This window comes from Pseudomonas fontis (assembly GCF_028656955.1).
GTDB lineage: Bacteria > Pseudomonadota > Gammaproteobacteria > Pseudomonadales > Pseudomonadaceae > Aquipseudomonas > Aquipseudomonas fontis.
Map to the genome: position 1 here is coordinate 1 of NZ_JAMDGY010000026.1, position 55,555 is coordinate 55,555.

Annotated in this window: 50 protein-coding genes and 3 pseudogenes (1 of these 53 cut by a window edge); 22 read left to right on the plus strand and 31 right to left on the minus strand. The window is 63.8% G+C overall.

Annotated features, from left to right (window positions below; translation table 11 throughout):
- The first annotated feature begins 264 nt into the window (after positions 1–264).
- From M5G11_RS11210 to M5G11_RS11240, 7 genes are all read left to right on the plus strand, one after another.
- Positions 265–1,923: a Na/Pi cotransporter family protein gene (locus M5G11_RS11210; protein ID WP_273913009.1), complete on the plus strand. Its 1,659-nt coding sequence runs from the start codon at positions 265–267 to the stop codon at positions 1,921–1,923.
- 37 nt (positions 1,924–1,960) lie between these two features.
- Positions 1,961–3,334, plus strand: a complete 1,374-nt coding sequence (locus M5G11_RS11215) for a M16 family metallopeptidase (protein ID WP_273913008.1) — start codon at positions 1,961–1,963, stop codon at positions 3,332–3,334.
- A 150-nt stretch (positions 3,335–3,484) separates the two neighbouring features.
- A complete protein-coding gene (locus M5G11_RS11220; RefSeq protein ID WP_273913005.1) occupies positions 3,485–4,507 on the plus strand; it encodes a DUF5924 family protein in 1,023 nt (340 codons plus the stop codon).
- A gap of 52 nt (positions 4,508–4,559) precedes the next feature.
- Positions 4,560–5,705 carry an ABC transporter permease gene (locus tag M5G11_RS11225; RefSeq protein ID WP_273913004.1) on the plus strand — a complete coding sequence of 382 codons (1,146 nt, stop codon included), beginning with the start codon at positions 4,560–4,562 and terminating at the stop codon, positions 5,703–5,705.
- On the plus strand, positions 5,702–6,499 hold the full coding sequence (locus M5G11_RS11230; RefSeq protein WP_273913003.1) for an ABC transporter ATP-binding protein: 798 nt from the start codon (positions 5,702–5,704) through the stop codon (positions 6,497–6,499). The genes M5G11_RS11225 and M5G11_RS11230 overlap by 4 nt, the downstream gene beginning before the upstream one ends.
- Before the next feature lies 1 nt (position 6,500).
- Positions 6,501–7,439: an MlaD family protein gene (locus M5G11_RS11235; protein ID WP_273913002.1), complete on the plus strand. Its 939-nt coding sequence runs from the start codon at positions 6,501–6,503 to the stop codon at positions 7,437–7,439.
- Positions 7,436–8,059 carry an ABC-type transport auxiliary lipoprotein family protein gene (locus tag M5G11_RS11240; RefSeq protein WP_273913001.1) on the plus strand — a complete coding sequence of 208 codons (624 nt, stop codon included), beginning with the start codon at positions 7,436–7,438 and terminating at the stop codon, positions 8,057–8,059. The genes M5G11_RS11235 and M5G11_RS11240 overlap by 4 nt, the downstream gene beginning before the upstream one ends.
- Here M5G11_RS11240 and M5G11_RS11245 read toward each other — a convergent pair.
- The 6 genes and pseudogenes from M5G11_RS11245 to M5G11_RS11270 all read right to left on the minus strand — a co-directional run bounded on the left by M5G11_RS11245 (position 8,041) and on the right by M5G11_RS11270 (position 13,305).
- Positions 8,041–9,270, minus strand: a complete 1,230-nt coding sequence (locus tag M5G11_RS11245; RefSeq protein WP_273913015.1) for a nucleoside recognition domain-containing protein — start codon at positions 9,268–9,270, stop codon at positions 8,041–8,043. The two genes, M5G11_RS11240 and M5G11_RS11245, sit on opposite strands and share 19 nt — an antisense overlap.
- A 238-nt stretch (positions 9,271–9,508) precedes the next feature.
- Positions 9,509–10,840 (minus strand): glutamate/aspartate:proton symporter GltP, encoded by a 1,332-nt coding sequence (gltP, locus tag M5G11_RS11250; RefSeq protein ID WP_273913000.1) that lies wholly within the window; start codon positions 10,838–10,840, stop codon positions 9,509–9,511.
- 733 nt (positions 10,841–11,573) lie between these two features.
- A pseudogene (locus M5G11_RS11255) lies at positions 11,574–12,043 on the minus strand (inhibitor of vertebrate lysozyme family protein).
- Positions 12,044–12,045: 2 nt separating this feature from the next.
- The gene (locus M5G11_RS11260; RefSeq protein WP_042127667.1) at positions 12,046–12,210 is read right to left on the minus strand and encodes a DUF1328 domain-containing protein; all 165 of its coding nucleotides are present in this window, start codon (positions 12,208–12,210) and stop codon (positions 12,046–12,048) included.
- Between the two features lie 42 nt (positions 12,211–12,252).
- Positions 12,253–12,537 carry a hypothetical protein gene (locus M5G11_RS11265; protein ID WP_273912999.1) on the minus strand — a complete coding sequence of 95 codons (285 nt, stop codon included), beginning with the start codon at positions 12,535–12,537 and terminating at the stop codon, positions 12,253–12,255.
- A 174-nt stretch (positions 12,538–12,711) separates the two neighbouring features.
- Positions 12,712–13,305 carry a BON domain-containing protein gene (locus M5G11_RS11270; protein WP_273912998.1) on the minus strand — a complete coding sequence of 198 codons (594 nt, stop codon included), beginning with the start codon at positions 13,303–13,305 and terminating at the stop codon, positions 12,712–12,714.
- A 207-nt stretch (positions 13,306–13,512) separates the two neighbouring features.
- Between M5G11_RS11270 and algB the strand changes: the two genes are divergently transcribed.
- Together algB and M5G11_RS11280 are read left to right on the plus strand one after the other, a co-directional pair.
- A complete protein-coding gene (algB, locus tag M5G11_RS11275) occupies positions 13,513–14,859 on the plus strand; it encodes a sigma-54-dependent response regulator transcription factor AlgB (protein WP_273912997.1) in 1,347 nt (448 codons plus the stop codon).
- 8 nt (positions 14,860–14,867) lie between these two features.
- Positions 14,868–16,643 carry a KinB sensor domain-containing domain gene (locus M5G11_RS11280; RefSeq protein ID WP_273912996.1) on the plus strand — a complete coding sequence of 592 codons (1,776 nt, stop codon included), beginning with the start codon at positions 14,868–14,870 and terminating at the stop codon, positions 16,641–16,643.
- Between the two features lie 6 nt (positions 16,644–16,649).
- Here M5G11_RS11280 and M5G11_RS11285 read toward each other — a convergent pair whose 3' ends face one another.
- From M5G11_RS11285 to M5G11_RS11315, 7 genes and pseudogenes are all read right to left on the minus strand, one after another.
- On the minus strand, positions 16,650–18,269 hold the full coding sequence (locus M5G11_RS11285) for an EAL domain-containing protein (protein WP_273912995.1): 1,620 nt from the start codon (positions 18,267–18,269) through the stop codon (positions 16,650–16,652).
- 73 nt (positions 18,270–18,342) lie between these two features.
- Complete coding sequence (locus tag M5G11_RS11290; protein ID WP_273912994.1) at positions 18,343–19,119, minus strand: N-acetylmuramoyl-L-alanine amidase; 777 nt, start codon at positions 19,117–19,119, stop codon at positions 18,343–18,345.
- An 86-nt stretch (positions 19,120–19,205) separates the two neighbouring features.
- Complete coding sequence (locus M5G11_RS11295) at positions 19,206–21,251, minus strand: diguanylate cyclase (RefSeq protein WP_273912993.1); 2,046 nt, start codon at positions 21,249–21,251, stop codon at positions 19,206–19,208.
- A 23-nt stretch (positions 21,252–21,274) separates the two neighbouring features.
- Complete coding sequence (locus M5G11_RS11300; protein ID WP_273912992.1) at positions 21,275–22,129, minus strand: endonuclease/exonuclease/phosphatase family protein; 855 nt, start codon at positions 22,127–22,129, stop codon at positions 21,275–21,277.
- A gap of 12 nt (positions 22,130–22,141) precedes the next feature.
- On the minus strand, positions 22,142–22,774 hold the full coding sequence (gene dsbA / locus M5G11_RS11305) for a thiol:disulfide interchange protein DsbA (RefSeq protein WP_273912991.1): 633 nt from the start codon (positions 22,772–22,774) through the stop codon (positions 22,142–22,144).
- A gap of 165 nt (positions 22,775–22,939) precedes the next feature.
- Entirely contained in the window at positions 22,940–23,557 is a 618-nt protein-coding gene (locus tag M5G11_RS11310; RefSeq protein ID WP_273912990.1) for a c-type cytochrome, read from the minus strand.
- A 52-nt stretch (positions 23,558–23,609) separates the two neighbouring features.
- Positions 23,610–23,823, minus strand: a pseudogene (locus tag M5G11_RS11315) (c-type cytochrome); the annotation flags it as partial.
- Positions 23,824–24,027: 204 nt separating this feature from the next.
- Here M5G11_RS11315 and yihA point away from each other — a divergent pair.
- A complete protein-coding gene (gene yihA, locus M5G11_RS11320) occupies positions 24,028–24,660 on the plus strand; it encodes a ribosome biogenesis GTP-binding protein YihA/YsxC (protein ID WP_273912989.1) in 633 nt (210 codons plus the stop codon).
- 291 nt (positions 24,661–24,951) lie between these two features.
- Here yihA and polA read toward each other — a convergent pair whose 3' ends face one another.
- The gene (polA, locus tag M5G11_RS11325; RefSeq protein WP_273912988.1) at positions 24,952–27,756 is read right to left on the minus strand and encodes a DNA polymerase I; all 2,805 of its coding nucleotides are present in this window, start codon (positions 27,754–27,756) and stop codon (positions 24,952–24,954) included.
- Between the two features lie 74 nt (positions 27,757–27,830).
- On the opposite strand from polA, the gene M5G11_RS11330 reads away from it, so the two are divergent.
- The gene (locus tag M5G11_RS11330; RefSeq protein WP_273912987.1) at positions 27,831–28,118 is read left to right on the plus strand and encodes a DUF2782 domain-containing protein; all 288 of its coding nucleotides are present in this window, start codon (positions 27,831–27,833) and stop codon (positions 28,116–28,118) included.
- A 64-nt stretch (positions 28,119–28,182) separates the two neighbouring features.
- A complete protein-coding gene (locus M5G11_RS11335) occupies positions 28,183–29,133 on the plus strand; it encodes a homoserine kinase (RefSeq protein WP_273912986.1) in 951 nt (316 codons plus the stop codon).
- Positions 29,134–29,218: 85 nt separating this feature from the next.
- Here the strand turns inward: M5G11_RS11335 and M5G11_RS11340 are convergent, their stop codons facing one another.
- On the minus strand, positions 29,219–30,142 hold the full coding sequence (locus tag M5G11_RS11340; protein WP_273912985.1) for a zinc ABC transporter substrate-binding protein: 924 nt from the start codon (positions 30,140–30,142) through the stop codon (positions 29,219–29,221).
- A 66-nt stretch (positions 30,143–30,208) separates the two neighbouring features.
- On the opposite strand from M5G11_RS11340, the gene zur reads away from it, so the two are divergent.
- From zur to M5G11_RS11360, 4 genes are all read left to right on the plus strand, one after another.
- Positions 30,209–30,691, plus strand: a complete 483-nt coding sequence (gene zur / locus M5G11_RS11345; RefSeq protein ID WP_273912984.1) for a zinc uptake transcriptional repressor Zur — start codon at positions 30,209–30,211, stop codon at positions 30,689–30,691.
- Positions 30,691–31,470: a zinc ABC transporter ATP-binding protein ZnuC gene (gene znuC, locus M5G11_RS11350; RefSeq protein WP_273912983.1), complete on the plus strand. Its 780-nt coding sequence runs from the start codon at positions 30,691–30,693 to the stop codon at positions 31,468–31,470. Before zur ends, znuC begins: the two co-directional genes overlap by 1 nt.
- Complete coding sequence (gene znuB / locus M5G11_RS11355; protein WP_273912982.1) at positions 31,463–32,245, plus strand: zinc ABC transporter permease subunit ZnuB; 783 nt, start codon at positions 31,463–31,465, stop codon at positions 32,243–32,245. The genes znuC and znuB overlap by 8 nt, the downstream gene beginning before the upstream one ends.
- A gap of 145 nt (positions 32,246–32,390) precedes the next feature.
- Entirely contained in the window at positions 32,391–33,104 is a 714-nt protein-coding gene (locus tag M5G11_RS11360) for a PA5502 family lipoprotein (protein WP_273912981.1), read from the plus strand.
- Between the two features lie 39 nt (positions 33,105–33,143).
- On the opposite strand, the pseudogene katE reads toward M5G11_RS11360, so the two are convergent.
- Positions 33,144–35,300: pseudogene (gene katE, locus M5G11_RS11365) on the minus strand (catalase HPII); the annotation flags it as partial.
- Between the two features lie 208 nt (positions 35,301–35,508).
- Between katE and M5G11_RS11370 the strand changes: the two are divergent.
- From M5G11_RS11370 to M5G11_RS11380, 3 genes are read left to right on the plus strand one after another with little or no spacing between them, the layout of a single operon-like run.
- Positions 35,509–36,516 (plus strand): methionine ABC transporter ATP-binding protein, encoded by a 1,008-nt coding sequence (locus M5G11_RS11370; protein ID WP_273912980.1) that lies wholly within the window; start codon positions 35,509–35,511, stop codon positions 36,514–36,516.
- A complete protein-coding gene (locus M5G11_RS11375) occupies positions 36,516–37,184 on the plus strand; it encodes a methionine ABC transporter permease (RefSeq protein WP_273912979.1) in 669 nt (222 codons plus the stop codon). Before M5G11_RS11370 ends, M5G11_RS11375 begins: the two co-directional genes overlap by 1 nt.
- 60 nt (positions 37,185–37,244) lie before the next feature.
- Complete coding sequence (locus tag M5G11_RS11380) at positions 37,245–38,018, plus strand: MetQ/NlpA family ABC transporter substrate-binding protein (RefSeq protein WP_273912978.1); 774 nt, start codon at positions 37,245–37,247, stop codon at positions 38,016–38,018.
- Positions 38,019–38,127: 109 nt separating this feature from the next.
- Here M5G11_RS11380 and M5G11_RS11385 read toward each other — a convergent pair whose 3' ends face one another.
- Genes M5G11_RS11385 through M5G11_RS11405 form a run of 5 tightly spaced genes read right to left on the minus strand, consistent with a single transcriptional unit; the run spans position 38,128 to position 42,032 of the window.
- Positions 38,128–38,760, minus strand: a complete 633-nt coding sequence (locus M5G11_RS11385; RefSeq protein ID WP_273912977.1) for an SCO family protein — start codon at positions 38,758–38,760, stop codon at positions 38,128–38,130.
- Entirely contained in the window at positions 38,757–39,656 is a 900-nt protein-coding gene (gene cyoE / locus M5G11_RS11390) for a heme o synthase (RefSeq protein WP_273912976.1), read from the minus strand. Before cyoE ends, M5G11_RS11385 begins: the two co-directional genes overlap by 4 nt.
- Positions 39,641–40,726, minus strand: a complete 1,086-nt coding sequence (locus M5G11_RS11395; protein WP_273912975.1) for a COX15/CtaA family protein — start codon at positions 40,724–40,726, stop codon at positions 39,641–39,643. Before M5G11_RS11395 ends, cyoE begins: the two co-directional genes overlap by 16 nt.
- A 9-nt stretch (positions 40,727–40,735) precedes the next feature.
- Complete coding sequence (locus tag M5G11_RS11400; RefSeq protein ID WP_273912974.1) at positions 40,736–41,326, minus strand: hypothetical protein; 591 nt, start codon at positions 41,324–41,326, stop codon at positions 40,736–40,738.
- Positions 41,292–42,032, minus strand: coding sequence for an SURF1 family protein (locus M5G11_RS11405; protein ID WP_273912972.1), 741 nt, complete (start codon positions 42,030–42,032; stop codon positions 41,292–41,294). Before M5G11_RS11405 ends, M5G11_RS11400 begins: the two co-directional genes overlap by 35 nt.
- 60 nt (positions 42,033–42,092) lie before the next feature.
- On the opposite strand from M5G11_RS11405, the gene M5G11_RS11410 reads away from it, so the two are divergent.
- Positions 42,093–42,296, plus strand: coding sequence for a twin transmembrane helix small protein (locus M5G11_RS11410; protein ID WP_273912971.1), 204 nt, complete (start codon positions 42,093–42,095; stop codon positions 42,294–42,296).
- Positions 42,297–42,302: 6 nt separating this feature from the next.
- Here the strand turns inward: M5G11_RS11410 and M5G11_RS11415 are convergent, their stop codons facing one another.
- The 4 genes from M5G11_RS11415 to coxB are packed head-to-tail and all read right to left on the minus strand — an operon-like array spanning position 42,303 to position 46,567.
- Entirely contained in the window at positions 42,303–43,187 is an 885-nt protein-coding gene (locus M5G11_RS11415) for a cytochrome c oxidase subunit 3 (RefSeq protein ID WP_273912970.1), read from the minus strand.
- 12 nt (positions 43,188–43,199) lie between these two features.
- Positions 43,200–43,769 carry a cytochrome c oxidase assembly protein gene (locus M5G11_RS11420; RefSeq protein WP_273912969.1) on the minus strand — a complete coding sequence of 190 codons (570 nt, stop codon included), beginning with the start codon at positions 43,767–43,769 and terminating at the stop codon, positions 43,200–43,202.
- Between the two features lie 25 nt (positions 43,770–43,794).
- Complete coding sequence (ctaD, locus tag M5G11_RS11425) at positions 43,795–45,387, minus strand: cytochrome c oxidase subunit I (RefSeq protein ID WP_273912967.1); 1,593 nt, start codon at positions 45,385–45,387, stop codon at positions 43,795–43,797.
- 52 nt (positions 45,388–45,439) lie between these two features.
- Complete coding sequence (gene coxB / locus M5G11_RS11430) at positions 45,440–46,567, minus strand: cytochrome c oxidase subunit II (RefSeq protein ID WP_273912966.1); 1,128 nt, start codon at positions 46,565–46,567, stop codon at positions 45,440–45,442.
- A 369-nt stretch (positions 46,568–46,936) separates the two neighbouring features.
- On the opposite strand from coxB, the gene M5G11_RS11435 reads away from it, so the two are divergent.
- On the plus strand, positions 46,937–47,584 hold the full coding sequence (locus M5G11_RS11435; protein WP_273912965.1) for a hypothetical protein: 648 nt from the start codon (positions 46,937–46,939) through the stop codon (positions 47,582–47,584).
- A gap of 162 nt (positions 47,585–47,746) precedes the next feature.
- Here the strand turns inward: M5G11_RS11435 and M5G11_RS11440 are convergent, their stop codons facing one another.
- The 5 genes from M5G11_RS11440 to M5G11_RS11460 form a co-directional block, all read right to left on the minus strand.
- Complete coding sequence (locus tag M5G11_RS11440) at positions 47,747–49,264, minus strand: SulP family inorganic anion transporter (protein ID WP_273913014.1); 1,518 nt, start codon at positions 49,262–49,264, stop codon at positions 47,747–47,749.
- 196 nt (positions 49,265–49,460) lie between these two features.
- The gene (locus M5G11_RS11445) at positions 49,461–50,180 is read right to left on the minus strand and encodes a carbonic anhydrase (RefSeq protein WP_273912964.1); all 720 of its coding nucleotides are present in this window, start codon (positions 50,178–50,180) and stop codon (positions 49,461–49,463) included.
- 244 nt (positions 50,181–50,424) lie between these two features.
- Positions 50,425–51,483: a PA0069 family radical SAM protein gene (locus M5G11_RS11450; protein ID WP_273912963.1), complete on the minus strand. Its 1,059-nt coding sequence runs from the start codon at positions 51,481–51,483 to the stop codon at positions 50,425–50,427.
- A gap of 71 nt (positions 51,484–51,554) precedes the next feature.
- Entirely contained in the window at positions 51,555–53,546 is a 1,992-nt protein-coding gene (locus M5G11_RS11455) for a M3 family metallopeptidase (protein WP_273912962.1), read from the minus strand.
- Positions 53,547–53,632: 86 nt separating this feature from the next.
- On the minus strand, positions 53,633–54,136 hold the full coding sequence (locus M5G11_RS11460) for a MarR family winged helix-turn-helix transcriptional regulator (RefSeq protein WP_273912961.1): 504 nt from the start codon (positions 54,134–54,136) through the stop codon (positions 53,633–53,635).
- Between the two features lie 145 nt (positions 54,137–54,281).
- Between M5G11_RS11460 and M5G11_RS11465 the strand changes: the two genes are divergently transcribed.
- The gene (locus tag M5G11_RS11465) at positions 54,282–55,487 is read left to right on the plus strand and encodes an MFS transporter (protein WP_273912960.1); all 1,206 of its coding nucleotides are present in this window, start codon (positions 54,282–54,284) and stop codon (positions 55,485–55,487) included.
- Between the two features lie 48 nt (positions 55,488–55,535).
- Here the strand turns inward: M5G11_RS11465 and M5G11_RS11470 are convergent, their stop codons facing one another.
- Positions 55,536–55,555, minus strand: partial view of a YheV family putative zinc ribbon protein gene (locus M5G11_RS11470; RefSeq protein ID WP_273912959.1) — the end only. 247 nt of this gene lie beyond the right edge of the window; 20 of the gene's 267 nt are visible here — the last part of the coding sequence; the start codon falls outside the window, past its right edge; the stop codon is at positions 55,536–55,538.

The window sequence follows — 55,555 nt, forward strand, 5'->3', positions numbered from 1 at the left end:
AGGCTGCGCTGGAGCCCGCAGGGCTCCCAAAGGCGGCGCCTGCGTTGCAGACCGGCGCAGCCTAGCGGCAGCGGCCACCAACCCCTGACACAGCTTTCATCTCTGCCATGTTTCAAACCCTTACAAGCCATGCCATGCTGGCGCCTCGGCCTTTGGCCAACTACAGCTTAAGTGAGCACTGGGAAAAACCGCCTGATTTCAGGCCAGGCTCACGGTTTCATCCATTTGGCCCCTGCTGGGGCACTCGCAACAGGGGGCTTGTTCATGCTGACCCTGCTCAATCTGCTTTCCGCGGTCGCCCTGCTGATCTGGGGCACGCATATCGTCCGAACCGGGATCCTGCGGGTCTACGGCTCCCACCTGCGCCGCGTGCTCAGCCAGAACATGTCGAAACGCCCGCTGGCGTTCGTCGCCGGGATCCTCGTCACGGCCATGGTGCAGAGCAGCAACGCCACCGCCATGCTGGTGACCTCGTTCGTCGGCCAGGGCCTGATGGCGCTGACCCCGGCCCTGGCGATCATGCTCGGCGCCGACGTCGGTACCGCGCTGATGGCGCGGGTGCTGACCTTCGACCTGTCCTGGCTGTCGCCGCTGCTGATCTTCCTCGGGGTGATCTTCTTCCTCTCGCGCAAACAAACCCGCGCCGGCCAACTGGGCCGCGTCGGGATTGGCCTGGGGCTGATCATCCTGGCCCTGCAACTGATCGTCGAAGCGGCAGCGCCAATCACCCAGGCCCAGGGCGTGAAAGTGCTGTTCGCCTCGCTGACCGGCGACATCCTGCTCGATGCCCTGGTCGGTGCGCTGTTCGCCATGGTGTCCTATTCCAGCCTGGCCGCCGTGCTGCTGACCGCGACATTGGCCGGCTCGGCGGTGATCAGCCTGCCGGTGGCCATCGGCCTGGTGATCGGCGCCAACATCGGCAGCGGCGTGCTGGCGTTCCTCAGCACCAGCATGCAGAACGCCGCCGGGCGCCAGGTGGCGCTGGGCAGCCTGCTGTACAAGCTGATCGGCCTGATCCTGATCATCCCGGTGCTCGACCCGCTGGTGCACTGGATGGACAGCCTGACGTTCAGCCCCCAGGAGCTGGTGATCGGCTTCCACCTGCTCTACAACACCGTGCGCTGCCTGTTGCTGCTGACCACGGTCAAGCCCATGTCGCGCCTGTGTGCCTGGCTGCTGCCTGAACGCGAGGAGCAGAACGGTCATGCCGCAGCGCGCCACCTCGACCCGACCGCGCTGGCCACGCCCAGCCTGGCACTGGCCAACGCCGTGCGCGAAACCCTGCGCCTGGGTGACCTGGTCGACAGCATGCTGGAGCCCATGCTCAACGTGCTGCGCGGCTCGCAAACCGCCGTAACCCAGCAAGTGCGCTACCTCAGCGAAGACATCGATGCCCTGTACAACGCCATCAAGCTGTACCTGGCGCAAATGCCCCGCGAAGACCTCAGCGAACAGGACAGCCGGCGCTGGGCGGAAATCATCGAGCTGTCGATCAACCTCAAGCTGGCCAGCGACCTGATCGAACGCATGTTGCGCAAGGTCCAGCAGCAGAAGACCGCGCAGCGCCGCGAGTTCTCCGACGTGGGCCTGCAGGAGCTGACCGGGTTGCAGACGCAACTGCTGGCCAACCTGCGCCTGGGCCTCTCGGTGTTCCTCAGCGCCGACCCGGAAAGCGCCCGCCAGCTGCTGCGCGAGAAGCGCCGCTTCCGCGCGCAGGAGCGTCGCCTGGCCCACGCGCATGTCAGCCGTTTGCAACGTCAGGTGGTGCAAAGTATCGAAACCAGTTCACTGCACCTGGAACTGATCGCCGATATGAAACGTCTGAATTCACTGTTTTGCAGCAGTGCCTATGTGGTATTGGGTGGCAACGAGACCGGTGCCCTGATGATCGATGGTGTACCGGACGATGCTCATTCGCCTTGACGCCCCTTCATCCGAACCCTGCGCAAGGAAGCTGACCATGCGTTGCCTGCTTTTCGTTTGCCTGTTGCTGGGCTGTAGCTCCAGCTTTGCCCTGGACCGTAGCCGCGTCGAGGGTTACCTGCTGCCCAATGGTTTGCAGGTGCTGCTCAAGCCCGGCTATGAGCGCGACCATGTGTCGATCCGCCTGGTGGTCGGCATCGGCTTCGATGACTTCCCCTGCCACCAGCAAGAACTGCCGCACCTGCTCGAACACCTGCTGTTCAGCGGCATCGACGACAGCGGCGAAGGCGGCCTGGAAGAACGCATGCAGGCCCTGGGCGGGGAGTGGAACGCCTACACCAGCAGCGCCGACACCACCTTCGTGATCGAGGCCCCGGCGCGCAACCAGCGCAAGGTGCTGGACCTGCTGCTGGCGGTGATCAACGACACCCAGCTGGATGAGGATGACCTCGCCAACGCGAAGCAGATCGTCACCCGTGAAGACGGCGGCCACTACACCCACCTGCAACGTTGGCTCGACCGCCAGGACCTCGGCCACGGCGCCAGCGATCAACTGGCCGTGGAGCTGGGCCTGAAGTGCGCCGAGCGCTCGGCGGTGGACGACATGACCCTCAAGCAGGTCGAGGACGTGCGCCAGCACTGGTATGCAGCCAACAACATGACCCTGATCGTCGTCGGCGGCCTCGACAAGCTGCTGCCGGCCTATCTGGAACGCGCCTATGGCGAGCTGCAGCCGGTAGAGCCTGAAGAACGTCGCGGGCTCGATGGCGTCAGCCACAAGGCCGAGGCCCGGCGTGAGCTGAACCGTGGCTGGCTGGGCGATGGCGCGCGGCTGCACTGGCTGTTCGTCGAGCCGGTGCTGGATGACAAGCACGACCAGACCTATGACCTGCTGCAACGCTATCTGGACTGGGCGCTGTACAGCGAGCTGCGGCTCAAGCATGGCCTGTCGTACGGGCCGTGGAGTGATCGCGAGAGCTTTGGCGACAGCGGTCTGCTGAGCCTGAATGCCGATGTGGACCGCGACCAGGTGGAGGAGGCCGAGCAGATTCTTGCCGGGCTGATCCAGCAATTGCGCAAGGACGGCCTGGACCCGGCGACCTTCGAGCGCATCCGCCAGGCGGCCATCGACCGCGAGGCGTGGACCAGCCAGGGTAACAGCGCGTTGGCGGATTATTACTGGGGGGCGCTGAATGCCTATGCCGAGGGCCGTTTTGATGACCCGGCACGCCGGCTGCGCCAGGTCAGCCTGGAGGAAGCGAACGCGGCGCTGCGCCAGCTGTTTGCCGAGCCTGGGTATGTGCGGGTGGAGAAGCCGGTGTTCGGCTATGACGGGGTGATCGGCCTCGGGGTGCTGGGGGCAGGGCTGCTGTTGGCCTTGGGGTTGATCTGGCGGCGGCGTCATCATTGACACCATCGCCGGCAAGGCCGGCTCCCACAGGAGTCACTGCTGCCCCAAGATCCCTGTGGGAGCCGGCCTTGCCGGCGATGAGGCCCTACCTGCCAGCCCAAACCAGCGTATCCTGTATCGGTTTATTTCAAGACTAGCGAACACCCCCTCATGCCACTTTTAGTCCAGCGCCTTATCGACCTGATCAAGCGCTACCCAGGGGTCATCGCCCTCGGCGGCTTCATCTCCGGTATCGGCAGCTTCATCCTCGTCGATCGCCAGGAAAGCCTGGCCAGCTGGGTGGCCATCCTGATGCTGGTCAGCTGGCTGTGGCTGATGCTGGAGAACACCTTCACCCAGCTGTTCGCCAGGGTCTTCAAGCGCGAGATCCCGCAGCCGCTGCTGCGCTACGCCACGCAGATGATCCACCAGGAAAGCCTGTTCTTCGTCCTGCCGTTCTTCTTTGTCACCACCACCTGGAACAGCGGCCAACTGGTGTTCACCGGCCTGCTGGCCTGCGCCGGCCTGATCTCGATCATCGACCCGCTCTACTACAAGTGGCTGGCCCCACGACGCTGGCTGTTCCTCGCGCTGCACACCCTGACACTGTTCGCCGCCCTGCTCACCGCACTGCCGGTAATCCTGCACCTGACCACCGCGCAAAGCTTCAAGCTCGCGCTGATCACCGCCATGCTGCTGTCGTTCCCGAGCCTGGCCAGCAGCTTCCCGATCCGCACCTGGCGCCGCGGCGCGATGCTCGTGCTGGTCACCCTGGCCGTTGGCGGGGCCGGCTGGATGCTGCGCTCCTGGGTACCGCCAGCGACCCTGTGGATGACCGAAGTCGCGGTGACCAACCAGCTGCAAGACCGCACCCCGGGCGCCAGCCTCAAGCAGGTCAGCGCCAGCCAGATCCGCAGCACCGGACTGTATGCCTACACCGCGATCAAGGCCCCGCGCGGGCTCAACGAGCGCATCTACCATGTGTGGCAGCTCAACGGCAAAGAGGTCGACCGCATCGCCCTGGATATCCACGGCGGGCGCAAGGAAGGCTACCGCGCCTGGACCCACAAGCAGGTCTTCCCAGGCAACCCGGTAGGGCGCTGGCAAGTGCGCGTGCTGACCGAAGACGGCCAGGTGATCGGGGTGCTGCGCTTTCGCGTAGTTGACGACGCGCAAGCATCTGTCACGCAGTAACGTCTATGCTCTGATCCGGCGCATTGGAGCGCTGCCGGACCGCCTGGAGCTTATGAGCACGCCTGCCACCCTCGCCAGCGCCACCCTGGATACCCGCAGCAGCCCGGCCTGCCTGCACATCGTCGGCGACTGGACGCTGGTCAACTACGCCGCCCTGAAGCAACGCACCGCCGTGCTGCAAGGACAGTACGACGACAGCACCGTGGTCGACCTCGACCAGCTCGGCAAACTCGACACCGCAGGCGCTGCGCTGCTGGTCGAGCTGCTGGGCGCCCAGCGCCTGGCCCAGCTGGCCGAAAGCGCACACAACCTGTCAGCCGCCGACCGCGCCCTGTTGCAGACGGTGTACTGCTCGCTGCAGGACTATTGCATCCCGGTGCGCCAGCCGGACGTTCCGGTGATGACCTTGCTGCTCAGCCGCATCGGCCGCGCGGTCGACACGCTATGGCAAGACACCCTGCAAGTGCTGGGCTTTGTCGGCTTGATCATCGCCACCCTGGTCCAGCGCCTGTTCCAGCCCAAGCGCTGGCGCGTCACCTCGGTGGTGGCGCATATCGAACAAACCGGCCTGGACGCTGCGCCCATCGTCGCGCTGCTGACCTTCCTGGTCGGGGCGGTGGTGGCCTTCCTCGGCGCCACGGTGCTGAAAAGCTTCGGTGCGAGCATCTTCACCGTCGACCTGGTGGCGTTCTCCTTCCTGCGTGAGTTCGGTGTGCTGCTCACCGCGATCCTCATGGCCGGGCGCACCGCCAGTGCCTTCACCGCACAGATCGGCTCGATGAAAGCCAACGAAGAGATCGACGCCATCCGCACCCTGGGCCTGAGCCCGGTGGAGCTGCTGGTGATCCCACGGGTCCTGGCGATGCTGATTGCCCTGCCGTTGCTGACCTTCCTGGCCATGCTCTGCGGCATCATCGGCGGCGGGGTGGTGTGCGCGCTGTCGCTGGATATCTCGCCGGCGATGTTCCTCTCGCTGCTGGAAAGCGACATTGGCGTGCAGCACTTTCTGGTCGGCATGGTGAAAGCGCCGTTCTTCGCCTTCCTGATCGCCGCCATCGGTTGCCTGGAAGGCCTCAAGGTCAGCGGCAGCGCCGAATCGGTCGGCGCCCACACTACCTCGGCGGTGGTCCAGTCGATCTTCGTGGTGATCGTGCTGGACGCCGTGGCGGCGCTGTTCTTCATGGAGATGGGCTGGTGAGTACAACGACTTCCCGCGAAGCGGTGATTGAAGTACGCGGGCTGTGTAATCGTTTCGGCCCGCAGGTGGTCCACGAGAACCTCGACCTGGACCTGTACCGTGGCGAGATCCTCTCGGTGGTGGGCGGTTCGGGCAGTGGCAAGTCGGTGCTGCTGCGCAGCATCGTCGGCCTGCGCCGGCCCAGTGAGGGCCTGGTCAAGGTGTTCGGGCAGAACCTCGGCGAACTCGACGAAAACCAGCGTTCGCTGGTCGAGCGGCGCTTCGGCGTGCTGTTCCAGAAGGGCGCGCTGTTCTCGTCGCTGACCATTACCGAAAACGTCGCCTTGCCACTGATCGAGCACGCCGGGCTCAGCCGCGACGACGCCGAGCACCTGGCCGGGGTCAAGCTGGCCCTGGCCGGGTTGCCGCTGTCGGCGGCCGACAAATACCCGGCCTCGCTGTCCGGCGGCATGATCAAGCGCGCAGCGCTGGCCCGTGCCCTGGCGCTGGACCCGGACATCCTGTTCCTCGACGAGCCCACCGCCGGGCTCGACCCGATTGGCGCCGCCGCCTTCGACCAGTTGATCCTGACCCTGCGCGATGCCCTGGGCCTGAGCGTGTTCCTGATCACCCACGACCTGGACACGCTCTACACCATCAGCGACCGGGTCGCGGTACTGGCACAGAAAAAGGTGCTGGTGGCAGCCCCCATCGAGGTGGTCTCGGAAACCGACGACCCGTGGATTCACGAATACTTTCATGGTCCGCGTGGCCGGGCGGCGTATACCGCGGCCAAAGCGCTCAAGGAGAACTGAGATGGAAACCCGCGCGCACCATGTGCTCATCGGCCTGGTCACCGTGATTGTGGTGGCCGGCGCCATGCTCTTTGGCCTGTGGCTGGCCAAGTCGAGTGTCGACAGCACCTTCAAGGACTACGAAGTAGTCTTCAACGAGGCCGTGACCGGGCTGTCCAAGGGCAGCGCCGTGCAGTACAGCGGGATCAAGGTCGGCGACGTGATGAGCCTGCGCCTGGACCCCAAAGACCCGCGCCGCGTGCTGGCGCGTATCCGCCTGAGCGCCGAAACCCCGGTCAAGCAGGATACCCAGGCCAAGCTGACCCTGACCGGGGTGACCGGCACCTCGATCATCCAGCTCAGCGGCGGCACGCCGGAAAGCCCGACGCTGGAAGGCAAGAACGGCAAGCTGCCGATCATCGTCGCCGAGCCGTCGCCGATCGCCAAACTGCTGGCCAACAGCAGCGACGTGGTCACCAGCATCAACCAGTTGCTGAACAACGCCAACCAGCTGCTCTCAAGCGAGAACGTCGCGCGCCTGAGCAACACCCTGGCCAACCTTGAGCAAACCACCGGGGTGATTGCCGCCCAGCGCGACGATATCCGCGTGGCGATCCAGCAACTGGCCAAGGTCGGTCAGCAGGCGGGCACCACCCTGGAGCAGACCGGCACGCTGATGCGCAATGCCAACGCGCTGCTGGGCAGCGGCGGCAAGCAGGTCATGGCCAACGCCGAGCAGGCCATGCAGTCGTTAGCAAACAGCACCGCGACCATCAACAGCATCCTCGAACACAACCGCGAAGCCATCGACGGCGGCGCCCAGGGCCTGAACGAACTGGCCCCGGCGATCCGCGAGCTGCGCGACACCCTGACTTCGCTCAAGGCGATCTCCCGACGCCTGGAAGCCAACCCCGGCGGCTATCTGCTGGGCCGTGACCAAAACAAGGAGTTCCAGCCATGAGCCGTACCTGCCGCCTGACCGCCATGGCCTTGCTGCTGGGCCTGAGCAGCGCCTGCTCGATCCTGCCGCAGGCTGACCCGGCGGATGTCTATCGCCTGCCGACGGCTGCCGTGGCGCGTCAGGCCGGGCAGCCGGTGAGCTGGTCGTTGCGCCTGAACAAACCCATCGCCAGCGAAGTGCTGAACAGCCCGCGCATTGCCGTGGTGCCCCAGGGCAACCTGATCAGTACCTACAAAGGCGCGCGCTGGAGCGACCCGGCGCCTGCGCTGCTGCGCAATCGCCTGCTGGACGCCTTCCAGGCTGATGGCCGGGTGCAACGCCTGAGCGCCGACGATGCCAACCTGCAGGCCGACTACGAGCTGGCCGGCGAGCTACAGGCGTTCCAGAGCGAATACAGCGCCAGCGGCCTGGCCGTGGTGCTGCGCTATGACGCCCGGCTGGTGCAGGGGCGCACCCAGCGCATCCTCGCCAGCCGACGCTTCGAGGTGCGCCAGCCGGTCGCCGACAAGCAGGTGCCAGCGGTGGTCGACGGCTTCGGCCAGGCCACTGACAAGCTGGCCGCGCAACTGGTGGACTGGGCCGTGGCCCAGGGCAATCAGTATCAGGCGAAGAACCAGTAGCACACCGCAATGGCCGCCAGCACCCCGGCCAGCTCGGCCAATAGCGCGCAGCCCACGGCATGGCGCGCGCGCTGGATGCCGACGGCGCCGAAGTACACCGCCAGCACGTAGAAGGTGGTTTCAGTGCTGCCCTGCACGGTCGCGGCCACCAGGGCCGGGAAGCTGTCGACGCCATGGGTCTGCATGGTTTCAATCAGCATGGCCCGCGCAGCACTGCCAGAGAACGGCTTGACCAGTGCAGTCGGCAGCGCATCGACGAAGCGGGTGTCCCAGCCCAGCCATTCGATCACATGGCGAATACCGTCCAGGCCAAACTCCAGCGCCCCCGAGGCGCGCAACACGCCAACGGCGCAAAGCATCGCCACCAGGTACGGCAGCAGGCTCTTGGCGACGTCGAAGCCTTCCTTGGCGCCTTCCACGAAGGTTTCATAGACCGGCACGCGCTTTAGCGCGCCGATGACCAGGAACAGCATGATCAGGCCGAACAGCGTGAGGTTGCCGAGGATCGACGACAGGTGCGCCAGCGCGGTGGCCGAGAGCCCCGCCAGCAGGGCCATGAAGCCGCCCAGCAGCAGGGCGCCGGGCACGAGGTAGGCGAGCACCACCGGGTCCCACAGGCGCAGGCGCTGCATGACGGCCACCGAGAGCAGGCCGACCAGGGTCGAGGCGCTGGTGGCGAGCAGGATCGGCAGGAACACCAGGGTCGGGTCCATGGCGCCTTGCTGGGCGCGGTACATGAAGATGGTGACCGGCAGCAGGGTCAGCGACGAAGCGTTGAGCACCAGGAAGAGGATCTGCGCATTGCTGGCGGTGGTCGAGCTGGGGTTGAGCTCTTGCAGCGCACGCATGGCTTTCAGGCCAATCGGGGTGGCGGCGTTGTCCAGGCCCAGGCCGTTGGCGGCAAAGTTCAGGGTGATCAGGCCCAGGGCCGGGTGGCCGGGCGGCACTTCCGGCATCAGGCGGCGGAACAGCGGGCCGAGGACCTTGGCCAGCCATTCGACGATGCCGGCTTTCTCGGCGATCTTGAGAAAGCCCAGCCAGAGGGTGAGGGTGCCGAACAGCAACACCATGACCTCGACTGACAGCTTGGCCATGCTGAAGATGCTTTCGACCATGGCGGCGAAAACCCCGGCGTTGCCGGCCACCAGCCATTGCGCCAGCGCAGAGATGGCTGCGACCACGAAAAAACCAAGCCAAAGGCCGTTGAGCATCCGTTGTTCCCCCTGAAGATGCAGCGAATGATAGCGGGCCATGGCGGCCACTGTCTTGTCGGCACGCGGTCTGCTTGGCAAGGACAGCTCCCTGTCGCCGCTGCCTTTGGGAGCCCTTACGGGCTCCAGCGCAGCCTGTCGGCAGCGGCTACAAAACTGTGCAAGACAGCTACCTCCCAAACCCCAGGCAACAAAAAGCCCCGACAGGTCGGGGCTTCTTGTTCAGTTCAAGCGAAGCTTACGGCTTGGCAATGTCGCCAGCCGGCAGGGCTTCCTTGCTGCGCCAGTGCGGCAGGGAGTTCCAGTAGCGCTGGCCCTTGGCATCGTCGTACATGCCTTCCCAACGTGCGATTACCAGTACCGCCAGGGCGTTGCCGATCACGTTCAGGGCAGTACGCGCCATGTCCATGACACGGTCGACACCGGCGATGAAGGCCAGGCCTTCCAGCGGGATACCCACACTGCCCAAGGTCGCCAGCAGTACCACGAAGGACACGCCCGGCACGCCGGCGATACCTTTGGAGGTGACCATCAGGGTCAGTACCAGCAACAGCTGCTGGCTGATCGACAGGTCGATGCCGTACAGCTGGGCAATGAAGATCGCCGCGATGCTCTGGTACAGGGTCGAACCGTCAAGGTTGAACGAGTAGCCGGTCGGTACCACGAAGCTGCAGATAGCCTTCGGCGCACCGTAGTTTTCCATCTTCTCGATCACCCGCGGCAGCACGGTCTCGGAGCTGGCGGTGGAGTAGGCCAGGACCAGCTCGTCCTTGAAGATGCGGATCAACTTGAGGATCGAGAAGCCGAACAGGCGGGCGATCAGGCCCAGCACCGCGAAGCAGAAGAAGGCGATGGCGAAGTACACCAGCAACACCAGCTTGGCCAGCGGCAGCAGCGAGGCGAAGCCGAAGTTGGCAACGGTCACCGCGATCAGCGCGAACACACCGATCGGGGCGTAGTTCATGATCATGTGGGTGACCTTGAACATGGCTTCCGAGACGCCCTGGAAGGTTTTCACCAACGGGTCGCGGATGTCCGCCTGCAGGCTCGACAAGCCCAGGCCGAACAGCACCGAGAAGAAGATGATCGGCAGCATCTCGCCACGCATCAGCGCTGCAAAGATGTTCGACGGGATCAGGTTGAGGATGGTCTCGATGAACGCGTGTTCATGCTGCACCTCGGCCGCCGTGGCCTGGTACTTGGAGATATCCACGGTACCCAGGGTGCTCATGTCGATGCCGGCACCCGGGTGGAACAGGTTGGCCAACACCAGGCCGACCACGATCGCGATGGTGGTCACCACCTCGAAGTAGATGATGGTCTTGAGGCCAATACTGCCAAGTTTTTTCGCATCGCCGACCCCGGCAATACCCACGATCAGCGACGAAATCACGATCGGGATAACGATCATCTTGATCAGGCGAATGAAGATGTCACCGGCAGGTTGGAGGACGTTACTGATCCACCATGCCTTTTCTGCACTGAAATGGTTCAGTAGAGCCCCGATTGCAATCCCCAGTACCAGACCGATGAGGATCTGCCAGGCGAGGCTTAGCTTTGCCTTCTTCATGTCATTAACCTTTCTTCAAGTGGGAACGGGCACCACCTCGAAACCAGCACGCCAGAGCGGTTTGTTGCCGCTCTATAGTTATTCTGGTTCGCAGGCAATGACGCCGTAGAAGGTCACCGCAAGCGAGCGTGGTTACGCTCAGGCCAGCGAAAAAAGGCGCAACTATTCCCACGTGGAGGGGCCCCGTCTAATGCCGTAAATGACTACCCCATGCCGAATCGGCATGGGGTTTTTGTGCCAAAACGGACGTCGCAAACGCTTTCCTACGTGCTGTTCGGAATTCCGACGATGGCCAAAGCGCCATATTTAGGCAGATTCAGAGGTATCCGGCTGAGTAGCGGACACGCTTGTTCGACAATCCGAATGCGTGAAATGAAGGGAAAACAGGCGGCAGGAGGGGGTGAAAAATAATGATGTACGGTCGTGCCGAATGACCGATTTGTCGTGTCGGCTTGTTTCAGATGGCTGGCAGCCTGGTATCAAAGCGTTCTGGAAGCCCGCGTCATGCAATGGGCACGCTGTGCACCCGCTTCGCGGACCTCCAGTATCGCTTCGCCTGACCCGGCCCTCAGCGGAGGCACTCCCTGTACCCCTAGGCCCCTGCGATCCTGTAGCAATCAGAGCGGCCCGGCCCCTTGGTCATGCGCCAACCCTCCTCGGGTGGGCGCAACATAGAAGCCTGAGCCGGCAAAAGGTTCAGTCTTCCGTTGCGTACTGCTGTGCCCGGCGGCACTCAGTACCAGTTTGGATCTCGCTTGAGCTGTTCCCTGAGCAGGGCCTGCATGCCTTGGTCAGGTTTGCCCAACCAGCGGGTATCGGCGTGGCGGGTGGGCGACTTGTCGCTCGGCAGGCCTTCGGGCACTTCCACCAGCATCCCGTAGGCTTTGTCCTTGTCCCAGCTGAACGCCACGATCAAGCGCTTGTTCAGGCAGCCCTGCGCGGTTTCGCAGAGCGGGCCGACCAGGTACTGGTCGCCATCTTCCTCGGTGGCGGACATTTGCAGCGGCGACTCACCGCTCAAGTTGAGCACCCATTCGGGCAGGCGCTCTTCCTGTTTGACCATGTCTTGCCAGGTTTCCGGTACTCGGGGTCCGAAGCCAACAGTTGGTTGGCCCGGACCTGGCCGTCATTGGCCGCCATTGCCGCTGAACTGCCGGCCAGTAACAGGCTGGCAGCCAGGGCTCTGTATAGCGTCCCTTTCATAATCAACCTCTACCGCGACGACCGAAGAAGAAGGAAGCCACGAACAGCACCAGGAAGATGATGAAGAGGATCTTCGCGATACCGGTAGCGGCGCCGGCGATACCACCGAAGCCCAGGACGGCAGCGACAATGGCGATAATCAGGAAGGTGATGGCCCAACTCAACATGGTAATTCTCCTTACCGTTTTTGGAATCTGCCCAGGTGTCGGCTAGAACACCCAGCGTTGTTGTGCTTGCGGTGCAGCGAATTCGGCGGTCGACACCGTGGCCGGTTGCGAGCGCTGCACGGTGTGGGCGGGCAGCAGTTGCGCGGCGGCGTGGTGCGCCTGCAGCCTGGCCAGTTGCGCGGCATATACCTGACGCTCGATCTGCGCGCTCTGCCAGGCGTGATAGAGCTGCCCGGCAGCCAGCGTCAGCAGCAACGCCAGGCTGAGGAACAGCGCCTGACGCAGGTAAAGCGGCGATATCTGCACTCTGGCGGCTGGACGGTTCATTGCCGGGCTCTCCTGCTGCATGTTGTTATTGACCTGTAAGGTTCATTGCAGCCTGCATGCCAGTTTTCTTTAAGCCATAAAATCGTTATAAATCAGGTAGTTAACCACGAACGACCAACATGACCAGAGCGCATCCTGCACGATGCACGGTGTGCGCTCGTGCGTTTTGCATGATCAGTCCTGCTCCCTGGCTGCGACCTTCAGCTTGTCCGCGTCTACCCCGCGTACGCCACGGATCTGCTGGGCCACCTGTACGGCCAGGGTTTTCTGCTCGGCACTGGCGACTTCGCCCGACAAGCGCACCACACCTTCCTCGGCGTTCACCTCGATGTTCTGCGTGTCGAGGTTGCGGCTATATATAAGGCTGCTGTGGACCTTCTCTTCGATCCAGGCGTCGTTCTGCATCTGTGCATTGGCCTCGACGACCTGCTCGCGCTCCTGCGCGGGGTCGCTCACCCCCAGGCTGATCAGGTTGTTGACCAGATGGACGCCTGCGGTGGCCTCGGCCAGCTCGCCGGCCATCTGCTTGGCATCGGCGCTGGTGACCCGGCCACGCAGGGTGACGACGCCGTCGCGGCTGTCGACTTCGATTGGCAGGCGGTAGGTCTGGCTGCTCCATTGCAGGCGCGAGGTGATGATCGAGCGCAACGCCGCGTCGCCCTGTTGCGCCTCACGTGGGGCAGGTTCGGCCGCGTGGGCCACGGAAACGGCCAGCGGGCCGAGGAGTAATGCGGCAGCCAACACTGCCACCGGGCTGAATACAGGCATGAGAATGCCTCCGGTTGCTCAGGAGGCTTGAACTTCGCAAGCGCCGTGCCAGTCGACTGAGTGCTTACAAAAGCAATATTTTCAGAGGGTTAGCCAGGTGACTGGCGAGGAGCTAGCATGCAGGGAACGGAATCAATCAGTATTGACCATGCAACTTGCCCGATTTTTCCGACACTAACCAAGATCATTCTTAAAGGAGCGTAGGAAATGGAATCAGCCCCGGACCACCAAGGCCGCATTCTGTTGGTGGACGACGAGTCGGCCATCCTGCGTACCTTCCGCTATTGCCTGGAAGACGAAGGCTACAGCGTGGCTACGGCCAACAGCGCGGCGCAGGCCGAAGCGTTGTTGCAGCGCCAGGTCTTCGACCTGTGCTTCCTGGACCTGCGCCTGGGCGAGGACAACGGCCTCGACGTGCTGGCCCAGATGCGTATCCAGGCGCCGTGGATGCGCGTGGTGATCGTCACCGCGCACTCGGCCGTGGACACCGCCGTGGACGCGATCCAGGCCGGCGCCGCCGACTACCTGGTCAAGCCGTGCAGCCCCGACCAGCTGCGCCTGGCCACCGCCAAGCAACTGGAAGTACGCCAGCTGTCGGCACGCCTGGAAGCGCTGGAAGGTGAAATGCGCAAACCCAAGGACGGCCTGGACTCCCACAGCCCGGCCATGATGGTGGTGCTGGAGACCGCCCGGCAGGTCGCCACCACGGATGCCAATATCCTCATCCTCGGCGAGTCCGGCACCGGTAAAGGTGAGCTGGCCCGCGCCATTCACGGCTGGAGCAAGCGTGCGCGCAAGGCCTGCGTGACCATCAACTGCCCGTCGCTGACCGCCGAGCTGATGGAAAGCGAGCTGTTCGGCCACAGCCGGGGGGCCTTTACCGGGGCCAGCGAAAGTACCCTGGGGCGGGTCAACCAGGCGGATGGCGGCACGCTGTTCCTCGACGAGATCGGCGACTTCCCGCTGACCCTGCAACCCAAGCTGCTGCGTTTCATCCAGGACAAGGAATACGAGCGGGTCGGCGACCCGGTGACCCGCCGCGCCGACGTGCGCATCCTCGCCGCCACCAACCTCAACCTCGAGGACATGGTGCGTGACGGGCGCTTCCGTGAAGACCTGCTGTACCGCCTGAACGTCATCACCCTGCACCTGCCACCGCTGCGCGAGCGCAGCGAAGACATCCTGACCCTCGCCGACCGCTTCCTCGCACGCTTCGTCAAAGAGTATTCGCGCCCGGCGCGGGCCTTCAGCGATGAAGCACGCGCCGCGCTGCTCAACTACCGCTGGCCGGGCAATATCCGCGAGCTGCGCAACGTGATCGAGCGGGCAAGCATCATCTGCCCGCAGGAGCGCGTCGAAATCAGCCACCTGGGCATGGCCGAGCAACCCACCAGCAATGCCCCGCGAGTTGGCGCCGCACTGAGCCTGGATGAACTGGAGCGCGCGCATATCGGCGCAGTCCTGGCCACCAGCGACACCCTCGACCAGGCCGCCAAGACCCTCGGCATCGACGCCTCCACGCTGTACCGCAAACGCAAGCAGTACAACCTGTGAAATGGGCGATGAAGCTGCGCACACGGCTGTTTCTCAGCATCTCGGCGCTGATGACCGTGGCGTTGCTGGGGTTGGCCCTGGGCCTGATCAGCGTCCAGCAGATGGCCAGCTCGCAGCAGGCGCTGATCCACGACAACGCCTTCGTCCTCGACCAGGGCCTGAAGTTGCGGCAGAACCTGGGGGAACAACTGACCCAGATTCTCGATGAAGGCAGCGACCCAAAAGCCCTGGCCGACTTGCAGAACCAGTTCCAGATGCTGCTCGACGAAGGCATGCAACATGAAAGCAAGACCCAAGCCCTGGCCGGCTTCAGCAAGGCCAGCCAGGATTACCAGGCCTTTTTGCAGGTCATGCGCGAGACCCCGGTCTCGGGCCGCAGCCTGAGCCCGGACATGCCGCTGGGCGCTGCCTTCAACGTATTGCGCGGCGACCTGATCGACGCGCACAAGCAGGCCCTTGAGCACATCACCCACAGCGAGCGCCTGGCCCGCGAGCGTGCCGTGTTGATTTCCGGCCTGCTGGGCGTGGTTGGCCTGGCCGTGCTGGTGCTCGGCTTCATCACCGCGCACGGTATCGCCAAGCGTTTCGGCCAGCCCATCGAGGCCCTGGCCAAAGCCGCCGACCAGATCGGCCAGGGCGACTTCGATGTCACCCTGCCGGTGACCCCGGCGCTGGAAATCAACCAGCTGACCCGGCGCTTCGGCCTGATGGCCGAGGCCCTGCGCAAGCACCAGGCGACCAACGTCGACGAGTTGCTGGCCGGCCAACAGCGCCTGCAGGCGGTGCTCGACAGCATCGATGACGGCTTGCTGATCATCGACCGCCAGGGCCTGCTGGAACACCTCAACCCGGTCGCGCAGCGCCAATTGGGCTGGGATGACCCGCACCTGGGCATCGGCCTGGGCGAGGCGCTCAAGCGTGCCGAGCTGGACGACCAACTGCGCCTGATCCTGCGCGGCGGCAGCCTCGACCGCCCGCCGGAAGACCTGTGCCTGGAGATAGAAGAAGAAACCCGCCTGCTCAGCTACAGCCTGACGCCGGTCTGCCACCCGCAAGGGCCGATCCTCGGTGCGGTGATGGTGCTGCATGACGTGACCGAGCAGCGCGCCTTCGAGCGGGTGCGCAGCGAGTTCGTGCTGCGCGCCTCGCATGAGCTGCGCACGCCGATCACCGGCATGCAGATGGCCTTCGGGTTGTTGCGCGAGCGCGTGAAGTTCCCCGCCGAAGCCCGCGAGAACGACCTGCTGGAGACCATCGGCGAGGAAATGCAGCGCCTGACTCAGTTGATCAACGACCTGCTGAACTTCTCCCGCTACCAGAGCGGCCTGCAAAAACTGGAACTCGCACCCTGCGCCGTGGATGACCTGCTGGAACGCGCTTGCAGCCGTTTTGCGCCATTGATCGAGCTCAAGCAGATCGAGCTGCAGGTCGAGCTCACCGCGCCACTGCCGCGCATCCAGGCCGACCCGGCGCAGCTGGACCGGGTGCTGGACAACCTGCTCGACAATGCCATCCGCCATACCGCCAGCGCAGGGCGCATCCGCTTGCAGGCGCGGCGCCATGCCGAGCGGGTGATCATCAGCGTCGAGGACAACGGCGAGGGCATTGCCTACGGCCAGCAGGGGCGGATCTTCGAACCCTTCGTCCAGGTCGGCCGCAAGAAGGGCGGGGCCGGGCTTGGCCTGGCCTTGTGCAAGGAGATTGTCCAGCTGCATGGCGGGCGCATGGGCGTTTATTCACGCCCTGGCCAGGGCACCCAGTTCTACATGGCCTTGCCGGTCTGAATCGGCTCAGGCCTCGTCGTCGATGCGCCGAGGCCCCATGCGCCGCCCACGGGTGAACATCTCGATGAACTGGCGCGCGTTGAGCGGGTGGGCAAACAACCAGCCCTGGCCGTAGTTGACCCCTTCGCTATTGAGCAGCAGGGCCTGGTCCTCGTATTCGATGCCCTCGGCAATCACCCGCAACTGCAAGGCATGCGCCATGCGGATGATGTGCGGGGCCACGCCGCTGCTGGCGGCGTCATGGCCGAGGGCGTCGATGAACGCCTTGTCGATCTTCAGGCAATCCACCGGCAGGGTTTGCAGGTAGGCCAGGCTGCAATAGCCGGTGCCGAAGTCATCGATCAACACCTGATGGCCCACCGCGCGCAACGCCTGCAAGTTGTCCCGCGCGACCACCACATCGATCAGCCCGCGCTCGGTCACCTCAAAGGCGATCTGGCTGGCTGCGACATGGTGCAGGGCCAGCAGGCGCGCCGCGACCAGGCCGATGCGCGGCACCATCACATCGCACGCCGCAAGGTTCACCGAGATATACAGCTGCGGGTTGGCCCGCAGTACCTGGCCCAATTGCTCCAGCACCCGTTGCAGGACGAAGTCGGTGATCTGGCGGATCTGCCCGGTGTTCTCGGCCAGGGGAATGAACAGGTCCGGCGCGGTCAGCGTGCCGTCCGGCCGCCGCCAGCGCACCAGCGCCTCGGCACCGACACAACGACGGCTGTTCAGCTCGAAGATCGGCTGGTACAGCACCTGCAACTCGCCCCGGCGTATCGCCCCCTGCAACTCCGAACTCATCGAACGGCTCTGGCGAACCAGTTGCAGCACCAGCCAGCCAATGCACCAGGCCAGCAGCAGGCTGCCGGGGAACAGCAGCCAGAGCATGCCGTTCATCTTCAGCGGCAGGCTGGCACGCGGGGTGATCAGCACCAACTGGTAGTCCGGGGACTTGGTCGGCATGCGGTAGATCAGCCGGCTGGGAAACACCTGCAAGGCATCATCGTTGTCCGGCGGCCAGCCACTGGCGGGCGGCCACTCCTGCACCGGACCGAGTACCGGGACGGCGCGGGTGCCCTTGTCGAGAATCACCAGCAGGCTGCCTTCGGGGGGCAGGTCGACCACGTCGGTCAGGTGCCCGCGTGAGGTCGACACGCGAAAATTGCCGCGCCCCAGCACCAGCGCCGCGCGGTTGTCATCGGGTTCGGTGGTGGTGTTGAGCCAGTAGCTGTAGGTCGGGCCCTGGATGTCCGGCGGCGGCAGCTGGTTCAGCGCCTGCTCGCCACCGCGGTTGGAGCACGACTGGCTGCTGTCGACATAGGCCGCCTCGAACAGGAAGCGGTTGTTGTAGGTCACCTGTTGCAGGGTGCTGACCATTTCCGCGTCGCAGCCGCGCAAGGGCTGCGCCTGGAGCAGGTCGACGCCTTGGCGCAGTTGGCCGAAGATCTGCTCCAGGCGCTCGAGAAAGCGCTCGCCCTTGGCGTTCATCTGCGCGCTTTCGCTTTCCTGCAACTGGTGCATGGCCACGCCCAGGCTCGCCAGCAAAAGCAAGGTCGCACTCGCCGTGGCCGCAAGCGTGGCCAGTAGCCAGGGTCGATAAAGCAGGCTGCGCAGCGAGGCAAGGGCAGATGACATCAAGAATTATCCCGTCGAATACCATGAGGTATAGCAACAGCCGGACAATTCGGCCTGCCCGTTGGGCGGCGCGCTAGCGGGCGCTGTTGAGCACCTGCAGGATGGCGGCGGTCTGTGCGTCCGGCTGGCCGTCGAAGCGTTGCGGGCGAAAACGCATCTGGAACGCCGCGAGCACATGACGGGTAGCCACATCGAACTCGCCGGTCTGCTGGATCGAGTAACCAAAGCGCGCCAACTGCTGCTGGTACCAGGTGATGCTCGGCGGGTTCACGTCGAACCGCGCACGCTGCTGGGCCACGGCGCGAGCGTCTGGCCAGATGCCGATGCCGGCGTCGGCCAGGCGCTTCCAGGGGAACAGCGGGCCCGGGTCGAGCTTGCGCAGCGGGGCGATGTCGCTGTGGCCGATGATGTGGCGCGGCTGGATGTTGTTGCGCTTGGCGATGTCCTTGAGCAGCACGATCAGCGATTCGATCTGCGCCTCGGAATACGGGTGCCATACACGCCCTGTAGGGGTGTCGGTGTAGCCGGGGTTGACGATCTCGATGCCGATGGAGCTGGAGTTGAGCCAGGTACGGCCTTCCCACTGGCTGTCCCCGGCATGCCAGGCGCGACGGTTCTCGTCGACCAGTTGGTAGATGGTGCCGTTGTCGTCACCGATCAGGTAGTGGCTGCTGACCTCGCCATGGGTCAGCAAGGCCAGCGAACGCTCCAGCGATGCATTGGTGTAATGCAGGACGACGAACTGGATGCGGCTGTCCTGGTTGGCTGACGGGTGGCTGCGGTCGATCTTCGGACCGCTGGCACAACCGGCCAGTGCCAACAGCAGGAGCGCGGAAAAAAACGCTTTCATGGGAAAAGGGCAACGCCTGGGGAAGTGTGTAATGCAACAGTGTAACGTATCCCCGGCGTTCCGACTTATCCCTCTTCGACGCGATCTTATCCCTGTTCGACGCGATTGCGGCCCTGGTGCTTGGCGCGGTACAGCGCCTCGTCCGCGCGCTTGAGCACGACTTCGCTGCGCTCACCGGAGCGGAAGGCGGTAATGCCGATGGACAGGGTGATGGTGACCCGCTCGCCCTTGAAGTGGAACGGGCAGGCTTCAATGGCAGCGCGCAGGGTCTCGGCCAGCTGGAAACCGTTGACGATGGCGGTCTGCGGGATCAACAGGACAAATTCCTCGCCTCCGAAACGGGCGATGAAGTCGCGGCTGCGCAGGCGTTTGCGCAGCACGTTGGCGACAATCTTCAGGACCTTGTCGCCGGCCTGGTGGCCATAGTTGTCGTTGATGCGCTTGAAGTGGTCGAGGTCGAGCATGGCCATCAGCAGGTGCCCGCCGTTTTCCTGCCAGTCGGCCATCTCCTCGTCCAGGCGCTCGGACCAGGCCGCACGGTTGGGCAGGCCGGTAAGCGGGTCGATCAGGGCCTTCTGGCGCTGCTCTTCGAGGTGCTCGCGGTAGCCGAGGGCTTCCTGCTCCATATTGGCGACACGTTCGGCCAGCCCGTGCAGGCGCGTGGCCATTTCCTGCTCGCGCAGGTCGCGTTGGTGCTGGTGCTCGTCCATGGTCCCGAGCAGCCCTTCAAGGCGGTTCTCAAGGATGTGCTTGAGGCTGTCCAGGTCGGCAGCGCCCTGCACGCTGCTTTGCAGCACATCGACCTGCTCACGCAGTTGGGTGTCCAGGTCGCGCGCCGCCGAGCTGTTGTCGGCGTGCCCTTCGCTGGCTTCCTGCAAGTGGCTCTGGAAGTTCTCCAGGCGCTCGTTCAACTGCTGCAAATACACTTCGAACTCATGCTGACCACTGTCGGTGATCGCCAGCATCAGCACCGCCAGGTCGTCCAGCACCGGCAGCAGTTCATACCAGTTCAGACCATGCTCCAGGCGTTGGCGCACGGCCTGGGCCTGGGGTTTGTGGCGTTCGGGCAGGGTCAGGTCGTTCAACAGGCCGAGCAGGGTGTCCTCGATGTGCCCGGCCACCGAGCTGTAGGACGGTTCGGTACCGCAATCGGGGATGGCGTAGTGTTCTTCTTCCGACTCGCTTGCCGGCTCATCGGCTGTTTCAACCGGAGTGGGCGACTCCTCAAGCACCGGGCTGTCGTGCGGCGGCGCCTCGGCGGATTCGAGGGTCTCGACAGCCGCCGCTGGCTCGCTAGCCTCGACTGGCGCCGTGTCCAGCGCCTCGACCACTTCGGTTTCGACGACTGGCTGCGGTTGCGCTTCGACCTTTTCAGGCGCCGGCGCAGCTACGATGGCCTCAGGCTCGGCAACCGGCTGCGGCTCGACAACCTCCGGCACCGCAACCTTGGCCAGGGGCTGCAGCTCGTCCATATCGGCAAGGTGCAGGCGCTCTGCCGGCGGCCCATCCGGAATGACCGCCGGGCCCATCGGCAGCGGGGGCTCAACGGCAACCGGCAGCAACGCCGGCTCAAACGCATGCGCCGGGCCAGCCGCCTGCGGCTCGTCGTCGCGATGGCCAAACAGACGCTGCAGCAGGCCTGGGCGGGGGGCCTCTTCCGGGCGCTCAAGGTGGGTCAGGGCCTGGCCTTGCAGCGTGCTCAGCTCGCTGAGCAACAGCGGCATTTCCCGCGACTGGCTGGCACGCGCTTCAAGCTGCTTGGAGAATTTCTTCAGCTGGCGGCTGACTTCCGGCGGCAATGGCAGCGTCTGCAATTGCGCGACCAGCGAGTTCAACGCGGTGCCCACCTGGCCGATACGGGTTTCGCGACGTTGCTCGGAATCCAGCACGGCCTTTTCCAGGCGCGGGATCAAGCCGGCCAGGGCAGCGTCCATATTGTCGGTGCGGATAACCTCGCGCATTTCCTTCATGCACTGGTCCACGGCGCGGTCGCTGCCTTCCGCGGCCAGGGTGCTGCGCACCAGGCCCCGACGCAACAAGTCGAGACGGGCGTCCCAGCGGCGCTCGAGCTTTTCCTGCCGCTCGATATTCTTGAGGTATTTTTCTTTCCAGCGCTGGGCTTCGTCGGTCATGCCAGGGTCCGCAGAGGGGAGGACTAACGCAAGACCGGAAATGTATCGACAGTCAGGGCATCAGGCAAACGAATCTCAACCGCGACCGGTAGATGATCGGAGATCGGCTGGGCCAGCACTTGCACGCGTTCCAGGGTCAGGCTCGGGCTGAGCAGGATGTGATCCAGGCAGCGCTGTGGTCTCCAGCTGGGGAACGTGGCCTCCACTTGCGGGGCAATCAGCCCCAGATCACGCAAGGGCGAGTGTTGCAGCAGGTCGCTGGCGTGGGTGTTCATGTCGCCCATCAGCACCTGATGGCGGTAGCCGCCAATCAACTCGCGGATGTAGGCAAGCTGGCGCGCGCGGGTGCGTGCACCCAAGGCCAAGTGCATCATTACCACCACCAGGGCGTCTTCGCCTTCGCCAAAGCGCACCAGGATCGCTCCGCGACCGGCAGGGCCGGGCAGGGGGTGATCTTCGAGCAGTTGCGGTTTGAGGCGGCTGAGCACGCCATTGCTGTGCTGGGCCAGGCGGCCAAGGTTGCGATTGAGCTGCTGGTACCAGTAAGGAAAAGCACCCAACTGGGCCAGGTGCTCGACCTGGTTGACGTAGCCCGAGCGCAGGCTGCCACCGTCGGCCTCCTGCAGGGCCACCAGGTCGAAGTCGCCGAGCAGGTCACCGATCTTCTGCAGGTTGCCGGCACGCCCGGTGTTGGGCAGCAGGTGCTGCCAACTACGGGTCAGGTAGTGCCGGTAACGCTCGGTGCTGATACCCACCTGGATATTGAAACTGAGCAGGCGCAGACGACCATCTGCCGGCAGGCCGTTGGCCTGCACGTGATGTTCATTGACCTGCGGTTCATGCAGGCCAATGCCACGCTCTGTTCGCCAGCGGCGCATGGGGTTCGCCGCTTACTTCGCGGCGCGTTCCTTGGCGATCAGCTGGTCAGCGACGTTCAGTACGCCTTCAGGACCGCCAGCGGTGCCCAGGTCGAAGCGGTACTTGCCGTTGACGACCATGGCTGGCACGCCGGTGATTTCATACTTCTTGGCGAGTTCCTTGGCCTGCTGCACCTGGCCCTTGATGGCGAAGGAGTTGAAGGTGGCGAGGAACTTGTCCTTGTCCACGCCCTGGGTGGCGAGGAAGTCGGCCATGTCACCAGGCTTGGTCAATTGCTTGCGCTGGTTCTGGATGGCGTCGAAGACGGCAGCGTGAACGCTGTGCTCGACGCCCATGGCTTCGAGGGTCAGGAACATCTGGCCGTGAGCGTCCCACGGGCCGCCGAACATGGCCGGAACGCGCTTGAAGTTGACGTCCTTGGGCAGTTTTTCGGCCCATGGGTTGATGGTCGGTTCGAAGTGGTAGCAATGCGGGCAGCCGTACCAGAACAGCTCCACGACTTCGATCTTGCCAGGCACCGAGACCGGCACCGGGTTGCTCAGCTCGATATATTCCTTGCCAGATGCAATTGGCTCTGCAGCCTGGGCGGTCATACCGAAGGCACTGGCAGCCACCAGCGCAGCGCTGAGAATCAGATTACGCATGCTTTACTCCTGAGCAGTCATTGGTCACCTCGTCGCAACCTGCACTGTGACAGGCCGAGGGGGTCCGAGTTCGTTAGTGTAACGGCAGCGGGCAGAAAAAGGGGCGGCCATGGCCGCCCTTTTCATGTTTGCGTTGCAACGATTAACGCAGCGTTAACAGCGGCATCAATGCAGGCCCTGGATGTAGCTGGCCAGCGCTTCGATGTCTTTGTTGGAGAGCTTGGCAGAGATGGAACGCATGGTCATCGCGTCGCCATCGTTGGTGCGGTTGCCTTCACGGAAGTCGGTCAACTGCTTGGTCACGTACGTCGAGTGCTGGCCGCCCAGGTGCGGGAAGCCCGCGACCGCAAGACCCGCGCCGTTGGGCGAATGGCAACCGGTACAGGCCGGCAGGCCCTTGGCCAGGTCGCCGCCATTGAACAGAGCCTTGCCACGCTCGACCAGTTTCGGGTCAGCTGCCCCCACGCTGCCTTTCTGGCTAGCGAAGTAGGCCGCGATATCGGCCAGGTCCTGCTCGTTGAAGGCAGTCAGCATGCCGGTCATTTCCAGCACGGTGCGCTTGCCCGACTTGATATCGTGCAATTGTTTACCCAGGTACCTTTCACCCTGGCCTGCAAGTTTAGGGAAGTTCGGTGCCAGGCTATTGCCGTCCGGATTGTGACAAGCGCCACAAACGGCGGTTTTGGCCTGACCGGCAGCAGCATCGCCGACGATATTACCGGCAGCGTGGGCAACACCTGTGACGCCCAAGGTCAACAGCAGACTCACGAGTAGTTTGTTCATCAGCTAATCCAACTACGGCTAAGGGTGAAAGAGTTATGTATCGGGACTGCCCGTTCATCCTCTGGATGATTGACGGCTGGTCCTCGGCACTGCAGTCCATGCACAATCCACGCTGTGGCATAGCCTTGAAACCCTGAGTGACCTGGCGCTGGTCATCGATCCTGCGCTACCCGGCATGGCAAGCGGCATAGGCTCGCTTGTACACTGCCTGGGGATCCTCTGTTGCCTGAGCGCTGAAACGCTACCAAGTCACCGTAAACAAGCAGCCATTCAGACGGCGAATGACGCTTTCAGGGTTGGGGGATGCACTGCGTTCTACTGCGCAAGCTTGGTTCGACAGCCCCCGTGCACATGCTCCTACGCTGGGATAATGCGCACACAAAATTTAAGGCATTATATACTCCCGTTGCTGAAACGGAAACGACACCCCTTGCCGAGACCTTCTCGCGCAACGCCCAACCGGAAATCCAATGCAAGTCAAAAACCCCATCCTCGGTCTTTGCCAACAGGCCAAGTTCGCCATCAGCGCCGCCAAAGTCGACCAGTGCCCGGAAGACCAGGGTTATGAAGTCGCCTTCGCGGGCCGGTCCAATGCCGGCAAGTCCAGCGCCCTCAACACCCTGACCCATGCGAGCCTCGCGCGCACCTCGAAAACCCCGGGGCGCACTCAGCTGTTGAACTTCTTCAGTCTGGACGATGAACGGCGTCTGGTCGACCTGCCGGGCTACGGATATGCAAAGGTGCCGATTCCGCTCAAGCAGCACTGGCAGCGTCACCTGGAAGCCTACCTGGGCAGCCGTGAAGCGCTCAAAGGCCTGATCCTGATGATGGACGTGCGCCACCCGATGACCGATTTCGACATGATGATGCTCGATTGGTCCCGGGCCAGCGGCATGCCGATGCACATCCTGCTGACCAAAGCCGACAAGCTGACCTACGGCGCAGCGAAGAACACCCTGCTCAAAGTGCAGGCGGAAATTCGCAAAGGCTGGGGCGACAGCGTGACCATCCAGCTGTTCTCGGCGCCAAAACGCCAAGGCCTGGAAGAGGCCTACACAGTGCTCGCGCGCTGGATGGAACTGGCTGACAAGCCCGCAGAATAAGGGCTGCCCGCCAAATCGCGGGCAAAAAAAACCCCGGACTTCGTATGGGGAGGGGGAAGTTCGGGGTCCAAGTCCGGACCGCTAGGGCGGGGTCCAGATATCTGCCAACACTTAACACAACATAGGAGCATCGAAGGGCTTCACCAGCCATTCAGTTACTCTGAGTCGTGGTTCACCGGTTTAGTTCCAAAGCATTAGCAACTATTTGCGATAAAGCTGAAAACTTTCGGCACTAGTGGCCTCCTGCCAGAGGTTTTGCCGCGACGATATGCCGCGGCGCATGCCCTCTATTTAGTGCGCCTCATCCCAGTTCGCGCCCACGCCCACATCCACCACCAGCGGCACGTCGAGTTGCGCGGCACCGCTCATGTGCGGGCGGATCGCTTCGCGCACCTGGTCGATCAGGTCCTCGCGTACTTCCAGGACCAATTCATCGTGTACCTGGAGAATGACCCGGGCATCGAGCCCGGATTCGGTCAGCCAATTATCCACTGCCACCATTGCACGCTTGATGATGTCCGCCGCCGTGCCCTGCATCGGCGCGTTGATCGCCGTGCGCTCGGCGCCAGCGCGCTCCTGCGGCTTGTTGGAGTTGATCGCCGGCAGGTACAGGCGACGCCCGAACAGGGTTTCCACATAGCCCTGGTCCGCCGCCTGCTTGCGGGTGCGCTCCATGTACTCGCGCACCCCTGGGTAGCGGGCAAAGTATTCGTCGATGTAGGCCTTGGCGACCTTGGTGTCGACGCCGATGTCCTTGCCGAGTTTTTTCGCGCCCATGCCATAGATCAGGCCGAAGTTGATCGCCTTGGCGCTGCGGCGCATGTCCGAGGTCACCTCGCCCAGTTCGACCTTGAACACCTCGGCCGCCGTGGCCGTGTGCACGTCCAGGCCTTCGCGGAAGGCCGAGAGCAGGCCTTCGTCACGGGACAGGTGGGCCATGATGCGCAGCTCGATCTGCGAATAGTCCGCCGCCAGCAGCTTGTAGCCCTGGGGGGCGACGAACGCCTGGCGAATGCGCCGCCCTTCAGCGGTACGCGCCGGGATGTTCTGCAGGTTCGGGTCGCTGGAAGACAGCCGGCCAGTGGCCGCGACAGCCTGGTGATAAGAGGTGTGGATACGCCCGGTGCGCGGGTTGATCTGCTCTGGCAGACGGTCGGTGTAGGTGCTTTTCAGCTTGCTCATGGAGCGGTACTGCATCAGTACCTTGGGCAGCGGATAGCCTTCTTCGGCCAAGGCCTCAAGCACGTCTTCAGCGGTGGACGGCTGGCCTTTGGCAGTCTTCTTCAGTACTGGCAGGCCGAACTTGTCATAGAGGATGGCGCCCAGTTGCTTGGGCGAGCCCAGGTTGAACGGCTCACCGGCAATCTCCAGCGCTTCGGCTTCCAGCGCCGCCATCTTGTCGCCCAGCTCACCGCTCTGCACCTTGAGCAGGTCGGCATCGACCAGCGCACCCTGGCGCTCGATCTTCGCCAGCACCGGCACCAAGGGCATCTCGATATCGGTCAACACGCTGGCCAGGCTCGGGATCTCAGCCAGCTTCGCGTTCAGGGTCTGGTGCAGGCGCAGGGTGATGTCGGCGTCTTCAGCAGCGTAGGGGCCGGCCTGTTCCAGCGGGATCTGGTCAAAGGTCAGCTGCTTGGCGCCCTTGCCGGCGATGTCCTGGAAGCTGGTGGTGGTGTAGTCGAGGTACTTGAGCGCCAGGCTGTCCATGTCATGACGGATCGCCGTGGAGTTCAACACGTAGGATTCGAGCATGGTGTCGAAGGCGATACCGCGCACGGTGATGCCATCGTCCGGGTTACCGCCCAGCGCGCAGTTGGCCAGGATGTTCATGTCGAACTTGGCGTGCTGGCCGACCTTGAGCTTGTTCGGGTCTTCCAGCAGCGGCTTCAGCGCCCGCAGGACGCTGTCGCGGTCCAGTTGCTGCGGTGCACCGAGGTAGTTGTGGGCCAACGGGATATAGGCCGCTTCATGGGACTGCACGGCGAACGACACACCGACCAGCTGCGCCTGCTGGGCGTCGATGCCAGTGGTTTCGGTGTCGAAGGCAAACAGCTCGGCGGCTTGCAGCTTGGCCAGCCACGCGTCGAAACGGGCCTGATCGAGGATGGTTTCGTAGCGGGTTTCGGTAGGCTGCGGGGCGCTGGCAACCGCCACTTCGACAGCAGCGGCCGGCGCGTCGACCTTCACTGCGGGCGCCGCCAGTTCAGCGCGCTTGTTGTCGCGCTGGATCTCGTCGACCCAGCTCTTGAATTCCATCTCGGTGTACAGCGCCAGCAGCGCATCGCGGTCAGGCTCGGCGCAGACCAGCGCATCGACTTCGACGTCCAGGGCCACATCCAGCTTGATGGTGGCCAGCTCGTAGGACAGGAACGCCGCGTCACGGTGTTCTTCGAGCTTGGCGGGCAGGGTCTTGGCACCACGAATCGGCAGGGCGGGCACCTTGTCGAGGTTCTCGTACAGCTCGCGCAGGCCGCCACCAATGCCGGTCAGCAGGCCGACGGCGGTTTTCTCGCCCACCCCTGGCACGCCGGGAATGTTGTCGACCTTGTCGCCCATCAGGGCGAGGAAGTCGATGATGTGCTCGGGACCAACGCCGAATTTCTCTTTCACGCCCTCGATGTCCATCACGCTGCCGGTCATGGTGTTGACCAGGGTGACGTGGCCATCGACCAGCTGGGCCATGTCCTTGTCACCGGTGGAGATGATCACCGGGCGCCCGGCCGCCGCGCTGCTGCGCGCCAGGGTACCGATCACGTCGTCGGCCTCGACGCCTTCTACACACAGCAGCGGGTAGCCCAGGGCACGCACGCTGGCATGCAGCGGCTCGACCTGCACGCGCAGGTCGTCGGGCATGCTTGGGCGGTTGGCTTTGTATTCGGCGTACATTTCATCGCGGAACGTGCCGCCTTTGGCGTCGAAAACCACGGCAAACAGGCTCTCCGGGTACTGCCGGCGCAGGCTCTTGAGCATGTTCAACACGCCTTTCACCGCACCGGTCGGCAACCCTTTGGACGTGGTCAGCGGCGGCAGCGCGTGAAAGGCGCGGTAGAGGTAGGAAGAACCGTCCACCAGGACGAGGGGAGCTTGGCTCATGAGCAGAATCAACCTTTTCGGCGGGCCCGGCGCTAGAATGTCCGGAACATTGACGACAAAGGGACAAGGTTATCATGCGTACAGTAAATCGCCTGTTGCTGCTCGGCCTCCTGGCTACCGCACCGCTTGCAGCGTTTGCCGCGGATGAAGCGCCTTCGGCCGATCCGGATGTCACCATTCGCCAGGAAGGCGACAAAACTATCCAGGAATACCGCCAGAACGGTTTCCTGTATGCAATCAAGGTCACCCCCAAAGGCGGCAAGCCGTACTTCCTGGTACGCGCCGATGGGACGGACGCCAACTTCATTCGTTCCGACCAACCGGATATGCTGATCCCGTCCTGGAAGATCTTCGAGTGGTAGAAAGGACCTTTTCCATCAACCCGGCGCAGCTGCATGGCTGCGCCCGAATGAGCAGTTTTTGACCATGTCTGTCTTCACCCCACTGACCCGGCCTGAGCTGGAAACCTTTCTGGCGCCCTATGGACTGGGTCGCCTGCGGGACTTCCAAGGCATTGCCGCCGGTACCGAGAACAGCAACTTCTTCGTCAGCCTCGAACAGGGTGAGTTCGTTCTGACACTGGTCGAACGCGGGCCGATCCAGGACCTGCCGTTCTTCATCGAACTGCTCGATGTGCTGCACGAGGACGACCTGCCGGTGCCTTACGCGCTGCGCACCACCGACGGTGTGGCCCTGCGTGAGCTGGCCGGCAAGCCGGCGCTGTTGCAGCCGCGCCTGTCGGGCAAGCACATCAAGGTGCCCAATACCCAGCATTGCGCACAGGTCGGCGACTTGCTCGGGCACCTGCATGTGGCGACCCGCAACAAGGTCCTGGAGCGCAAGACTGACCGTGGCCTGGACTGGATGCTGGAGACCGGCGCCGAGCTGATGCCGCGCCTGACGGCCGAGCAGCAAGGCCTGCTGCAGGGTTGCCTGGGCGAGATTGCCGAGCACAAGGCGCAGATCCTCGGGTTGCCACGGGCCAACCTGCACGGCGACCTGTTCCGCGACAACGTGATGTTCGAAGGCACTCACCTGACCGGGCTGATCGACTTCTACAATGCTTGTTCCGGGCCGATGCTGTACGACGTGGCGATCACCTTGAATGACTGGTGCTGCGACGAGGCCGGGAAGATCGATGGTGCGCTGGCTCGCGCCTTGCTGGGCGCCTATGCGGCACGCCGGGCGTTCACCGCGACAGAGGCCGAGTTGTGGCCGCTGATGCTGCGGGTGGCCTGTGTGCGCTTCTGGCTGTCACGCTTGATTGCCGCCGAATCGTTCGCCGGGATGGACGTGATGATTCACGACCCGGCGGAGTTCGAGGTGAAGCTGGCGGCACGTCAGCAGGTGGCGATTGTCCTGCCGTTTGCCTTGTAGGCCCTAAAAGCATCGCGGGACCAGCCCGCTCCCACAGGGTGCCTCAAAACACCTGTGGAAGCGGGCTGGTCCCGCGATGAGGCCTTCAGAGTTTTTCGAGGCAGCCGGCCAGGCCATTCCCCAGGTTTTCCAGCAACTGCTCATAGCCTTGGGCGTTCACCGGCAGTGTCCCGCCCAATGCATCCAGCTCCGCCAGCGTCACCGGCAAACCGGCGGTCAAGGTGTCTGCCAGGCGCGGGCGCAGCGGCGGCTCACTGAACACGCAGGTCTTGCCGACTTCCTGCAAGCGCTTGCGCATCGCCGCCACATGTTGGGCGCCGGGCTGTACTTCGGCCGCCACACTGAACACACCGGTGTGCTTGAGCCCATAGGTCGACTCGAAATAGTCGAACGCCTCATGGAAGACAAAGAACGGCTTGTCGGACACACCCGCCATGCGCGCCTTCAAACGCTGGTCCAGCGCATCCAGACGGGCGTCGAAGGCCTGCAGGTTGCTCTGGTAACGCGCGGCATTGGCCGGGTCGGCGGCGCTCAGGTCGCTGGCCATTTTCGCGGCAATCACCCGGGCGTTGACCGACGACAACCACAAATGCGCATCCAGGCTGCCCGGGCGGTGATCATGATCGTGGTCATCCCCGTCATCTTCATCATGGGAATGGCTGTCCTCGCCAAAATGGCGCAGTTGCAAGCCGGGAATACCCTGCAACGCCACGCTCGGCTTGCTGCGGGTGCTCAGTACCCGTGGCAGGAAGCCTTCCATGTCCGGGCCGATCCAGTACAGCAGGTCGACTTCAGCCACACGCCGTACGTCGGAAGGGCGCAAAGCGTAGTGATGCGGCGATGCACCGGGCGGCAGCAAGACCTCAGGTTTACCCACACCGTCCTGCACGGCAGCGGCAATCAGCTGCAGCGGCTGGATGCTGGTGAGTACGCGAACCTCAGCCTGCGCAGGTGGCAGAACAGCCAGCGCAGCGGCAAAAGCGACAAAAAGGGCAAAAAATCGGGACACGACAATCACTCGATGGGCCAGGAACAGGTAACATAATAACGTCTCTCCACAGAACCGTCGCTGCCCATGCCCATTACACCGCTGGCCAACCGCCCTCACGATCACTCCCATTGCGTGCATAGCGCCTTGTCCGAGGCCGATGCCTTGTGCGCGCAGAAAGGCCTGCGCCTGACCGCCCTGCGCCGCCGCGTGCTGGAACTGGTGTGGCAGAGCCACAAGCCGCTGGGCGCCTACGACATCCTCGGTGTGCTGAGCGAGCAGGACGGCCGCCGCGCCGCGCCCCCTACCGTTTATCGGGCGCTGGATTTCCTCCTCGAGAACGGCCTGGTCCACCGCATCGCTTCGCTCAACGCCTTCATGGGCTGCAGCCACCCGGAGCACGCCCACCAGGGCCAGTTCCTGATCTGCCGCAATTGCCATGTCGCCATCGAGCTGGAACAGCTGAGCATCAGCGATGCCATCGTCGCCAGTGCCAGCGAAGTGGGGTTCAGCGTCGAAACCCAGACCGTGGAAGTCGTCGGTCTGTGCGGCACTTGCCGGAGCGCATGATGAACAACCCGTTGATTCGCCTGGAGCGGGTCGGCGTGGCCTTCGCCGGCCAGGCCATCCTCGACAGTATCGACCTGAGTGTGGAGCCGGGGCAGATCGTCACCCTGATCGGCCCCAACGGCGCCGGCAAGACCACCCTGGTGCGCGCCGTGCTCGGCCTGTTGAAGCCCGACAGCGGCAGCGTCTGGCGCAAACCCAAGCTGCGCATCGGCTACATGCCGCAAAAACTTCAGGTCGACCCGACGTTGCCCCTGTCAGTGCTGCGCTTCTTGCGCCTGGTGCCGGGTGTCGACCGCGCCATGGCACTGTCTGCGCTGAATGAAGTGGGCGCCGAGCAGGTCATCGACAGCCCGATCCAGAACATTTCCGGCGGCGAGATGCAGCGAGTGCTGCTGGCCCGTGCGCTGCTGCGCGAACCTGAACTACTGGTACTCGACGAGCCCGTGCAGGGCGTCGACGTCGCCGGCCAGGCCGAGCTCTACAGCCTGATTACCCGCCTGCGCGACCGCCATGGCTGCGGTGTATTGATGGTCTCCCACGACCTGCACCTGGTGATGAGCACCACCGACCAGGTGGTCTGCCTCAACCGTCACGTGTGCTGTTCCGGCCACCCGGAGCAGGTCAGCGGCGACCCGGCGTTCGTCGAGCTGTTCGGCAATCACGCGCCAAGCCTGGCGATCTACCACCATCATCACGACCACGCCCACGACCTGCACGGCTCGGTGGTCACCCCGGCCCAAGACGGCCACGTCCACGGAGACCACTGCAAGCATGGCTGATTTCCTGCTCTACGCCCTGCTCGCAGGTTTGTCCCTGGCCGTGGTGGCCGGCCCGCTGGGGTCGTTCGTGGTCTGGCGGCGCATGGCCTATTTCGGCGACACCCTGTCGCATGCCGCGCTGCTGGGCGTGGCCCTGGGCTTCGCCCTGGACGTCAGCCCGGCGCTGGCGGTAACCGTCGGCTGCCTGTTGCTGGCCATCCTCCTGGTGACCTTGCAGCAGCGCCAGCCGCTGGCCTCGGACACCCTGCTGGGGATCCTCGCGCCGAGCACGCTGTCGCTGGGCCTGGTGGCCCTGAGCTTCATGCACGATGTGCGCATCGACCTGATGGCCTACCTGTTCGGCGACCTGCTGGCGATCAGCCCCGGCGACCTTGCGTGGATCCTCGGTGGCAGCGCCGTCGTGCTGCTGCTGGTGGTCGCCCTGTGGCGCCCGCTGCTGGCGGTCACCGTGCACGAGGAACTGGCCCGGGTCGAAGGGCTGCCGGTGGCCGGGCTGCGCCTGGCACTGATGCTGCTGATCGCCGTGGTGATCGCCGTGGCGATGAAGATCGTCGGCGTGCTGTTGATCACCTCGCTGCTGATCATCCCCGCTGCTGCCGCCCAACGCCACGCCCGCTCGCCGGAGCAGATGGCCCTGGGCGCCAGCCTGATCGGCGTGGTGGCGGTGTGCAGCGGCCTGGCCCTGTCGTGGTTCAAGGACACCCCGGCCGGCCCGTCAATCGTGGTCTGTGCAGCGGTGCTATTCTTGGTGAGCCTGGCACTGCCGCGACGTTGATCCGCCCCGATCTCGCGCAGGGTGCCACCGACGGTGGTCGCGCCCTGCGACATTTTTATCGTGTCCGTAGCGGGAAGAATGTTTTTCGAGCCAGCGGACTGGGTGTAGACTTGCTCGCTTTTTGCGCAAATAGAGAGTCGCAGGAATGAAGCCGTTTACCTCCCGTTATCTGCTCCTTGCCGCGTTTTCGCTGGTGCTGGCCGCTTGCTCAAGCAAGCCGGCAGATACCGCCACACCTGTTACGCCAGACGCCTGGCAGCAGCTTGACCAAAGCATCGCCAGCAGCGAGCTGGCCACCGCCGAAGACCAACTGGCCGACTTGCAGGCCAAGTCGCCCAATGATGCGCGTGTCGAGCAATTCCAGCGCCAGCTGGCCGAAGCCTACCTGCAACGCAGCCAGATCGTCCTGCAGAAGGGCGATGTGAATGCCGCCGCCACCGCGCTGAGCCGCGCCCGTGCCCTGATGCCCAAGGCACCGGCGCTGACCGGTGGGGTCAATGGCGCCATCGCCCAGGCCCGCAAGGATGAGCTGGACAAGGCCGAAGCCGCGCTGAAGGCTGCCGAAGCCCGGCCGCAAGCCAAGGTCATCGACCCGACGGCGCCGAGCACTGTCATTGCCCTGAAGATCAACAAGATCGCTGATCTGCGCCGCCAGCTGGACGACATTGCCACCGATGTCGTGAACTACCAGTGCGACGTGGTCTTCCAGGTGCCACGCACCCAGGACTACCCGTGGCTGTCGACCTTGCTGAGCAAGCGCGTGCACAAGCGCGACGCCAACTTCGACCTGAAGCAACTGCACGAGATCCATCGCAACCAACCGGCCCAGGTGGTCCTGACGCCACGCCGCAGCGAGTGACACCCTCGGGTGCCCGGCCACGGGCACCCGACACGTCCGTCACGCCGGCACTGCCTTGGCTGCCGCCTCTCGCTTCCACACCCGATGCTTGCCGATGGCGCTGACAAAGGCCTTGTAGGCCTTCTTGTCGCTGCCGCTGAGCAGGCCGCTGTCAGCCTTCAGGTGCAGGCTGTCGAACCAGCCCTGTGCATCGCTATCGCCGCCAATGGGCTTGAGGTGCTTGTAGGCCTCCAACACGAAGTGCACCGCAGTGCCATCGCCGCTCAAGGCCTTGAGGGCAGCCTTGCCGCCCGCCACCCAGACCGCATCGAAGGCCACCGACGGCAGGCCCTCCATCGAAGCATCCACCGCCAGCGGCTGACCGGAGCTAGTCGTCACCGGCGCCGAACTTGGGCCCAGCAGCTTGATGGCGGCACTCTCGGCCTGCAATGCCTTGACCAGGCTGTCGAGCAGGTCCGCCTCCACCCCGTCGGCAACCAGCACCGCCACCTTGCGGCCCTTGATGCCCGAGCCCAGCAGGTTCATCTGGCTCAGGGCCGGCGAAGCCTTGAGCGTCAGCGCCTGCTCCTTGACCGTCGCGGCCTTGGGCGCGGGCAGGCCGAGGTTGGCGGCCACACGCCTGGCCAGCTTCAGGTCGATATTGGCCAACACCTCATTCACCTCACGCGCGCGGATGTGCTCGCGCTCGACCTTGCCCAGCTCGAAGCTGTAGGCAGCAATGATGTGCTCCTGCTCGGTCGGGCTCATGCTCTGAAAGAACAAGCGCGCCTGGGAGAAGTGGTCGGCAAAGGACGGGCTGCGTTGACGAACCTTGTGCGCCTCGATGCGCTCCGGGTACGACTCGAATCCGCCGTCCTCAGCGGCTGCCGGGGTTTCCTTGGGCCAACCGGCATCGATGGAGTTGGGTTCGTAGGCGGCGCGCCCCTTGTCCAGGGTCACCCGATGCTGGGCGTCGCGCTGGCCATTGTGGTTCGCGGCCAAGGGGCGGTTGATCGGGATCTCATGGAAGTTCGGCCCGCCCAGCCGGCTGATCTGCGTATCGGTGTAGGAGAACAAGCGCCCTTGCAGCAGCGGGTCGTTGGAAAAGTCGATGCCAGGCACGATATGCCCAGGGCAGAAGGCAACCTGCTCGGTCTCGGCGAAGAAGTTGTCCGGGTTGCGGTTGAGCACCATGCGCCCGAGCGGGGTTACTGGCACCAGCTCCTCGGGAATGAGCTTGGTCGGATCAAGCAGGTCGAAGTCGAATTTATGCTCATCGGCTTGCGGGACGATCTGCACACCGAATTCCCACTCGGGGTAATTGCCGGTTTCAATGGCCTCCCACAAGTCGCGGCGATGGAAGTCCGCATCCTTGCCGGCCAGCTTCTGCGCCTCGTCCCACAGCAGCGACAGCACGCCCTGCTTGGGTTTCCAGTGGAACTTGACGAAGTTGGCCTCGCCCTTGGCGTTGATCAGGCGGAAGGTGTGCACACCAAAGCCTTCCATGGTCCGCAGGCTTTTCGGAATCGCCCGGTCGGACATCGCCCACATCACCATGTGGGCCGACTCCGGCACCAGCGAGACGAAGTCCCAGAAGGTGTCGTGAGCCGAGCCGCCCGTCGGCATCTCGTTGTGCGGCTCAGGCTTCACCGCGTGCACGAAGTCGGGAAACTTGATCGCATCCTGGATAAAGAACACCGGCATGTTGTTGCCGACCAGGTCGAAATTGCCTTCGTCAGTGAAGAACTTCACCGCAAAGCCGCGCACATCCCGCACCGTGTCCCCTGAGCCGCGCGGCCCCTGCACGGTGGAGAACCGCACGAATACTGGCGTGATCTTCTCCGGGTCCTGCAGAAAGCCCGCCTTGGTCAACGCCGCATGCGCGGCGTAGGGCTGGAAAAAGCCGTGGGCGCCGGTACCCCGGGCATGAACAATCCGTTCCGGGATGCGCTCATGGTCGAAATGCGTGATCTTCTCGCGCATGATGAAATCTTCAAGCAGCGAAGGGCCGCGGTCCCCCGCCTTCAGCGAGTTCTGGTTGTCGGCTACCTTCACCCCCTGGTTGGTTCGCAAGGCCTGGCCGGTGGCGTCACTGCGAAAGGCTTCGAGGCTTTGCAGCTTGGCGTTGGTGTTGGCCCGGTCGGGTGTCTGGGTGCCGGCGAGTTGGCTTTCCTTGGGCGCATTCTTCTTGCTGGGCATGGGTCTGCTCTCCTCATCAGTCGTCGCGGTGCCCGTCCAGGGCTTGTTCTGCTAGTGACTGAAGGGCCGTACGGAGCGCTCCATTGAATGTGACCACTGATCGCGTTATTCCAGCAGCATTGGTCAAAGGCGAAATAAATGCTAAGAACCTCTATACGAACAGGCTAAAATGCGCGGCCCGGCTAACCGCTGACCCAATTTCCATGCGCCCCACAAGGTTCGCTACGTGATCGAGTTTCAACAAGTCCATAAAACCTACCGCGTCGCCGGTAAGGATATCCCCGCGCTGCACCCGACCAGCCTGCGCGTCGAAGACGGCCAGGTGTTCGGCCTGATCGGCCATTCGGGTGCCGGGAAAAGTACCCTGCTGCGCCTGATCAACCGTCTGGAAGCCCCAAGCGGCGGCAAGATCATCGTCGACGGTGAAGACGTCACCGCGTTCGACGCCAACCACCTGCGGCGCTTCCGCCAGCAGGTCGGGATGATCTTCCAGCACTTCAACCTGCTGGCCTCCAAGACCGTCGCCGACAACGTCGCGCTGCCATTGATCCTGGCCGGCGAGCTGTCGCGCAAAGCCATCGACCAGCGCGTCAACGAGCTGCTGGCCCGCGTCGGCCTGTCCGAGCACGCGAAGAAGTACCCGGCGCAGCTGTCCGGTGGCCAGAAGCAGCGCGTCGGCATTGCCCGCGCACTCTCCACCCAGCCGAAAATTTTGCTGTGTGACGAGGCCACCAGTGCCCTCGACCCGCAAACCACGGCCTCGGTCCTGCAACTGCTGGCCGAGATCAACCGCGAGCTGAAGCTGACCATCGTGCTGATCACCCACGAGATGGACGTGATCCGCCGTGTCTGCGACCAGGTGGCCGTGATGGACGCCGGGCACATCGTCGAGCAAGGCACGGTGGCCGAGGTGTTCCTGCACCCCAAGCACCCGACCACCAAGCGCTTCGTCCAAGAGGACGAGCAGGTCGATGAAAACGAACAGCGCGACGACTTCGCCCACGTTCCCGGGCGCATCGTGCGCCTGACCTTCCAGGGCGATGCCACCTACGCACCGCTGCTGGGCACTGTGGCCCGTGAGACCGGGGTGGATTACAGCATCCTGGCCGGGCGTATCGACCGCATCAAGGACACCCCGTATGGGCAGCTGACCCTCGCCATCACTGGCGGCGACATGGAAGCGGCGTTTACCTGCTTCAAGGCGGCTGATGTTCATATGGAGGTATTGCGTTAATGGACCTGAGTTACTTCGCCAACGTCGACTGGGCCGAAATCTGGCTGGCCACCGTCGACACCATGATCATGCTCGGTGGCTCGCTGTTCTTCACCGTGCTGCTCGGCCTGCCGTTGGGTGTGCTGCTGTTCCTCTGCGGCCCGCGCCAGCTGTTCGAACAGAAGGGCGTGTATGCGCTGCTGTCGCTGGTGGTCAACATCCTGCGCTCGCTGCCGTTCATCATCCTGCTGATCGTGATGATCCCGATCACTGTGCTGATCACCGGCACCTCGCTGGGCGTGGCCGGTGCGATTCCGCCCCTGGTGGTCGGTGCCACACCGTTCTTCGCGCGCCTGGTGGAAACCGCGCTGCGGGAAGTGGACCGCGGCATCATCGAAGCCACCCAGTCGATGGGCGCGACCACCCGGCAGATCATCACCAACGCCTTGCTGCCGGAAGCGCGGCCGGGCATTTTCGCGGCCATTACCGTGACCGCCATCACCCTGGTGTCGTACACCGCGATGGCCGGTGTGGTGGGCGCGGGCGGCCTGGGCGACCTGGCGATCCGCTTCGGCTACCAGCGTTTCCAGACCGACGTGATGATCGTCACCGTGGTGCTGCTGCTGATCCTGGTTCAGGTACTGCAGAGCGTCGGCGACAAACTGGTTGTGCATTTTTCCCGTAAGTAACCCCAGCGTCGGCCAGGCCGACGCCTCGAGGGCCAGAACGGCCCTCTCAAGGAGCGATCGATGAAAAAACTGCTTGCTGCTGTCGCCGCTGTCGCGGCCTTCTCTGCCCAGGCGGCCGAGACCCTGACCGTTGCCGCTACCCCGGTGCCGCACGCCGAGATCCTCGAGTTCGTAAAACCGGCGCTGGCCAAACAAGGTGTGGATCTGAAGGTGAAGGTCTTCACCGACTACATCCAGCCAAACGTGCAAGTGGCCGAAAAGCGCCTGGACGCCAACTTCTTCCAGCACCAGCCATACCTGGATGAGTTCAACAAGGCCAAGGGCACCCACCTGGTCAGCGTTGCCGGTGTGCACCTGGAGCCGCTGGGCGCCTACTCGAGCAAGTACAAGACGCTCGAAGAATTGCCGGCCACCGCGACCGTGGTGATCCCCAACGACGCCACCAACGGCGGCCGTGCCCTGCTGCTGCTGGACAAGGCCGGCGTGATCACCCTCAAGGATGACAAGAACATCCTGTCCACCGTCAAGGACATCACCGGGAACACCAAGAACCTGAAGTTCCGTGAGCTGGAAGCGGCGACCATCCCGCGCGTGCTGACCCAGGTCGACCTGGCGCTGATCAACACCAACTACGCGCTGGAAGCCAAGCTGGACCCGGCCAAGGATGCGCTGGTCATTGAAGGCAGCGACTCGCCGTACGTGAACATTCTGGTGGCCCGTGAGGACAACAAGGATGCCGAGGCGATGAAGAAGCTGATTGCGGCGCTGCACACGCCTGAAGTGAAAGCCTTCATCCTCGAGAAGTACAAAGGCGCGGTCGTGCCGGCGTTCTGATGGTTGTTGTCGGGCCGCTTTGCGGCCCTGTCGCCGGCAACGCCGGCTCCCACAAGGTCAGCATCATGCCGGCCACTGTGGGAGCCGGCCTTGCCGGCGATGCTTTTAGCTAGTCCCGCTCAACCAGGCCAGGCAACTGCGCCACCAGCTTCTGGTTATTGAACGGCGCCCGGATGAACCCGCGCTGTTTGCCGTCCGGCCCCAGCAACGCCAGGTTGCCACTGTGGTCCACGGTATAGCCCGGCTTGCTGGTATCGGCTGGAATAAACGGAATACTCACCGCATTCGCCAGCTTCTGGGTGTTCTCCAGCGAGCCGGTCAGGCCGCGGAAGTCCTTGTCGAAATACCCCAGGTACTGCTTGAGCTGAGCCGGCGTGTCGCGGTTCGGGTCGACACTCACCAACACCACCTGCAGCTTGTCCGCCGCCGCCTTGGGCAACTCGCTCTTCACCTGACGCAACTGCGCCAAGGTAGTCGGGCAGATGTCCGGGCAGTAGGTGTAGCCAAAGAACAGCAGCGACCATTTCCCCGTCAGTTGATCCAGGTTCAGCGGCTGGCCGTTCTCGTCGGTCATCTCCAGCGCCGGCACCGTGCGGCTTTGCGGCAGCAGGATGATCCCGGCATCGATCAGCGCGGTCGGGTTGCCCTGGTTGCGGCCACTGAGCACCTTGTTGATGGTAAGGCCAAGGATCAGTGCAACCACGGCCACGAGGATGAAGACGGTTTTCTGGGTTCGAGTCATAGATTCAACAGTAAGTAGTGGTCTACAAGCAGCGCGATGAACAGCAGGAACAAGTAGTAGATAGAGTACTTGAAGGTCCTGATCGCCGCGTGCGGCCGAGTGCCACGGTACAACACCCAGGCCCATTGCAGGAAGCGCGCCCCCAGCAGCACGGCGCACGCCAGGTACAGCAGCCCGCTCATGTGAATGACGAAGGGTAGCAGGCTGACCGCCAACAGCACGCAGGTGTACAGCAGGATGTGCACCTTGGTGTAGTGCTCGCCATGGGTCACCGGCAACATCGGGATGTCCGCCTTGGCGTATTCCTCCTTGCGGTGGATCGCCAGCGCCCAGAAGTGCGGTGGCGTCCAGGCGAAGATGATCAGCACCAGCAACAGCGGCTCGGCACTCACATGGCCGCTGATTGCCACCCAGCCCAGCAACGGCGGCGCCGCGCCGGCCAAGCCGCCGATCACGATGTTCTGCGGCGTCGCCCGTTTGAGGAAGCCGGTGTAGATCACCGCGTAGCCCAGCAGCGAAGCCAGGGTCAGCCATGCGGTCAGCGCATTGGTGAATGCCAGCAGCAGCGCCATGCCCAGCAACGCCAGCAGCAACGCGAAGGTCAACGCCGCCACAGGCGCCACGCGGCCCTGCGCCAGCGGTCGATTATGGGTACGCGCCATCAGCGCATCGATACGCCGGTCGACCACATGGTTGACCGCCGCCGCCGCGCCCGCGCAGCAACCGATGCCCAGGTTGCCGAACACCAATATGGTCCACGGCACCCCGGCGCGGGTGGCCAGGAACATTCCCACCAACGAGGTGATCAGCATCAGCACCACGACTTTGGGCTTGGTCAGTTCAAGGTAATCGCGCCATCCGGCCTGGCTCTGGCGTGCGCTCAGAAGCGTTGCCATGGGTTCTCTCCTAGGTAATGAACGACGCCACCACTGCTGACCAGCGGCGTAAGGCGCCAGCCCTGGCTGACGCGCCGTGCCTTGGGCACGGTAGCCAGGCGTGTACGGTAATTGACCAGCACCAGGGTCAGCAGCAGGCAGGCACCGCCAGCGTTGTGCGCCACGGCCACCAGCAGCGGCAGGCCGAACATCACGTTGCTGATGCCCAGCCCGACCTGCACGGCCAGCGCCAGCAGCACCAGCCGCGCCAGGCGGCGCAGGCCGATATGGTGCAGCTGCCAGGCCAGGGTCAGCAGCACGCCGGTCACCACCAGCGCGCCGAGGCGGTGGGTCAGGTGGATGGCCGTGCGCGCTTCGCTGTCCAGTTGCCCGCCCAGGTAGTTCGGGCCGATGTGCTGGGTGAGGTGGAAGCCATTGGCAAAATCGGCCTGCGGCCACCACTCGCCATGACAGGTCGGCAGGTCCACGCAGGCCACCGCCGCATAGTTGGCACTGACCCAGCCACCCAGGGCGATCTGCCCGATCACCAGCAGCAACGCCAGCGCCGCCAGCTTGCGCAGGCGCAATGGCAGACCCGGCAGCGGCATGAACGCCCGCGACAGCCGCAGGCTGAGCAGGAACAGCAAACTCAAGGTGGCAAAGCCGCCGAGCAAATGCGCCGTGACCACTTGTGGCCACAGCTTGAGCGTCACCGTCCACATGCCGAAGGCCGCCTGGGCGAACACCACGCCCAGCAAAAGCAGCGGCAGGCGATACGGCTGGCCTTCACGCCCATGCCGACGCAGCGCCTGTACCGCCAGCATGGCGATCACCAGCGCCAGCGTGCCGGCAAAGTAGCGGTGGAGCATTTCGTTGCGGCCCTTGTGCGCCTCCACCGGCGTGTCCGGGTAATGCCGTTCAGCATGGGCCAGCTGGGCTTCGGTCTTGGGCACGCTGATAAAGCCGTAGCAGCCCGGCCAGTCCGGGCAGCCAAGGCCGGCGTGGGTCAGGCGGGTATAGGCACCGAGCAGCACGACGACCAATGCCAGCAAGGTGGCGAACACGGCGAGGCGGTATCCAGGTCTGGCCATGGTGCGCTCCTACCCGATGTTGGACAGCTTGAGCAGGTGGCGCAGGTCGTTGAGCACGTCCTTGCCTTTGACCCGGGCGTCGTAGCGCAGCACCAGGTTGCCGTGCGGATCGACGATCCACAGTTGGGCATCCTGCTTGTTGCCGGTGAAGGCCTCATAGCGCGGCACGTCGACCGTGTAACGCTGCAACTGCGGGTATTCGCGTTCAAGCTTGCCCTGGTACTCGGCGCTCAGCGGCTGCGCCACGGCCAGTGCGTGGCTGGCCCGGCTGGCATCGCGGGCCAGGCCGATATGGATCTGCCGCGCCAGGTACACCAGCTGCTGGCAGTCCACGCCGCAGCCCTTGGGCGAGCTGACCAGCAGCTGCCAGCCGTCCTGCTCGGCCGGTATGCCGAGGTCGGCGCGGGTCTGGCCGTTGCCGATCATCTCGCCGTGGTAGTTGCGCCCGTCCGGCACCCAGAACTGCAGCTTGTACATGGCCGTGGCGAGGATCATCGGCCCCAGCGTCACCAGCAGGATCAACAGCAGGTGCAGGCGCCCCCGCGCCCGTCCCGGTGGCGCAACGTTAGTGGTGCGGGATGGATTCATGACGGCTCCCATGGGGTTTCTCCTTGTTCTTATGCCAGCCGAAATAGAGGTAAAGCGCGAACAGGGCTAACGCCAGGGCAAACCACTGCACGGCGTAACCCAGGTGTTTTTCCGGGCCCAGGGCCACAATCGGCCACTCCAGCCGATAGCTCGCCGGGCCTGCTTCAATGCGCAGCTCATGGGCGAAGCCTTCGCGGCCCAGTTGCGGCCACAGCTGCGCCGCATCGACCGCGGTCAGCAGGCGTGGCCACTGACCGCCTTGCGGGTCGGCGTGCAACTGGAAGGCCGTGCCCGGCGAGACATACACCCAGGCATCCAGGCTCAAGGCACTGTCTGGGGTGCTGAACTGCACGGGCGTGCGTCGGTCCGGCCAGGGCAGCCAGCCGCGATTGACCAGCAGCCACTGGCCACTGGGTTGGTCGAGGAAGGGTTGCAGCAGTTCGACGCCGACCTGGCCGTCGCGCTGGCGGTTGTCCAGCAGCAGGCTGTGCGCGGCATCGAAACGCCCGTAGAGGTGCACGCGACGGTAGGCCGGGTCGGTTGCGCTGAGCAGTTGCACGCTGCCCAGCGGCTCGGCGGCCTGACGCTCAGCGTAGGTATCGAGCAGGGTGCGCTTCTGATCGGCGCGACCCAGCTGCCAGCAGCCCAGCGCAACCAACCCCGGCAGCAGCAAGGCCACCACCAGGGTTGGTATCACGCCTGGGCGAAACGGCTTCATCCAGCCGCCCCAAGGTCAGTCGCTATACTGATGGTCATTGCATCCCCCCGGAGTAACCCCATGCTCAAAGCCGCGATTGTCGTGTTGTTGCTGGCCACCATCGCCAGCCTGTTCAGCGGCCTGTTCTTTCTGGTCAAGGACGAAGGCGACTCGACCCGCCTGCTCAAGGCCCTCACCGTCCGGGTGAGCCTTGCCGCGGCCACCCTGGCATTGATCACCTGGGGGTTCTGCAGCGGCCAGCTGGTGTCCCAGGCCCCCTGGTGACGTCCGCTAGATCACGTACACGAAGATAAACAGCCCGACCCACACCACATCCACGAAGTGCCAATACCAGCTGGCCGCCTCGAAGCCGAAGTGTTTGTCGGCGGTGAAGTGCCCCTTGAAGATGCGCATCAACATCACGAACAGGATCACCGTGCCGATGGTCACGTGCGCGCCGTGAAAACCGGTGAGCATGAAGAACGTCGCGCCGTAGATCCCCGAATGCAGGGTCAGCCCCAACTGGGTGTAGGCCTCGTGGTACTCGTAGGCCTGCAATAGGATGAACGCCACGCCAAGCAGCACGGTCAGCGCCAGCCAGAACTTCAGCGGGCCGCGATGGTTCTTGCGCAGCGCGTGGTGGGCAATGGTGATGGTCACGCTGGAGCTGACCAGCAGGATGGTGTTGATCAGCGGCAGGTGCCAGGGGTCGATGACCTCCTTGGGCGGCGGGAACAGTTTCGGGTCTGGTGTGTGCAGCAGCGGCCAGGTGAACTGGAAGTTCGGCCAGAGCATGTTCGTCACGCCCTTGGCCCCTTCACCGCCCAGCCAGGGCCCGGCCAGGTGGCGGACATAGAACAGCGCGCCGAAGAAGGCGACGAAGAACATCACCTCGGAAAAGATGAACCACGACATGCCCCAGCGGAACGAGCGGTCCAGCTGCGGGCTGTAGAGCCCGGCGCGGCTTTCCTTGATCACCGCGCCGAACCAGCCGAACAGCATGTAGGCGAGGAACAGCGCACCAACGAAGAAGATCAGCGGGCCGTGGGAATCACGGCCGGCCTTCATGTCGTTGAACCAGGTGGCCAGGCCGAATACCGTGATGAACATGCCGATGGTGGCGATGATCGGCCACTTGCTTTGCGCCGGTACGTAGTAATGCTCATGAGGGGCCATTGATTGTTCTCCTTATCTGGCGCTCTGGGCGGGCGGGGTGGCCACATGGGCGACCGGTGGCTGGCGAGCGGTGATATCGAACAGCGTGTAGGCAAGCGTCAGGTGTTTCACATCCTTGGGCAGGTCGCGGTCGACGATGAAACGCACCGGCATTTCGATGCGCTCCCCCGGTTGCAGCACCTGCTGGCTGAAGCAGAAGCACTCGGTCTTGTGGAAATACGCCGCCGCCTCGGACGGGGTAATGCTCGGGATCGCCTGGGCGGTCATCGGCTTGTCGGTCGGGTTGCGGGCCACGAAGATCATCTGGTTGACCGCCCCCGGGTTGACGTCGATCTGGTCGGCAGTGGAGTAGAAGTCCCAGACCATGTCGCTGGCATTGGTCGACATGAACTGCACCCGCACCGAACGCGTCGGGTCGCTGACCTGGGTGCCTTCATACTGCCCACCGGTCTTGCCGTTGATGCCGAAGGCCCGGCACATCACGTCGTAGATCGGCACCAGGGCAAAGCCGAAGGCGAACATCACCACGGTCAGCACCAGCAGGCGCAAGACCAGACGTTTGATCGAGATCCCTTCGTTCATGGCAGCGGCCTCCTGGCTACGGCGTTCATTTCACTTCCGGTGGGGTCTGGAAGGTGTGATAGGGCGCAGGCGACGGCACCGACCATTCCAGCCCTTCGGCGCCATCCCAGGGCTTGGCCGGGGCCGGCTTGCCGCCACGGATGCACTTGATGACGATGAACAGGAAGAAGATCTGCGTGGCGCCGAAGGTGAACGCGCCGATCGAGGAGACCATGTTGAAGTCGGCAAACTGCAGGTTGTAGTCCGGCACCCGGCGCGGCATGCCGGCCAGGCCAACGAAGTGCATCGGGAAGAACGCCAGGTTCATGCCGATGAACGACAGCCAGAAGTGCAGCTTGCCGAGGGTTTCGTCGTACATGTGCCCGGTCCACTTCGGCAGCCAGTAATACGCCGAGGCGAAGATCCCGAAGATCGCCCCCGGCACCAGCACGTAGTGGAAGTGCGCGACCACGAAATAGGTGTCGTGGTACTGGAAGTCCGCCGGGGCGATGGCCAGCATCAAGCCGGAGAACCCGCCAATGGTGAACAGGATGACGAAGGCAATGGCGAACAGCATCGGCGTCTCGAAGGTCAGCGAGCCTTCCCACATGGTGCTGACCCAGTTGAACACCTTCACCCCGGTGGGCACCGCGATGAGCATGGTCGCGTACATGAAGAACAGCTCGCCGACCACCGGGATACCGACCACGAACATGTGGTGGGCCCAGACGATGAACGAGAGGAAGGCAATCGCGCCGGTGGCGTAGACCATCGAGGTGTAGCCGAACAGCGGCTTGCGCGAGAACGCCGGGATGATCGAGCTGACCGCGCCGAATGCCGGCAGGATCATGATGTACACCTCGGGGTGGCCGAAGAACCAGAACACGTGCTGGAACAACACCGGGTCGCCGCCGCCGGCCGCGCTGAAGAAGCTGGTACCGAAGTGGATGTCCATCAGCATCATGGTCACCACACCGGCCAGCACCGGCATCACCGCGATCAGCAGGAACGCGGTGATCAGCCAGGTCCAGACGAACAGCGGCATCTTCATCAGGGTCATGCCGGGGGCGCGCAGGTTGAGGATGGTGGCGATCACGTTGATCGCGCCCATGATCGAGCTGATGCCCATCAGGTGGATGGCGAAGATGAAGAACGTCACGCTTTCCGGCGCGTAGGTGGTGGACAGCGGGGCGTAGAAGGTCCAGCCGAAGTTCGGCCCGCCACCGGGCATGAACAGGGTCGAGACCAGCAGCAGGAATGCCGCCGGCAACAGCCAGAAGCTGAAGTTGTTCATCCGTGGCAAGGCCATGTCCGGCGCGCCGATCATCAGCGGGATCATCCAGTTGGCCAGGCCGACGAAGGCCGGCATCACCGCGCCGAAGACCATTACCAGGCCGTGCATGGTGGTCATCTGGTTGAAGAACGCCGGCTCGACGATCTGCAGGCCGGGCTGGAACAGCTCGGCGCGGATCACCATGGCGAACGAGCCGCCGAGCAGGAAGGCGCAGAAGCTGAACCACAGGTACATCGTGCCGATGTCCTTGTGGTTGGTGGTCAGCACCCAGCGCATCAGCCCCTTGGCCGGGCCGTGGGCGTGGTCATGGTCGGCATGACCGTGGTCGTCGATCACTGCACTCATGTCCTGTCTCCTGCAATCGGCTGTACTGCGCGAGAACCTTCGTTGAACCGGCTCATTTGCTTTCCGCCTGCTTGATCGCCAGCACGTCTTTCGGCGTGACCATGTCGCCCTTGTTGTTGCCCCAGGCGTTGCGTTCGTAGGTGACCACGGCCGCCAGGTCGACTTCCGAGAGCTGTTTGCCGAAGGCCGCCATGGCGGTGCCGGCCTTGCCGTGGAACACCAGGTTGAGGTGATCTTCCTTGGGCCCGAGGGCGATTTTCGAGCCCTTTAGCGCCGGGAACATCGGCGGCAGGCCCTGGCCTTCGGCTTGGTGACAGGCCACGCAGGTGGTGTGGTAGACCTTGTCGCCACGCTCGACCAGTTCCTGCAGGGTCCATTCCTTGCTGGTCAGCTCCTTGAGCTTGGCCGCTTCGGCCTTGCGCTCGCCGAGCCAGGTGGCGTAGTCGGCCTGGGATTTGACCTCGACCACGATGGGCATGAAGCCGTGGTCCTTGCCGCACAGTTCGGTGCACTGGCCGCGGTAGATGCCGGGTTTTTCGACCCGCGCCCAGGCCTCGTTGACGAACCCGGGGATGGCATCGCGCTTGACCGCGAAGGCTGGCACCCACCAGGAGTGGATCACGTCGGCGGCGGTCACCAGGAAGCGCACTTTCGCCCCCACCGGGATCACCAGCGGCTGATCGACTTCAAGCAGGTAGTGCTCGTCCTTGGGCGCCTTGTTGTGGATCTGGTCGGCGGGCGTGGCCAGGTTGCTGAAGAACTCGACGTCCTGGCCCAGGTATTTGTAGTGCCACTTCCACTGGTAGCCGGTGACCTGGATATCGACGTCCGATTCGCTGGCATCGTAGATGTCGATCAGGGTCTTGGTCGCCGGGATCGCCATGGCCACCAGGATCAGGAACGGCACCACGGTCCAGAGGATCTCCACCCAGGTGTGCTCATGGAAATGCGCGGGTTGCTGGCCGGTGGAACGACGGTGGACGATCATCGACCAGAACATCGCCCCGAATACCACGACGCCAATGACTACGCAGATCCAGAAGATGGTCATGTGCAGGTCGAACACGGCGTTGCTGACTTCAGTCGCCCCTGGTGCCATGTTCACGGTCCAGGCGGCGTGCGCCGGCGTGAATAATGACCACAGCAGGAGGCCCATCCAGACATGTGGATGTCGCATCATTGCGGGTTCCCCTTATCGTTCTTGTTATCCCGGAGGCGTGGACCTACGGCTAAGGGTACGGCGTCAAGACGGCGGACTTTGACGACGAGCCCCTGCTGGACAGCAGTCGGGCCTCATCAGCAAATCACTTTCAAAGCGGAGTATAGACAGGGGTCCGGACCGCGCAACGCAGTACCGAAAATCGCCCGTTCAGGTATGAGCCTTAGGCTTGAGCCCTTGTAAGACAATGGCTGGACAGCAATGATGGCATTTCGATATAACCGCTGTGCGATATCCGAGCATAAGGGTTATGACAAATGCGTCTTAGGCTTTTTCAGAAGCGAGCTACCTTATGTCTTCCGTTTGTCATCCGTCTTCCTTGGAGTTGTCATGAATATCGCTGCAGTGCGCGATCAAATCACCAAAGCCCATCACCACGAAGCCACTACTGGCCAGCTGCAACAACACCTCGCCCACCATGTGCCGCATCTGCATCCGTCCATTCAACTGCCGGAAAAAGATCCCCAGGGTGCGTTGGTGCGTTTTGTCACCGCCTACATCGACCAGGTGCCCGAGTTGCTCGAGGCCGCCCACGCCGTAGCGCTCGAAGCCGGTATCGAATCGCAGATAAAACCGGTTTTGAAAATCGCCGAAACATATTTTCTGCAACCGCCGGACATCATGAATGGTCATGTCGGCCTGGATTGCCTGCTGGACGAAGCCTACCTGGCGCATCGCCTGGTGGAGGAAGTGAACGACCTGTACATCAAGCATTTCCAGCAGCCGTTGATCCCGCTGGACACCACGGTGGCGAACCTGATTGCCCATCAGCTGATCGGTGAGGCGTTTGCCAACCAGCTGGATGAAGTGGTGCACCATTCGCTGGACAACTTGCTGGATGAAGAGAGCTTTGCCCTGGAGTCGGTGGAAGCCTACCGCGCAACCCTGACCAGCCCGGACACCGGTGCGGCGTGGAAGCGCTGGCCGTGCCTGTCGCGCCAGTTGGGTGTGGAGCTGGAGCTGGATCAATCGGCGTGAAGCTGCGCACATCTCTGTGGGAGCCGGCCTTGCCGGCGAATGAGCGCGTAGCGCTCACACATACAGGTTGGCCGTATAGGCCCCATCGCCGGCAAGGCCGGCTCCCACAGAGTCATCGTCAAGCCCAGTCCTATCACAGGCTCTGTACTGAATACCGGCGCCTCAGCTACCCACCCCCACAGCCGTGCGCGCCCGCCCTTCGGTGCGGCGCTTCAACCCGCGCGGCTCGATCACCAGCTGTGAACCACTGGCCGCATTCGCCCGCTCCCAATCCTCCAGCAACTCCAGACAGGCATGGTCGATGTAGCTGAGGTTGGTCAATGGCACATGCAAAGTGGTCCCGGCTGGAATCCCGTCCAGCACCTGGGTCAGCGCCGGCACCTTGAGAAAGGTCGCCGCGCCGCTCAGGCGCAGTTCCAGATGCCCCGCCTGCTCCAGGCTGCTGACACTGATCTTCAACCGCGCCGCCTTCAGCGCCAACTTCAGCAGGGTCAAGGCAAAGCCCAACAACACACCGGTCAGCAGGTCGGTGAAGACAATCGTCAACGCCGTCGCCGCATAGGTGAACATCGGCATCCGCCCGTAACGCCCCAGGCCGCGAAACGCCTTGAAATCGACCAGCTTGATCCCGGTGAACACCAGCACACCGGCCAGGCTCGCCACCGGAATCTGCTGCAACACGCGGCTCATGGCCACCACGAAAGCCAACAACCACAGCCCATGTAATATCGCCGAAGCCCGGGTCTGCGCTCCCGCCTGCACGTTGGCCGAGCTGCGCACGATCACCCCGGTCATCGGCAACGCACCGAGCACGCCACAGAGCATGTTGCCGACACCTTGCGCCGACAATTCCCGGTCGAAATCGGAACGCTGGCCGTTGTGCATGCGGTCTACCGCTGCGGCCGACAATAGGGTTTCGGCGCTGGCGATGAAGGCCAGGGCAAGGGCGGCGACCAGCAGGCTCGGGTCGGCCAGGTTCATCAGATCGGCAGGGCGCAGCCAATCGATGGCTTCACTGAGGTCCGCCGGCACCTGCACGCGGTTCACCGGCAACGCCAGCCATATGCTGATCGCCGTCATGGCCGCCACACCCAGCAGCGCACCCGGTACGAAGCGCAAACGCTGCGGCTTGCAGCGCTCCCAGCCCCACATGATGGCGATGGTGCCCAGGCCCAGTGCACCGGCCTGCCAGCCCGTGCCGGGGGCCTCAAGCGGCAGCGCCTTGCCCAGGGTTTGCGGGAAGCCCAGCAGGTTGGCCAGCCCGGAAGGCTGCGGCGCACTGTCGAACATCACATGCACCCGCGACAGCACGATCAGCACACCAATACCGGCGAGCATGCCGTACACCACCGCCGGCGCCGTCACCCGGAACCAGCAGCCGAGCCTGAAGCGCCCGGCCAGCAGCTGCAGCAGCCCGGCCAACAGCAGAATCGGCCCGAGCATTGCCATGCCATGTTGGCGCACCAGCTCGAACACCAGCACCGCCAAACCCGCGGCAGGCCCACTGACCTGCAACGGCGAGCCCGCCAGAAAACCCACCACCAGACCGCCGATGATCCCGGTAATCAGGCCTTTGGCCGGCGGCATGCCGGACGCAATGGCAATGCCCATGCACAAGGGCAGGGCGACCAGGAACACCACCACCGAAGCCAGCAACTCACGCGGCAATGCCGCTTTCATTTGTGTCTTGTTCACCCTGTCGCTCCTTTTCATTCATAGAAGCCAATCCCATGGCCGATTGCGCCGAGCGCTCTACCTGGCAGGCAGCCGGAAGCCGCCAGCGGCCCGGCAGAGCGTTCTTGGTTTATTCAGGACAGCCGACTGCCAGGCTGCACGCGAGGTGCAGCCGTCAGTCACTCAAACGGGGGAGTCGAGCCTAGTAGCGGCCCTTGGGCGTAGCGCTCGGAATCGGCTGGCCGGCCGTCAGCGGCAGGAAGCTGTCGCTCGCCGCGTCGTACGCGGTGATTTCGGCGCTTTCGATGTCGTAGATCCAGCCGTGGATATACAACTGGCCCGCCGCCAGGCGCGAGGCCACCGAGGGGTGGGTGCGCAGGTGATGCAGCTGGGCGATGACGTTTTCCTTGGTCAGCACCTGCATGCTGGCGTGCTCGTCGCTGCAATGACAGTTGTCTTCAACTACCGTGCGGGCCACTTCAGCATGGCGCAGCCAGGCCTTGACCGTCGGCATCTTCTCCAGGCTCTGCGGGTTGAGTACCGCGCGCATGGCGCCGCAATCAGAGTGGCCACAGATGATGATGTGCTGCACGCCAAGCGCCAGTACGGCGTATTCGATGGCCGTCGAAACACCGCCGTTCATCTGCCCATAAGGCGGCACCACGTTGCCCACGTTACGGGTCACGAACAGGTCGCCAGGCGAGCTGTGGGTGATCAGTTCGGGCACGATGCGCGAGTCGGCACAGGTAATGAACATCGCCCGGGGCTTCTGGGCGGTGGCGAGCTTCTTGAACAGCTCTTCCTGCTGCGGAAAGACTTCGTGGTGGAAGTGCAGAAAGCCGTCGACGATATGTTTCAGGGCGGCATCGGCACTCTCGGCTTCAACAGCCGGGCCGGTCGGAGAGGGTTCCTTTTTTTGCATGATTCATCCTCTTGACGGTTCGAAGGTAAATCCATTTTACCGGTTAAAGATTCTGGCGACGCAATGTCATTTGGATGACAGATGCCGGCCATTCATCACAGTCACGGCGGACTGAAACCTTACGCTAGCCGGCGAAACTTAACTGAAACTGAATTTGAAGGCTCTAGAACGGGCGTTCTGGCTTCAAGAGGAGGGATCTGGATAGTAGCAAAAAAACATTAGTGGCCACTACCCAGTAGTGCTGTCAGAGCAACGAAAGTTGCCCGCCCGGCGGGCAGAACGCGGTGCAATCCAGTGCATAGCCTTCGCGACGATTGAGGCCCAGGCGGCGGATGGCCTTGTTGAAACGCTGGGCCAGCAGATCGGCGAATACACCCTCACCGCGCATGCGGGCGCCGAAGCGGCTGTCGTACAGCTCACCGCCACGGCTTTGTCGAACCAGGCTCAACACGTGATTGGCCCGTTGCGGGTAATGGTCGTGCAGCCACTGCTCGAACAGCGGCGCCACCTCCAACGGCAGGCGCAGCAGCATGTAGGCGGCGGTCAACGCTCCCGCCTGCTTGGCGGCCTCAAGCAGATGCTCCAGCTCGCTGTCGTTGATCATCGGGATCATCGGCGAACACAGCACGCCAACCGGAATGCCGGCATCGCGCATCACCCGGATCGTCCGCAAACGCGCCTTGGGCGCGGCAGCCCGGGGTTCCAGGGTGCGCTTGAGTTCGTCGTCCAGGGTGGTCAGGCTGATCATCACCGACACCAGGCGCTGCTCGGCCAGCTCGCTCAGCAGGTCGAGGTCACGCAGGATCAGCGAACCCTTGGTCACGATGGTGACCGGGTGCCGGTAGCGCAGCAGCACTTCGAGCAGGCGTCGGGTGATTTTGTGCTCTCGCTCGATGGGCTGGTAAGGGTCGGTGTTCGACCCCAGGTTGATCGGCGCACACACATAACCAGGCTTGGACAATTGCTGCTCCAGCACCGCCGCCGCGTTGGTCTTGGCGATCAGCTTGGTCTCGAAATCGAGGCCCGGCGAAAGGTCCCAATAGGCGTGGCTGGGCCGCGCATAGCAGTAAATACAGCCATGCTCGCAGCCGCGATAGGGGTTGATCGAACGGTCGAAGGGCAGGTCGGGCGAGCTGTTGCGGGTGATGATGGTCTTGGCCGTCTCGATGCGTACCTCGGTGCCCTGGGTCAGCGGCACTTCCTGGTACCAGCCGTCATCCTCGGCCACGCTGCGGCTCGCGGCGAAGCGGTTGTGCGGATTGTGCGCAGTACCACGACCGCGCACGGGGGTTGGGCCGATCATGACGAGCACCTTTATACTGGCTTTATATACAGTACAAAATTATCCCGCTCGCCGCCAGCACCGCTCGGCGCTCAGGTCGCTGCCAGGCCCGACCAGGTGAGGAACGGCTGCGTGCTCATCGGGCGACCACGGAAGGCGTTGAAGTGATCGTGCAGGTTGCCCAGGCGCCCCGGGGCCAGCATCGTCGCGCAAAAATCCTCGCCGGTCTGGGCATTCAACACGCCTTCGGCTTCAAAGCGGCCAAACGCATCCACCGCGTAGATCCTCGACCAGAGGTAGCAATAGAAGCCCGCCGCGTAGCCGTTGACCAGGTGATCGAATGCACTGGCAGGTCGCTCGAAATCCGCCAGCGCATACGGCAGCACCGCATTGAATGTCTTCTCCACCAAGGGCTGGACATCGTGCTCGGCGTCGTGGGTCAGGTGCAGTTGCAGGTCGAAATGTGCCTGCGCCAGCTGCCAGGCCAACAGGTTCGATTGCTGATGACGCTTCTTGTCCAGGTAGGCCGCCAGCGCCTCCCTGGGCAATGGCGCAGCGGTCTCGACGTGCCGCGCAATGCCCATGAGGTAATCCACTGACCAGGTCCAGCGCTCGACGAACTCGCCGTCGAACTCGGTCCGGTCGATGCCCAGTGCTTCTAGATTGGCAAGGCGATAGTCGCCATGCTCGACCAGAAAATGGTGCAGGCAATGGCCAAACTCGTGGTAGAGCACGGCCAGGTCCTGACGGCAGAGCAGCACCGGCGCACCGTCCACCGCCACCAGGGCAAAGTACATCCACGCCGCCGCGCACTGGAACACGCCGTCGGCGCTGACATGCCGGGCGTGGCCGTTGCTCCAGCCGAAGTCCGGCTTGCCTTCGCGGGCGAGTAGGTCCATGTAGAAATGGCCGAGCAGGGCATGGTCCTTCCACACCTCAAAAGCCTGCACCTGCGGGTGCCAGACCGGCTGCTGACTGGGCAGGATCTGCACGCCGAACACGTTGAGCGCCAACTCGCGCATCGCGTCCAGTACCGCTGGCAAGGCAAAGTGCGCCTTGAACTGGTCCTCCGAGAGGCCAGTGTCCTGGGCCTGGCCGTGGTGGGTATAGAACTCGATGTCCCAGGGCTGCAGCGCCTCGATGCCCGCATTGCGCGCCGAGGCCTGCACCGGTAGATGCTCCTCCAGAAAATGCCCACGCCCCTGATCGATCAGCCCCTGAAGGAAGGCGCTGACCTGCTCGGGCGATTCAAACGCCTTGCTCTGCAAGCTCAGCTCGGCGAACCGGGCAAAGCCCAGCAGGCGCGCCTTTTCATTGCGCAGCAGCGTCAGCTCACCCAGCACCGCCGTGTTTTCCGGGGCGGCGCCGTGGAACGCGCGGTACACCGCCTCGCGCAGCTCACGGTTGCTGGCATGGCGCAGAATCGGCAGGCACGACAAAGGCTCCAGCGTCACCCGCCAGCCTTGCTGGGCATGGGCCTCGGCCCGGCTGGCCATCAACGCCAGGTCAGGCCCGGGCACCCCGGCCAACAGGCTGGCATCTTCGATCAGCATGGCCTCTTCGCGGGCTTTTCTGAGGGTGCTGCTGTAGGTGTGCTCAAGGGTCTTGATCTGGTGTTCCAGGTCCAGCAAGTGTGCGCGCTCAGCGCTATTCAGATGGCAGCCAGCGAGGCGGAACGCCTTGCGCGCGGCGGTGAGCGAAGCCTTCTGCAAACGTGACAGGTTCTGCCCCTGCGGGCCGTTCGCCAAGTCTTCGTACAAGGCCAGCAGCGTGGCGTTCTGGCGGGTTTCCAGGCGGTAGTCGCGGACCAGGTCGTCGCATTGGTCGACCGCCGCGATCCACGCTTCGCCCAGGGTCTGCAACGCGACCATGACGGCGAACGCCTTGTCCAGGCGGGCATCCAGCGCATCGATCGCCATCACCAGGTCATCCCAGGTCGGCCGCCCGGCCTGGCTGGCGATAATCCGCTGCACCGCCTGGCGGTTGTCGTCGATGATCTGCTCGATGGCCGGGATCAGGTGTTGCAGGCCAAGCTGGTGATAAGGCGCAACCGCGAAGGGTTGCAGGAGGGGATTGTCAGTCATGACGAGGTCCGAAAGTGCCGGTAGGGGGCGACACTTTCGGACCTTGGGCAACACCCGATGCACTAGTTATCTAGCACCGGCGAAACTCACGCTGGCGCCACCTCCCCGGGCAAGCTCAGCATCACGCATTTGAGCAGCTCGGCCAATTGCGCGCGTTGTTCAGGCTGCAATGCCCCTAGCGCCATGTCCTGGATCTGGGTGTGCACGGCCACGGCTGCCTCTATCTGGGCCAGGCCCTGCGGTGTCAGGCCAACCTGCTGACTGCGCCCATCCTGCGGATCCGGAATACGCGCAACCAGGCCGGCGCTCTCCAGACGCATCAGGCGATTGGTCATGGCCCCGGAGGTGACCAGCAGTGAGCGGTACAACTGCGTCGGTGACAATCGATAGGGTTTCCCGGAACGGCGCAGCGTCGCCAGCACATCGAACTCTCCCTCCTTGAAGCCGAAGGTCATCAGCGCGTCGGCGCGCATCTTCTCCAAGTGTTTCATCAACCGCGACATGCGCCCAAATACCAGCATGGTCGAAGCGTCCAGATCAGGCATCGCTGCCTGCCACTGCGCCACGACGAAATCCACATGATCTTCCACTACCAGTCCCTTCCATTGTGCTGCCGCCAAGCCTATGCGCCAGGCCCTGCGCCGTCCATGCGGTTTATCGCACTTTTTTGTGACGGCAAACTATCTTAACGTTAAGCTATTACCGTGAATCTCCTTCAACGTGTAAAGGACTGCCATGAAGAATTCCTCTTGCGACTCCCGCGCGTATCGCGTCGGGGTCATTCTGGTCATTTTGCTGGTTGGCCTGAACCTGCGGCCGATCCTCGCCGCCATCGGCCCGTTGCTGGCTGAAATCCAGCAGGCCACGGGCCTGAGCAGCGGCGGTACCGGGCTGTTGACCACCTTGCCGGTGGTGGCTATGGGCATCTGCGCGCTGAGCGGCGCCTGGCTGCAACGCACCCTCGGCGAAACCCGCGGCATTGGCCTGGGCGTGCTGATCATCGCGCTGGCCTGCGGCTTGCGCTGGGTGTTCCATGACACCTGGGGGCTGATCCTTACCGCCGGCATCGGTGGCGCCGGGATCGCCCTGGTCCAGGCATTGATGCCGGCCTACATCAAGGGTCATTACCCGCAACGCGCCGGGCAACTGATGGGCATGTTCACCACCGGGATCATGGGCGGCGCAGCCATTGCCGCCGCCTCGGCTTACCCGCTGGCGCAGGGCAGCGGCTGGTCGGCAACGCTGGCGCTGGCAGCGCTGCCAGCCCTGCTGGGTGTGCTGGTATGGACGTTCTGCGCGACTCGCGCCGCGACTTCCTCGGGCAAGGCCAGAGCATCCCTGCCGTTGCGCTCCGGCCGAGCCTGGCTGCTGCTGATCTTCTTCGGCATCGGCACCGGCGCCTACACCCTGGTGTTGGCCTGGCTGCCGCCGTTCTACGTGCAATTGGGCTGGAGCGCCGCAGACAGCGGCTACCTGCTCGGCGCACTGACGCTGACCGAGGTGGTGGCCGGGTTGATGGTGTCGTATTACATAGGCGAGTTCCCCGACCGTCGGGTACCGCTGGTGATCGCACTGTTGTTGCTCCTGGCAGGGCTGGCTTGCCTGATCTTCGTACCGTTGCAACTGGCATTGTGGGCGGCACTGCTGCTGGGCCTGGGGATTGGCGCACTGTTCCCGCTGTCGCTGATCGTGACCATCGACCACGCTGTGGATGCCCCCAGTGCCGGGGCCTTGCTGGGCTTTGTGCAGGGCGGTGGTTACCTGATCGCCAGTACCATGCCGTACATCGCCGGGGTGATTCGCGATCACTCCTCGAGCCTGGCGCAAGCCTGGGTCTGCATGGGGGCAGGGGTGCTGGTGTTGCTGGTGTTGGCGCTGTACCTGCGCCCGGGCTTGAAGATCCGGGAAGCGCAGCAGGTCGCGGGGGAAGGGGTGGCCTGAGCGGCATCGCAGGGCGCCTGGGGGCGCCCTGCGATGACTGGCCCGAGATTACTCGGCAGGCTTTTTCA

What these genes read in the sequence shown, in the direction of transcription:
- M5G11_RS11210 (WP_273913009.1), top strand. Translation starts at nt 265, where the DNA reads ATGCTGACCCTGCTCAATCTGCTTTCCGCGGTCGCCCTGCTGATCTGG.
- M5G11_RS11215 (WP_273913008.1), top strand. Translation starts at nt 1,961, where the DNA reads ATGCGTTGCCTGCTTTTCGTTTGCCTGTTGCTGGGCTGTAGCTCCAGC.
- M5G11_RS11220 (WP_273913005.1), top strand. Translation starts at nt 3,485, where the DNA reads ATGCCACTTTTAGTCCAGCGCCTTATCGACCTGATCAAGCGCTACCCA.
- M5G11_RS11225 (WP_273913004.1), top strand. Translation starts at nt 4,560, where the DNA reads ATGAGCACGCCTGCCACCCTCGCCAGCGCCACCCTGGATACCCGCAGC.
- M5G11_RS11235 (WP_273913002.1), top strand. Translation starts at nt 6,501, where the DNA reads ATGGAAACCCGCGCGCACCATGTGCTCATCGGCCTGGTCACCGTGATT.
- M5G11_RS11240 (WP_273913001.1), top strand. Translation starts at nt 7,436, where the DNA reads ATGAGCCGTACCTGCCGCCTGACCGCCATGGCCTTGCTGCTGGGCCTG.
- M5G11_RS11245 (WP_273913015.1), bottom strand. Translation starts at nt 9,270, where the DNA reads ATGCTCAACGGCCTTTGGCTTGGTTTTTTCGTGGTCGCAGCCATCTCT.
- gltP (WP_273913000.1), bottom strand. Translation starts at nt 10,840, where the DNA reads ATGAAGAAGGCAAAGCTAAGCCTCGCCTGGCAGATCCTCATCGGTCTG.
- M5G11_RS11260 (WP_042127667.1), bottom strand. Translation starts at nt 12,210, where the DNA reads ATGTTGAGTTGGGCCATCACCTTCCTGATTATCGCCATTGTCGCTGCC.
- M5G11_RS11265 (WP_273912999.1), bottom strand. Translation starts at nt 12,537, where the DNA reads ATGAACCGTCCAGCCGCCAGAGTGCAGATATCGCCGCTTTACCTGCGT.
- M5G11_RS11270 (WP_273912998.1), bottom strand. Translation starts at nt 13,305, where the DNA reads ATGCCTGTATTCAGCCCGGTGGCAGTGTTGGCTGCCGCATTACTCCTC.
- algB (WP_273912997.1), top strand. Translation starts at nt 13,513, where the DNA reads ATGGAATCAGCCCCGGACCACCAAGGCCGCATTCTGTTGGTGGACGAC.
- M5G11_RS11280 (WP_273912996.1), top strand. Translation starts at nt 14,868, where the DNA reads ATGAAGCTGCGCACACGGCTGTTTCTCAGCATCTCGGCGCTGATGACC.
- M5G11_RS11285 (WP_273912995.1), bottom strand. Translation starts at nt 18,269, where the DNA reads ATGTCATCTGCCCTTGCCTCGCTGCGCAGCCTGCTTTATCGACCCTGG.
- M5G11_RS11290 (WP_273912994.1), bottom strand. Translation starts at nt 19,119, where the DNA reads ATGAAAGCGTTTTTTTCCGCGCTCCTGCTGTTGGCACTGGCCGGTTGT.
- M5G11_RS11295 (WP_273912993.1), bottom strand. Translation starts at nt 21,251, where the DNA reads ATGACCGACGAAGCCCAGCGCTGGAAAGAAAAATACCTCAAGAATATC.
- M5G11_RS11300 (WP_273912992.1), bottom strand. Translation starts at nt 22,129, where the DNA reads ATGCGCCGCTGGCGAACAGAGCGTGGCATTGGCCTGCATGAACCGCAG.
- dsbA (WP_273912991.1), bottom strand. Translation starts at nt 22,774, where the DNA reads ATGCGTAATCTGATTCTCAGCGCTGCGCTGGTGGCTGCCAGTGCCTTC.
- M5G11_RS11310 (WP_273912990.1), bottom strand. Translation starts at nt 23,557, where the DNA reads ATGAACAAACTACTCGTGAGTCTGCTGTTGACCTTGGGCGTCACAGGT.
- yihA (WP_273912989.1), top strand. Translation starts at nt 24,028, where the DNA reads ATGCAAGTCAAAAACCCCATCCTCGGTCTTTGCCAACAGGCCAAGTTC.
- polA (WP_273912988.1), bottom strand. Translation starts at nt 27,756, where the DNA reads ATGAGCCAAGCTCCCCTCGTCCTGGTGGACGGTTCTTCCTACCTCTAC.
- M5G11_RS11330 (WP_273912987.1), top strand. Translation starts at nt 27,831, where the DNA reads ATGCGTACAGTAAATCGCCTGTTGCTGCTCGGCCTCCTGGCTACCGCA.
- M5G11_RS11335 (WP_273912986.1), top strand. Translation starts at nt 28,183, where the DNA reads ATGTCTGTCTTCACCCCACTGACCCGGCCTGAGCTGGAAACCTTTCTG.
- zur (WP_273912984.1), top strand. Translation starts at nt 30,209, where the DNA reads ATGCCCATTACACCGCTGGCCAACCGCCCTCACGATCACTCCCATTGC.
- znuC (WP_273912983.1), top strand. Translation starts at nt 30,691, where the DNA reads ATGAACAACCCGTTGATTCGCCTGGAGCGGGTCGGCGTGGCCTTCGCC.
- znuB (WP_273912982.1), top strand. Translation starts at nt 31,463, where the DNA reads ATGGCTGATTTCCTGCTCTACGCCCTGCTCGCAGGTTTGTCCCTGGCC.
- M5G11_RS11360 (WP_273912981.1), top strand. Translation starts at nt 32,391, where the DNA reads ATGAAGCCGTTTACCTCCCGTTATCTGCTCCTTGCCGCGTTTTCGCTG.
- M5G11_RS11375 (WP_273912979.1), top strand. Translation starts at nt 36,516, where the DNA reads ATGGACCTGAGTTACTTCGCCAACGTCGACTGGGCCGAAATCTGGCTG.
- M5G11_RS11380 (WP_273912978.1), top strand. Translation starts at nt 37,245, where the DNA reads ATGAAAAAACTGCTTGCTGCTGTCGCCGCTGTCGCGGCCTTCTCTGCC.
- M5G11_RS11385 (WP_273912977.1), bottom strand. Translation starts at nt 38,760, where the DNA reads ATGACTCGAACCCAGAAAACCGTCTTCATCCTCGTGGCCGTGGTTGCA.
- cyoE (WP_273912976.1), bottom strand. Translation starts at nt 39,656, where the DNA reads ATGGCAACGCTTCTGAGCGCACGCCAGAGCCAGGCCGGATGGCGCGAT.
- M5G11_RS11395 (WP_273912975.1), bottom strand. Translation starts at nt 40,726, where the DNA reads ATGGCCAGACCTGGATACCGCCTCGCCGTGTTCGCCACCTTGCTGGCA.
- M5G11_RS11400 (WP_273912974.1), bottom strand. Translation starts at nt 41,326, where the DNA reads ATGGGAGCCGTCATGAATCCATCCCGCACCACTAACGTTGCGCCACCG.
- M5G11_RS11405 (WP_273912972.1), bottom strand. Translation starts at nt 42,032, where the DNA reads ATGAAGCCGTTTCGCCCAGGCGTGATACCAACCCTGGTGGTGGCCTTG.
- M5G11_RS11410 (WP_273912971.1), top strand. Translation starts at nt 42,093, where the DNA reads ATGCTCAAAGCCGCGATTGTCGTGTTGTTGCTGGCCACCATCGCCAGC.
- M5G11_RS11415 (WP_273912970.1), bottom strand. Translation starts at nt 43,187, where the DNA reads ATGGCCCCTCATGAGCATTACTACGTACCGGCGCAAAGCAAGTGGCCG.
- M5G11_RS11420 (WP_273912969.1), bottom strand. Translation starts at nt 43,769, where the DNA reads ATGAACGAAGGGATCTCGATCAAACGTCTGGTCTTGCGCCTGCTGGTG.
- ctaD (WP_273912967.1), bottom strand. Translation starts at nt 45,387, where the DNA reads ATGAGTGCAGTGATCGACGACCACGGTCATGCCGACCATGACCACGCC.
- coxB (WP_273912966.1), bottom strand. Translation starts at nt 46,567, where the DNA reads ATGATGCGACATCCACATGTCTGGATGGGCCTCCTGCTGTGGTCATTA.
- M5G11_RS11435 (WP_273912965.1), top strand. Translation starts at nt 46,937, where the DNA reads ATGAATATCGCTGCAGTGCGCGATCAAATCACCAAAGCCCATCACCAC.
- M5G11_RS11440 (WP_273913014.1), bottom strand. Translation starts at nt 49,264, where the DNA reads ATGAAAGCGGCATTGCCGCGTGAGTTGCTGGCTTCGGTGGTGGTGTTC.
- M5G11_RS11445 (WP_273912964.1), bottom strand. Translation starts at nt 50,180, where the DNA reads ATGCAAAAAAAGGAACCCTCTCCGACCGGCCCGGCTGTTGAAGCCGAG.
- M5G11_RS11450 (WP_273912963.1), bottom strand. Translation starts at nt 51,483, where the DNA reads ATGATCGGCCCAACCCCCGTGCGCGGTCGTGGTACTGCGCACAATCCG.
- M5G11_RS11455 (WP_273912962.1), bottom strand. Translation starts at nt 53,546, where the DNA reads ATGACTGACAATCCCCTCCTGCAACCCTTCGCGGTTGCGCCTTATCAC.
- M5G11_RS11465 (WP_273912960.1), top strand. Translation starts at nt 54,282, where the DNA reads ATGAAGAATTCCTCTTGCGACTCCCGCGCGTATCGCGTCGGGGTCATT.